This is a genomic window from Roseovarius sp. SK2 (assembly GCF_028807495.1).
Lineage (GTDB): Bacteria > Pseudomonadota > Alphaproteobacteria > Rhodobacterales > Rhodobacteraceae > Roseovarius > Roseovarius confluentis.
In genome coordinates this window covers 615,867-670,060 of record NZ_JARAMK010000001.1, presented here as the reverse complement: position 1 = coordinate 670,060, position 54,194 = coordinate 615,867, and the positions used below count along the sequence as shown (strand labels likewise).

At 64.3% G+C, this 54,194-nt stretch carries 61 protein-coding genes and 1 tRNA gene (2 of these 62 cut by a window edge); 33 read left to right on the top strand and 29 right to left on the bottom strand.

Annotated elements, in window-relative coordinates; genetic code table 11:
• Window positions 1-38: the 3' end of a hypothetical protein gene (locus tag PVV74_RS03395; RefSeq protein WP_146049958.1), read on the top strand. 256 nt of this gene lie to the left of the window's left edge; the window shows 38 of its 294 coding nt (coding positions 257-294); its start codon lies beyond the left edge, outside the window; the stop codon is at window positions 36-38.
• Between the two features lie 76 nt (window positions 39-114).
• Here the strand turns inward: PVV74_RS03395 and PVV74_RS03390 are convergent, their stop codons facing one another.
• A complete protein-coding gene (locus PVV74_RS03390) occupies window positions 115-948 on the bottom strand; it encodes a formate/nitrite transporter family protein (protein WP_274592222.1) in 834 nt (277 codons plus the stop codon).
• A gap of 113 nt (window positions 949-1,061) precedes the next feature.
• On the opposite strand from PVV74_RS03390, the gene PVV74_RS03385 reads away from it, so the two are divergent.
• From PVV74_RS03385 to PVV74_RS03350, 8 genes are all read left to right on the top strand, one after another.
• Window positions 1,062-1,325, top strand: a complete 264-nt coding sequence (locus PVV74_RS03385; protein ID WP_274592221.1) for a DUF7218 family protein — start codon at window positions 1,062-1,064, stop codon at window positions 1,323-1,325.
• A 1-nt stretch (window position 1,326) separates the two neighbouring features.
• On the top strand, window positions 1,327-1,539 hold the full coding sequence (locus tag PVV74_RS03380) for a DUF2945 domain-containing protein (RefSeq protein ID WP_274592220.1): 213 nt from the start codon (window positions 1,327-1,329) through the stop codon (window positions 1,537-1,539).
• 47 nt (window positions 1,540-1,586) lie between these two features.
• Window positions 1,587-1,781: a PLD nuclease N-terminal domain-containing protein gene (locus PVV74_RS03375; protein ID WP_274592219.1), complete on the top strand. Its 195-nt coding sequence runs from the start codon at window positions 1,587-1,589 to the stop codon at window positions 1,779-1,781.
• A 391-nt stretch (window positions 1,782-2,172) separates the two neighbouring features.
• Window positions 2,173-2,607, top strand: coding sequence for a hypothetical protein (locus tag PVV74_RS03370; RefSeq protein ID WP_245890387.1), 435 nt, complete (start codon window positions 2,173-2,175; stop codon window positions 2,605-2,607).
• A 5-nt stretch (window positions 2,608-2,612) separates the two neighbouring features.
• Window positions 2,613-3,257 (top strand): MotA/TolQ/ExbB proton channel family protein, encoded by a 645-nt coding sequence (locus PVV74_RS03365; protein WP_274592359.1) that lies wholly within the window; start codon window positions 2,613-2,615, stop codon window positions 3,255-3,257.
• Window positions 3,220-3,630: a biopolymer transporter ExbD gene (locus PVV74_RS03360; protein ID WP_274592218.1), complete on the top strand. Its 411-nt coding sequence runs from the start codon at window positions 3,220-3,222 to the stop codon at window positions 3,628-3,630. The genes PVV74_RS03365 and PVV74_RS03360 overlap by 38 nt, the downstream gene beginning before the upstream one ends.
• Before the next feature lies 1 nt (window position 3,631).
• Window positions 3,632-4,018 (top strand): ExbD/TolR family protein, encoded by a 387-nt coding sequence (locus PVV74_RS03355; protein WP_274592217.1) that lies wholly within the window; start codon window positions 3,632-3,634, stop codon window positions 4,016-4,018.
• The gene (locus PVV74_RS03350) at window positions 4,015-5,082 is read left to right on the top strand and encodes an energy transducer TonB family protein (RefSeq protein ID WP_274592216.1); all 1,068 of its coding nucleotides are present in this window, start codon (window positions 4,015-4,017) and stop codon (window positions 5,080-5,082) included. Before PVV74_RS03355 ends, PVV74_RS03350 begins: the two co-directional genes overlap by 4 nt.
• Window positions 5,083-5,088: 6 nt before the next feature.
• On the opposite strand, the gene PVV74_RS03345 is transcribed toward PVV74_RS03350, so the two are convergent.
• The 11 genes from PVV74_RS03345 to PVV74_RS03295 all read right to left on the bottom strand — a co-directional run bounded on the left by PVV74_RS03345 (window position 5,089) and on the right by PVV74_RS03295 (window position 15,595).
• Window positions 5,089-6,204 (bottom strand): alanine racemase, encoded by a 1,116-nt coding sequence (locus PVV74_RS03345; RefSeq protein WP_103761745.1) that lies wholly within the window; start codon window positions 6,202-6,204, stop codon window positions 5,089-5,091.
• Entirely contained in the window at window positions 6,201-7,358 is a 1,158-nt protein-coding gene (locus tag PVV74_RS03340; protein ID WP_274592215.1) for an amidohydrolase, read from the bottom strand. Before PVV74_RS03340 ends, PVV74_RS03345 begins: the two co-directional genes overlap by 4 nt.
• 7 nt (window positions 7,359-7,365) lie before the next feature.
• Window positions 7,366-8,541 (bottom strand): thiolase family protein, encoded by a 1,176-nt coding sequence (locus PVV74_RS03335; RefSeq protein WP_274592214.1) that lies wholly within the window; start codon window positions 8,539-8,541, stop codon window positions 7,366-7,368.
• A 3-nt stretch (window positions 8,542-8,544) separates the two neighbouring features.
• Window positions 8,545-9,837: an ArgE/DapE family deacylase gene (locus tag PVV74_RS03330; RefSeq protein WP_274592213.1), complete on the bottom strand. Its 1,293-nt coding sequence runs from the start codon at window positions 9,835-9,837 to the stop codon at window positions 8,545-8,547.
• A 9-nt stretch (window positions 9,838-9,846) separates the two neighbouring features.
• Window positions 9,847-10,500 (bottom strand): 3-oxoacid CoA-transferase subunit B, encoded by a 654-nt coding sequence (locus tag PVV74_RS03325; protein ID WP_274592212.1) that lies wholly within the window; start codon window positions 10,498-10,500, stop codon window positions 9,847-9,849.
• The gene (locus tag PVV74_RS03320) at window positions 10,487-11,179 is read right to left on the bottom strand and encodes a CoA transferase subunit A (protein WP_274592211.1); all 693 of its coding nucleotides are present in this window, start codon (window positions 11,177-11,179) and stop codon (window positions 10,487-10,489) included. The genes PVV74_RS03325 and PVV74_RS03320 overlap by 14 nt, the downstream gene beginning before the upstream one ends.
• Window positions 11,176-12,528: an aminotransferase family protein gene (locus PVV74_RS03315; RefSeq protein WP_274592210.1), complete on the bottom strand. Its 1,353-nt coding sequence runs from the start codon at window positions 12,526-12,528 to the stop codon at window positions 11,176-11,178. Before PVV74_RS03315 ends, PVV74_RS03320 begins: the two co-directional genes overlap by 4 nt.
• Complete coding sequence (locus PVV74_RS03310) at window positions 12,525-13,295, bottom strand: amino acid ABC transporter ATP-binding protein (protein WP_274592209.1); 771 nt, start codon at window positions 13,293-13,295, stop codon at window positions 12,525-12,527. The genes PVV74_RS03315 and PVV74_RS03310 overlap by 4 nt, the downstream gene beginning before the upstream one ends.
• A 17-nt stretch (window positions 13,296-13,312) precedes the next feature.
• A complete protein-coding gene (locus PVV74_RS03305; RefSeq protein WP_057792607.1) occupies window positions 13,313-13,969 on the bottom strand; it encodes an amino acid ABC transporter permease in 657 nt (218 codons plus the stop codon).
• 18 nt (window positions 13,970-13,987) lie between these two features.
• Window positions 13,988-14,635: an amino acid ABC transporter permease gene (locus PVV74_RS03300; protein ID WP_103761737.1), complete on the bottom strand. Its 648-nt coding sequence runs from the start codon at window positions 14,633-14,635 to the stop codon at window positions 13,988-13,990.
• 183 nt (window positions 14,636-14,818) lie between these two features.
• Window positions 14,819-15,595: a transporter substrate-binding domain-containing protein gene (locus PVV74_RS03295; protein ID WP_103761736.1), complete on the bottom strand. Its 777-nt coding sequence runs from the start codon at window positions 15,593-15,595 to the stop codon at window positions 14,819-14,821.
• 139 nt (window positions 15,596-15,734) lie between these two features.
• Between PVV74_RS03295 and PVV74_RS03290 the strand changes: the two genes are divergently transcribed.
• Entirely contained in the window at window positions 15,735-16,733 is a 999-nt protein-coding gene (locus tag PVV74_RS03290) for a LysR family transcriptional regulator (protein ID WP_274592208.1), read from the top strand.
• Between the two features lie 164 nt (window positions 16,734-16,897).
• Here the strand turns inward: PVV74_RS03290 and PVV74_RS03285 are convergent, their stop codons facing one another.
• Window positions 16,898-17,884 (bottom strand): response regulator, encoded by a 987-nt coding sequence (locus PVV74_RS03285; RefSeq protein ID WP_274592207.1) that lies wholly within the window; start codon window positions 17,882-17,884, stop codon window positions 16,898-16,900.
• Window positions 17,885-18,841: 957 nt separating this feature from the next.
• Between PVV74_RS03285 and PVV74_RS03280 the strand changes: the two genes are divergently transcribed.
• The 3 genes from PVV74_RS03280 (at window position 18,842) to PVV74_RS03270 (ending at window position 21,858) form a co-directional block, all read left to right on the top strand.
• A complete protein-coding gene (locus tag PVV74_RS03280; RefSeq protein ID WP_245890385.1) occupies window positions 18,842-19,465 on the top strand; it encodes a class I SAM-dependent methyltransferase in 624 nt (207 codons plus the stop codon).
• Between the two features lie 24 nt (window positions 19,466-19,489).
• Window positions 19,490-20,182, top strand: a complete 693-nt coding sequence (locus tag PVV74_RS03275; protein WP_103761731.1) for an N-acyl amino acid synthase FeeM domain-containing protein — start codon at window positions 19,490-19,492, stop codon at window positions 20,180-20,182.
• A gap of 212 nt (window positions 20,183-20,394) precedes the next feature.
• Window positions 20,395-21,858 (top strand): sensor histidine kinase, encoded by a 1,464-nt coding sequence (locus tag PVV74_RS03270; RefSeq protein ID WP_274592206.1) that lies wholly within the window; start codon window positions 20,395-20,397, stop codon window positions 21,856-21,858.
• A gap of 294 nt (window positions 21,859-22,152) precedes the next feature.
• Here PVV74_RS03270 and PVV74_RS03265 read toward each other — a convergent pair.
• Window positions 22,153-22,242 (bottom strand) — tRNA-Ser (locus PVV74_RS03265).
• A 202-nt stretch (window positions 22,243-22,444) separates the two neighbouring features.
• Between PVV74_RS03265 and PVV74_RS03260 the strand changes: the two genes are divergently transcribed.
• The 10 genes from PVV74_RS03260 (at window position 22,445) to PVV74_RS03215 (ending at window position 31,513) form a co-directional block, all read left to right on the top strand.
• Window positions 22,445-23,383: an SPOR domain-containing protein gene (locus tag PVV74_RS03260; RefSeq protein WP_274592205.1), complete on the top strand. Its 939-nt coding sequence runs from the start codon at window positions 22,445-22,447 to the stop codon at window positions 23,381-23,383.
• Between the two features lie 14 nt (window positions 23,384-23,397).
• A complete protein-coding gene (locus PVV74_RS03255) occupies window positions 23,398-24,564 on the top strand; it encodes a D-alanyl-D-alanine carboxypeptidase family protein (protein ID WP_103761728.1) in 1,167 nt (388 codons plus the stop codon).
• The gene (gene tmk / locus PVV74_RS03250) at window positions 24,561-25,187 is read left to right on the top strand and encodes a dTMP kinase (protein ID WP_274592204.1); all 627 of its coding nucleotides are present in this window, start codon (window positions 24,561-24,563) and stop codon (window positions 25,185-25,187) included. Before PVV74_RS03255 ends, tmk begins: the two co-directional genes overlap by 4 nt.
• On the top strand, window positions 25,187-26,344 hold the full coding sequence (locus PVV74_RS03245) for a DNA polymerase III subunit delta' (RefSeq protein ID WP_274592358.1): 1,158 nt from the start codon (window positions 25,187-25,189) through the stop codon (window positions 26,342-26,344). The genes tmk and PVV74_RS03245 overlap by 1 nt, the downstream gene beginning before the upstream one ends.
• Window positions 26,345-26,366: 22 nt before the next feature.
• Complete coding sequence (locus tag PVV74_RS03240) at window positions 26,367-27,173, top strand: TatD family hydrolase (RefSeq protein ID WP_274592203.1); 807 nt, start codon at window positions 26,367-26,369, stop codon at window positions 27,171-27,173.
• Window positions 27,173-27,970, top strand: coding sequence for an MBL fold metallo-hydrolase (locus PVV74_RS03235; protein ID WP_103761916.1), 798 nt, complete (start codon window positions 27,173-27,175; stop codon window positions 27,968-27,970). The genes PVV74_RS03240 and PVV74_RS03235 overlap by 1 nt, the downstream gene beginning before the upstream one ends.
• Before the next feature lie 4 nt (window positions 27,971-27,974).
• Entirely contained in the window at window positions 27,975-28,904 is a 930-nt protein-coding gene (locus tag PVV74_RS03230; RefSeq protein ID WP_103761724.1) for an AEC family transporter, read from the top strand.
• Window positions 28,905-29,041: 137 nt separating this feature from the next.
• A complete protein-coding gene (locus tag PVV74_RS03225) occupies window positions 29,042-29,596 on the top strand; it encodes an RNA polymerase sigma factor (RefSeq protein ID WP_274592202.1) in 555 nt (184 codons plus the stop codon).
• Entirely contained in the window at window positions 29,593-30,219 is a 627-nt protein-coding gene (locus PVV74_RS03220; protein ID WP_274592201.1) for a hypothetical protein, read from the top strand. Before PVV74_RS03225 ends, PVV74_RS03220 begins: the two co-directional genes overlap by 4 nt.
• 1 nt (window position 30,220) lies before the next feature.
• The gene (locus PVV74_RS03215) at window positions 30,221-31,513 is read left to right on the top strand and encodes a S8 family serine peptidase (RefSeq protein ID WP_103761721.1); all 1,293 of its coding nucleotides are present in this window, start codon (window positions 30,221-30,223) and stop codon (window positions 31,511-31,513) included.
• A gap of 79 nt (window positions 31,514-31,592) precedes the next feature.
• Here PVV74_RS03215 and PVV74_RS03210 read toward each other — a convergent pair whose 3' ends face one another.
• From PVV74_RS03210 to PVV74_RS03165, 10 genes are all read right to left on the bottom strand, one after another.
• On the bottom strand, window positions 31,593-32,825 hold the full coding sequence (locus PVV74_RS03210) for a mandelate racemase/muconate lactonizing enzyme family protein (RefSeq protein WP_274592200.1): 1,233 nt from the start codon (window positions 32,823-32,825) through the stop codon (window positions 31,593-31,595).
• Between the two features lie 221 nt (window positions 32,826-33,046).
• The gene (locus PVV74_RS03205; RefSeq protein ID WP_274592199.1) at window positions 33,047-34,132 is read right to left on the bottom strand and encodes a zinc-binding dehydrogenase; all 1,086 of its coding nucleotides are present in this window, start codon (window positions 34,130-34,132) and stop codon (window positions 33,047-33,049) included.
• A 53-nt stretch (window positions 34,133-34,185) separates the two neighbouring features.
• Entirely contained in the window at window positions 34,186-35,424 is a 1,239-nt protein-coding gene (locus tag PVV74_RS03200) for a TCR/Tet family MFS transporter (RefSeq protein WP_103761718.1), read from the bottom strand.
• Window positions 35,425-35,504: 80 nt separating this feature from the next.
• Entirely contained in the window at window positions 35,505-36,314 is an 810-nt protein-coding gene (gene pcaD / locus PVV74_RS03195; RefSeq protein ID WP_274592198.1) for a 3-oxoadipate enol-lactonase, read from the bottom strand.
• 66 nt (window positions 36,315-36,380) lie between these two features.
• Window positions 36,381-38,339 (bottom strand): hypothetical protein, encoded by a 1,959-nt coding sequence (locus PVV74_RS03190; RefSeq protein ID WP_274592197.1) that lies wholly within the window; start codon window positions 38,337-38,339, stop codon window positions 36,381-36,383.
• 375 nt (window positions 38,340-38,714) lie between these two features.
• Complete coding sequence (locus tag PVV74_RS03185; RefSeq protein WP_274592196.1) at window positions 38,715-39,920, bottom strand: endonuclease/exonuclease/phosphatase family protein; 1,206 nt, start codon at window positions 39,918-39,920, stop codon at window positions 38,715-38,717.
• A 129-nt stretch (window positions 39,921-40,049) separates the two neighbouring features.
• Window positions 40,050-40,514 (bottom strand): macro domain-containing protein, encoded by a 465-nt coding sequence (locus PVV74_RS03180; protein WP_274592195.1) that lies wholly within the window; start codon window positions 40,512-40,514, stop codon window positions 40,050-40,052.
• Window positions 40,511-41,497, bottom strand: a complete 987-nt coding sequence (locus PVV74_RS03175) for a threonine ammonia-lyase (protein ID WP_274592194.1) — start codon at window positions 41,495-41,497, stop codon at window positions 40,511-40,513. The genes PVV74_RS03180 and PVV74_RS03175 overlap by 4 nt, the downstream gene beginning before the upstream one ends.
• On the bottom strand, window positions 41,494-42,327 hold the full coding sequence (locus PVV74_RS03170; protein WP_274592193.1) for an alpha/beta fold hydrolase: 834 nt from the start codon (window positions 42,325-42,327) through the stop codon (window positions 41,494-41,496). Before PVV74_RS03170 ends, PVV74_RS03175 begins: the two co-directional genes overlap by 4 nt.
• Window positions 42,327-43,010 carry a haloacid dehalogenase type II gene (locus PVV74_RS03165; protein WP_274592192.1) on the bottom strand — a complete coding sequence of 228 codons (684 nt, stop codon included), beginning with the start codon at window positions 43,008-43,010 and terminating at the stop codon, window positions 42,327-42,329. Before PVV74_RS03165 ends, PVV74_RS03170 begins: the two co-directional genes overlap by 1 nt.
• Window positions 43,011-43,177: 167 nt before the next feature.
• On the opposite strand from PVV74_RS03165, the gene PVV74_RS03160 reads away from it, so the two are divergent.
• Window positions 43,178-43,609, top strand: coding sequence for an FKBP-type peptidyl-prolyl cis-trans isomerase (locus PVV74_RS03160; RefSeq protein WP_103761713.1), 432 nt, complete (start codon window positions 43,178-43,180; stop codon window positions 43,607-43,609).
• Window positions 43,610-43,799: 190 nt separating this feature from the next.
• Entirely contained in the window at window positions 43,800-44,459 is a 660-nt protein-coding gene (locus tag PVV74_RS03155; protein WP_274592191.1) for a hypothetical protein, read from the top strand.
• A 46-nt stretch (window positions 44,460-44,505) separates the two neighbouring features.
• Here PVV74_RS03155 and PVV74_RS03150 read toward each other — a convergent pair whose 3' ends face one another.
• Complete coding sequence (locus PVV74_RS03150) at window positions 44,506-45,492, bottom strand: NADPH:quinone reductase (protein WP_274592190.1); 987 nt, start codon at window positions 45,490-45,492, stop codon at window positions 44,506-44,508.
• 10 nt (window positions 45,493-45,502) lie between these two features.
• On the bottom strand, window positions 45,503-45,928 hold the full coding sequence (gene irrA / locus PVV74_RS03145; protein ID WP_057795915.1) for an iron response transcriptional regulator IrrA: 426 nt from the start codon (window positions 45,926-45,928) through the stop codon (window positions 45,503-45,505).
• Window positions 45,929-46,083: 155 nt separating this feature from the next.
• Here irrA and fabA point away from each other — a divergent pair, with 155 nt between their 5' ends.
• On the top strand, window positions 46,084-46,593 hold the full coding sequence (gene fabA, locus PVV74_RS03140; RefSeq protein WP_103761710.1) for a bifunctional 3-hydroxydecanoyl-ACP dehydratase/trans-2-decenoyl-ACP isomerase: 510 nt from the start codon (window positions 46,084-46,086) through the stop codon (window positions 46,591-46,593).
• A 25-nt stretch (window positions 46,594-46,618) separates the two neighbouring features.
• Here fabA and PVV74_RS03135 read toward each other — a convergent pair whose 3' ends face one another.
• Window positions 46,619-46,840, bottom strand: coding sequence for a hypothetical protein (locus PVV74_RS03135; protein ID WP_103761709.1), 222 nt, complete (start codon window positions 46,838-46,840; stop codon window positions 46,619-46,621).
• Between the two features lie 97 nt (window positions 46,841-46,937).
• Window positions 46,938-47,822 carry a sulfotransferase gene (locus PVV74_RS03130; protein WP_274592189.1) on the bottom strand — a complete coding sequence of 295 codons (885 nt, stop codon included), beginning with the start codon at window positions 47,820-47,822 and terminating at the stop codon, window positions 46,938-46,940.
• A gap of 293 nt (window positions 47,823-48,115) precedes the next feature.
• Here PVV74_RS03130 and PVV74_RS03125 point away from each other — a divergent pair, with 293 nt between their 5' ends.
• The 7 genes from PVV74_RS03125 to PVV74_RS03095 all read left to right on the top strand — a co-directional run bounded on the left by PVV74_RS03125 (window position 48,116) and on the right by PVV74_RS03095 (window position 53,941).
• Window positions 48,116-49,522: a PAS domain S-box protein gene (locus PVV74_RS03125; protein ID WP_274592188.1), complete on the top strand. Its 1,407-nt coding sequence runs from the start codon at window positions 48,116-48,118 to the stop codon at window positions 49,520-49,522.
• Between the two features lie 77 nt (window positions 49,523-49,599).
• Window positions 49,600-50,829 carry a beta-ketoacyl-ACP synthase I gene (fabB, locus tag PVV74_RS03120; protein ID WP_274592187.1) on the top strand — a complete coding sequence of 410 codons (1,230 nt, stop codon included), beginning with the start codon at window positions 49,600-49,602 and terminating at the stop codon, window positions 50,827-50,829.
• Window positions 50,830-50,837: 8 nt separating this feature from the next.
• Window positions 50,838-51,629, top strand: a complete 792-nt coding sequence (locus tag PVV74_RS03115; protein ID WP_103761705.1) for an enoyl-ACP reductase FabI — start codon at window positions 50,838-50,840, stop codon at window positions 51,627-51,629.
• A 101-nt stretch (window positions 51,630-51,730) separates the two neighbouring features.
• A complete protein-coding gene (locus tag PVV74_RS03110; RefSeq protein WP_146049955.1) occupies window positions 51,731-52,030 on the top strand; it encodes a hypothetical protein in 300 nt (99 codons plus the stop codon).
• 171 nt (window positions 52,031-52,201) lie between these two features.
• Complete coding sequence (locus tag PVV74_RS03105) at window positions 52,202-52,633, top strand: PACE efflux transporter (RefSeq protein WP_103761913.1); 432 nt, start codon at window positions 52,202-52,204, stop codon at window positions 52,631-52,633.
• Window positions 52,634-52,824: 191 nt separating this feature from the next.
• The gene (locus PVV74_RS03100; RefSeq protein ID WP_103761912.1) at window positions 52,825-53,328 is read left to right on the top strand and encodes a Twin-arginine translocation pathway signal; all 504 of its coding nucleotides are present in this window, start codon (window positions 52,825-52,827) and stop codon (window positions 53,326-53,328) included.
• Between the two features lie 7 nt (window positions 53,329-53,335).
• Complete coding sequence (locus PVV74_RS03095; RefSeq protein WP_103761703.1) at window positions 53,336-53,941, top strand: ferric reductase-like transmembrane domain-containing protein; 606 nt, start codon at window positions 53,336-53,338, stop codon at window positions 53,939-53,941.
• 7 nt (window positions 53,942-53,948) lie between these two features.
• On the opposite strand, the gene PVV74_RS03090 is transcribed toward PVV74_RS03095, so the two are convergent.
• Window positions 53,949-54,194, bottom strand: the final stretch of a protein-coding gene (locus PVV74_RS03090) for a hypothetical protein (protein ID WP_274592186.1). 624 nt of this gene lie beyond the right edge of the window; the window shows 246 of its 870 coding nt (coding positions 625-870); its start codon lies off the right edge, out of view; its stop codon occupies window positions 53,949-53,951.

The following is a 54,194-nucleotide window of genomic DNA, read 5'->3' as shown; positions in this document are numbered from 1 at the left end:
AAGGCGAAGCGCAAATCGGGCTCGCGTCGTATAACTAACGTCGACTCACAGATTTCAACGGCCACGGATGCGCGTGCCCTGCCAGGGTCACGCGCATTTTCGTTTTCGAGCGGGTCAGCGGGGCTCGTCGACCTCGGGCATGACCTGGGCATAGGTCAGGACGGTAAAGATCAGGGTGCCGCCCACCACGTTGCCGAGCAGCACGGGAAGAAAGAACCCGACGAACGCGGGGGTGGCATCGAGCTGTCCCTGCACCATCAGGTAGGCCATCTCGACCGAGCCGGCGATCACGTGGGTGAAATCGCCCAAGGCGATCAGCCATGTGAAAAGCACGATCAGCCCGATCTCGTTGCGCTTGGAGGACGGCAGCATCCAGACGATCGCCGCGATCAGGACACCGGCGGGGATGCCGCGCATGAAGCCCTCGAACGGCGGAAAGCTGGTGGCGTGTTCGCTGAGTTCGGTAAAGGCGGCGGCGACCGGCTCTGTCAGGACACCACCATGGGCGAAGAAGGCGGCGACGATGAAGGCGCCGATGATATTGGCCACCAAAACCGCGCTCCACAACCTGGCGGTGCGGCCTATGGTGTGGGCGCATGGGTCGATCATCACGGGGACAACGGTGGTGATGGTGTTTTCGGTGAAAAGTTGCAGCCGGGCCATGATCACAAGCACGAACCCAAGCGAATAGCCGAAATTTTCGATGATATAGGCCCAGTCGGCCTCGGGCAGATGCGCGCGCAGCAATGCCTCGCTCAGGACCGAGAACGAGATCAGCAGACCGGCGGCGATGCCCGAGAACCACAGGGCGGTCATCGGGCGTTCAAGTTCCTCTTCGCCATTGCGGCGGATCGACTCGAAAATCAGGCGCGGTGACAGCGCCGCTGCCTCTTCGACGGCTTCCTTTTCTTTTTCCTGCTTGATCAGATCGTTATCGGTCTTCGACATTACCCACTCCGGTCATCGGCACGTTGCCTGCACATATCGCGGTTACACCACGTTCGCGGGAACAAATAGGGCGGCGCGACGTTTTATCCCCAGCATTATTCGGAGAAACCGTCATGGCAGAGTCCAACGGATCGTCCATCAAGGACGAAGACACATACGAGGCGTTGCGCGACAAGGGCTACAGCAAATCGAAGGCGGCCCGGATCGCCAATGCGCAGGCCAACGACAACATGGCCCCGTCGAAGAAAGGCGGCAAAGCCCCGCCCTATGAGCAATGGTCGAAAGCCGAGCTTTACGACCAGGCGCAGAATGTCGGGATCGAAGGTCGATCGGACATGACGAAAGAAGAATTGATCGATGCGCTGAGGCGCGACTGACATGGCAATTTCCCAAGGCGACACGGTCGAGTGGGACTGGGGCAACGGCACCGGTCAGGGTGAGGTCCGGAAGGTCTATACCCAAAAGACCACCGTCAAGATCAAGGGATCCGAGATTACGCGGGATGCCGACGACGATTGCCCCGCGTACCTGATCGAACAGGACGACGGCCACGAGGTGCTGAAAAGCGCCAGCGAAGTGCGCAAAGCCTGAAACAAACGTGAGACTGAAGCGTTAGACACTTAGAAAAGGAGACAAAAATGTTGGAAGTTGGTGGCCTTGGTGGCCTTATCGTGCTGGTGCTGGATATCTGGGCATTGGTGAATATCATCGGCTCGAGCGCCTCGACCGGCAAGAAGGTTCTGTGGAGTTTGCTGGTGATTGTCCTGCCGATTATCGGCTTTATCATCTGGCTGATCGCAGGTCCTCGCAGCGCGTCGACCTCAAAGGTATAAAAGTACTTACAAGTTGATTTTTGCGGGGCGCGTCCGATGGGTGCGCCCCGTTTTCGTTCTGGCTTGCGCGAGGAGACGAGCGTGGCGGGTATACCTGATTAATTTGTTTGGGTATTGAGTGTCTCATCTGGATGTGACACATATGCGCCAACGCGTCTCCAAGCCGAGTCTCATCTTCTGCCAGGCCGACGCACGACACACGCACCGGTGGCAGAAGATCGGGGGATGCGCACGAAATTGCGATCTGCGGGCAAGCCGCGTTCCGAATCCCCTCGTTTTCCGCGATAGTCACGGTCGGAGGGCGCTTGACCGCGCCGCGAATTGGTTTGAAACGTGGCCCGGCCTGCATCCTGCGGGGCGCGGCGTGGATCACGTGAGAAGGAGACGCGAGATGAAGAGGATCATGACCGGCGTCGTTGCGATGGTGACGAGCTTGTGGGCGGCACAAGGCGTGTTGGCGCAGGAAGAAGAGCTGGGCGAGGCCGTGCTGATCGAGCTGAACGCGACCAAGGCGAACGAGGGCAGTTGCACGCTGACCTTCCTGGTGATCAATGGGCATCAGAGCCAGATCGACAAGGCGGTTTATGAAACCGTGCTGTTCGATAGCCAGGGGCAGGTGGACCGCCTGACGCTGTTCGATTTCGGAACCTTGCCGCCAGGGCGCCCGCGGGTGCGCCAGTTCACCGTGCCGGGCATGGCCTGTGACGGGCTGGGCCAGGTGCTGATCAACGGCGCGCATACCTGCGAGGCGGCGGACCTGCCGGAAAGCGCCTGTGCGACCGACCTTAAACTGGACACGCGGACCGATATCGAGGTGACGGGATGAACGGGATGTTGGAAAGCCTGCGCCAGGTCGCCGATCTGGGCGGTCCGGTCGTTCTTATCCTGCTGGCGGTGTCGGTGATCACGCTGGCGACGGTCCTTTACAAGCTGTGGCAGTTCTCGGCGGCCGGTGTCGGACGGCACAAGGCGCTGAAGGATGCGGTCGCGGCCTGGGACGAGGGCGATCTTGCGGCGGCGCTGGCGGCGCTGAAGCAATCGAAGAGCTACCTTGCGCCGGTGATCGAAATGGCGTTCTCGGCCCGTCCGGAAGATGTCAAGCGGCTGGAGGCCGAGGCGGAATCGCGCTTTGCCCGTCTGGAAGGCGGGTTTCGCCTGCTTGATAGCGTGGCGCAATTGGCGCCGCTCCTGGGTTTGTTCGGCACGGTGCTGGGCATGATCGAGGCGTTCCAGTCCTTGCAGGAGGCCGGGTCGCAGGTCGATCCGTCGCTTCTGGCGGGGGGCATCTGGGTGGCGCTGCTGACCACCGCCGTGGGGCTGGCCGTTGCCATGCCGACCGCGATGGTGCTGAGCTGGTTCGAGGGCCGTATGGACGGCGAACGCGTCACGGCGGAGCGGGCGATTTCGACGGTCCTGTATCCGCAGGGCCGGGCCGGACATGCCCCCGAGTTCGAGGCGGAGCCGAGCCGTGCGTAAGACCTCGCGGCGCAGGCGCTTGTCGATGACGTCGCTGATCGACGTGATCTTCCTGCTGTTGTTGTTCTTCATGCTGTCATCGACCTTTTCGCGCTTTGCGGAGGTCGAGCTGGCCGCCGCCGGGGCGGGCGGCAGTGGCAGCAGCGAGGCCAAGATCAGCTTTCTGCGCCTGAGCGACGAGGGCTTGAGCCTGAATGGAAAGGATATGGAGATCGAAGGGCTGAGTGCCGCCTTTGCCGAGATGCCGCCGAGCGACGAGGCCCGGCCCGTGGTCGTCAGCCTGCGTGACGGCGTGACGTCACAACGGCTGACCGATCTTCTGGTCGTGCTGCGCGGCATCGAGCGCGTCAGCATCAGCGTGCTGGGGTCCTGAGATGCGCAAGGCCAAGACATCCTCGCGCCGGGAGCCGACGATTGCATTGATCAACATCGTGTTCCTGATGCTGGTGTTCTTCATGGTGGCGGGCACCCTGTCGCAACCTTTGGACAAGGAACTGAGCCTTGTGCGGACGGCGGACCTGGAAGGGCGGTCGCCGCCCGACACGCTGGTCGTGCATCCCGACGGGCGGATGAGTTTCCGTGGCGAGGATATCGCCTCGGTCGAGGATTTCCTGGCGCGGCGCAGTGATGAAGAGCGAGAGGTGGTGCGGGTGGTCCCCGATCAGGAGCTGTCGGCGCAGACACTGGTAAACCTGGCGCGGGATCTGCGCGGCGCAGGAGCCGAGCGGGTGCTGATCGTCACCCAGAGGGGGTTGGAATGATCGCGTCATCCCGTCTTGTGAAAACCTTTGCCGCCACGGCGGCGCTTGTCGTGCATGGTACCGTCGTGGCCGCGGTTTTCCAGGGCGAGGCGATCGAGATCGAGGGCGATGCGGGCGGCGTGGAGGCCAGCATCGGCAACAGCTTTGCCGACATGGCGGCGGGGGTGATGACGCCGGATGCCACCGAGGAAGCCGTCGAGGAGACACCACCGGAGGAGGTGACGTCGCAGGAACTTCCGGACGCGGTGACGGAAGACGCGACACCTCAGGAAACGGCGCAGGACATTCCAGAAGAAACTGCGCACGACCGGCCCGAGACCTTGCCAGAGGTCGAGCCGCAGGAAGCCGCCGAGCCGGTGGAACAGGCCGAGACTGCGCCTGTCGTACCGGCCGAAACGCCCGCCGAAAGTGTGCCTGACCCGGTCGAGCAGGCGGAGATCACGCCGAACGTGCCATTGGTCCCGGTGACCCCGTCCGAGACCGTGCCGGAGGAAAGCGTGCAGCCGACAGAACCGCAGCAGGCGGAGATGCTGGAGCCGGTGGACGAGGCGCCGACGGCGGTGACACGCTCGTTGCGGCCCAAGCCGCGCAGCGCGGAGTTCGAGGAAGCGCACAAACCCGAACCGCCCAAGGCGCAGCCGAAGAAGAGAGAACCCGCACCCAAGCGCACGACCCAGTCGAAGCCCAAGCCGCAGCCCAAGGGCAACGCGCAGCAGAACGCGCGCGCGGGCAGTGCCACGGGGTCCCAGACGCAGACCAGATCGGCGGCGCAAGGTTCGGGCCAATCGCAGGCGGCCGGCAATGCCGCGGTCAGCAACTATCCCGGAAAGGTCATGCGGAAGATCTCGCGTGTGCCGCGCCCGCGCGTGGGCAGTCGAGGGACGGCGGTTGTGTCGTTCCGCATCGGCGGCAACGGCGGTCTGGCGGGGGTTTCGATTGCACGCAGTTCCGGTTCGTCAGCGCTGGACCAGGCGGCGGTGCGGATGATCCAGCGGGCTGCGCCGTTCCCGCCGCCGCCTGCAGGCGCACGGACCAGTTTCTCGATCAACATCAAGGGCAGTTGACGGCGTTTACCGGACGATCCGGTGATTGCTCAGGCCCCAGTCGGTGTAGAGATCGGCGATGATGGTGCCGAACTGCGCTTCTGCGTTTTCCAGCGAGCTGCGCGTATCGCGCGATCCGCCGAAGATCACCGCCGGCTCGCCGATGGAAATGTCACCGAGGCCCGTGACGTCGGCCACGGTGGTGTTCATGGAGATGCGGCCCAGAATCGGCGCCTCGTGCCCGCCGATCAGGGCCGTGCCGCTGTTCTGACCAGCGCGGCGGACACCGTTGGCGTAGCCGATGGAGAGGCAGGCCAGGCGGCGGGGGGTATCCAGAACGAAGGTGCGGTCGTAGCCCACGGTCGCGCCTGCCGGGTAATCGCCAAGGCTGACGACGCGGGTCTTCAGGTCCATCGTGGTCTGAAAGCCCCATTCGGGCTTTAGGATGCCATAGAGAACGGCTCCGCAGCGGTACATGTCGGTCTTGACGGGTTCATCGGAGACGAGAGTGAGCGAGCTGCCGGCATGGATGAGAGTGCTGTCGCGCGAGAGGCTGCCTTGGTGCAGGACCCAGTCGGCGTGCTTTTGAAAGAGCGCGGCGCTGGCACGCAGATCGTCCGGCGCGTTGCTGGGAAAATGGCTTGTTATGGCGGTGACGCTGTCGCCCAGGTGGTCGAGGATGGCGCGGCAGGCAGCGCGGCCGTTCTCGGTTTCGATTTCCAGACCGTCGCGGGACATGCCCAAGGCGTTGAGAGACAGGTGGGCGCGGACGGGGGCACCGGAGTTCCTAAGTGCAGCCAGGTTTTCGGCGGCCTCGACCGTGCCGACCTGTTCCTCGACCTTGTCGGGCAGGGCCGCGCGGGCCTCAACCGGCGTGGCAGCGCGTAGGCGGATGAGCTGGCCGGTGTAGCCTGCGTCGCGAACCGCGCGGGCCTCGGCGTTCGAGGTGATGGCGATGCAGTCGATGCCATGGGCGCGGACCAGCGGGACGACGTTGGCGATGCCGTGGCCATAGGCGTCGGCCTTCAGCACGGCGCAGAAGCGTCGGCTCTTGGGGACGAGGCCAAGCGCAATGCGGATGTTGGCGTCGATCCGGTCGCGATGCACCTCGCACCAGGCGTCGGGGATCGCGGGGTCGGTCATGTGTCGGGCAAGCCCAGGATGTGATCGACGATGCCGGTGAACTGGTCGATCACGACGGGCAGGAGTGCGTCGGGGAAGTCATAATCGGGATTGTGTAGCTGGGGCATGTCCGTGCCCGCGCCGACATAGAGCATTGCGGCCTTCGCGCCGTCATCGCCGATACGCCCGAAATCCTCGGACCAGCGCATGGGCGTGGCCATCTCGACGACCTCATGCCCGAGGTCGTGGGCCACGCGGCGGGCGATGTCGGTGGTGTCCGCGTCGTTGACCACCCCGCGAAAGACGTCGTGCCAGTGGATGTCGGTGACAAGCTCGCCCTGCGCCTGGGCAACCTTGTGCAAGGCGGTGTTTATCAGCGCGTCCATCCCCTCGTTGGTCATGGTGCGCAGGGTGACGCGCAGCTCGCCATCGGCGGGGGCGATGCCGAAGGCGGGCTCGCCAAGGTTGGCATGGGTGAGGGTGGCGAGGGTGAAATCGGCGTCGGCGATCGTGCCGCGGCTGAGGGCGGGCAGGGCGGTCATAAGGGTTGCCATGGCCGGGCCGGGGGACAGGCCGTCCTCGGGGGCCGCGGCGTGAGAGCTTTTGCCGGTCAGCAGGATCTGCATCCCGCGCGAGGCGCAGTTGGCGGGGCCGGAGCGAAGGCCGATCTCTCCCAGCGGGCGGCCGGGGACATTGTGGTAGGCGAAGGCATAATCCGGGCGGATCTCGGGCCATTGCGGGTCTTCGATCACAGCTTGAGCGCCCGCGCCGGTTTCCTCGGCCGGTTGGAAGAGCAGGACGATGCGGCCCTTGGCAGGCCGGGTGGCAAGGCGCATGGCGACGCCCAGCAGGGTGGCCATGTGGCCGTCATGGCCGCAGAGGTGGCCCTTGCCGTCGATCTGCGAGGCATGGGGGATGGTGTTGATTTCTCGGATGGGCAGACCGTCGAGTTCGCAGCGCAGAAGGACGGTGGGGCCAGGGGCGCGGCCAGTGAATTCGGCGGCGACGCCGTGGCCGCCGAGGCCTTGCCAGATGCGGTCAGCGCCGAGGGTGGTGAGTTCGCGCGTGATGCGCCTGGCAGTCTCGACCTCGTCGCCCGACACTTCGGGGCGGCAGTGCAGGTCATGGCGCAGGGCCGTGAGATAGGCGATCTGGTTGGAGGGAAGCGTGATCATGGGAGCCTCAGAAGATTTCCAGAAGTCCGGCGGCGCCCTGGCCGCCGCCGACGCACATCGAGACAACGCCCCACTTGGCGCCGCGGCGGCGGCCTTCGAGCAGGATATGCCCGGCCATGCGGGCGCCGGACATGCCGTAGGGATGGCCGATGGAGATGGCACCGCCGTTGACGTTGAGTTTGTCGTCCGCGATGCCCAGCGTGTCGCGGCAATATAGAAGCTGGGCGGCGAAGGCCTCGTTGATTTCCCAGAGGTCGATGTCGCTTTGGGTGAGGCCCGCGCGGTCGAGCAGCCGGGGGATTGCGTGGACGGGGCCGATGCCCATCTCCTGCGGCGCGACACCGGCGACGGTGAAGCCGCGTAGCGCGCCAAGTGGGCTGAGGTTGCGGCGCGACGCTTCGGCTTCGGACATGACGACGAGGGCGGCGGCGCCGTCGGAGAGCTGGCTGGCATTGCCGGCGGTGACGGTTTTGTCCGGGCCGCGCACGGGCTGAAGGTTGGCCAGCCCTTCGGCGGTGGTGCCGGGGCGGTTGCATTCGTCTTGTTCGATCCGGACGGACTCTTCGTGTGTTTCTTTCGTGGTCTTGTCGGTGACCAGCTTGGTCGCCTCGACGGGGATGATCTCGTCTGCGAAAAGGCCGGTGTCTTGTGCCTGCGCGGTGCGCTGCTGGCTTTGCAGGGCGTAGGCGTCCTGCGCCTCGCGGGTGACGCCGTAGCGGGCGGCGACGACCTCTGCCGTATCCAGCATGGCCATGTAGTAACTGTCGGGCACGGCGGGGTCGCGGTAGCGGTGGGCGTTCCAGTGGTCGTTCTGGACGAGTGAGATGCTGTCGAGGCCACCGGCGAGGGCGACGTCCACGCCCTCGGCTTGGACGATGTGGGTGGCGATGGCCAGCGCGTTGAGGCCCGAGGCGCATTGGCGGTCGATCGTGGCGCCTGCGACGCTGTCGGGCAGATGTGCCGCCTGCGCGATGTGACGGGCGACGTTTACGCCGGAGGTGCCCTGAGTGAGGGCGGAGCCGAAGATGGCGTCCTCGACCTCGTCGCCTTCAAGCCCGGCGCGTTCGAGTGCGGCGCGGACGGCGGGCGCGGCGAGGCTGGGGGCCGTGAGGTTGTTGAAGGCGCCGCGATAGGCCTTGCCGATGGGGGTGCGGGCGGTGGAGACGATGACGGCGGTGCGCATGGCTCAGGACTCCTCCGTGCCGCACCAGTCGGCGATGAAAAGCGCGGTGGCTTTCGTGACGCGGCGGAGGCTGTCCAGGTCTACCCGTTCATTGAAGCCGTGGATCGCCTCGGCCCGGGGGCCGTAGACTAGCGCGGGCGTATCGGCATAAAGGCCAAAGAAGCGCGCGTCGGTGGTGGCGGTGATCGGCTCGCGGGTGAGCGCCTCGCCGGTGACGGTTCGGTGGGCGGTTTCGAGTGATGCGACGGCATTGGTGGCGGTCTGCGAGCTGTCGCGAGAGAGCGCGTAACCTTCGGCGTGAAAGCCGTGATAGACGATCTCGGGCAGGGAGTTGCGCAGGAAGGCGTTTTGCTGGGCGGCGTCACGGATGACCTGCTCGATCTCCTGTTTCGCGGCGTCGAGGGATTGACCGGGGAAAAGCCCCATGCGCACATCGAAGACGGCCCAGGCGGGGACGGAGCTGGTCCAGTCGCCGCCTTGAAACTTGCCGATGTTGAGGTTGAGCGCGTGGTCCATCTGGGCATATTCGGGCGGGCGGTTCTCAGCCGCGTTCCAACGATGCTCCATGTCGTGCAGGGCCTGGATCAGCGGGAAGGCCGCCTCGATGGCGTTGGCGCCGGTGCCGGCATAGGCGACATGGGTGGGCAGGCCCTTGAGGTGGACCTGGAACCACAGGACGCCAAGCTGAGCGCTGACAAGTTGTTCGGCGAAAGGTTCGGGGATGAGGGCGGCGTCGGCGGTGTATCCCCGGGCGAGGCAGGCCAGTGCACCGTTGCCGGTGCATTCCTCCTCGACGACGGATTGGAAGTGGACGTCCGCCGCCGGGGCGAGGCCGCAGGCGGTGAGCGCATCGAGCGCGAAGAGGTTGGAGGCGAGGCCCGCCTTCATGTCACCGCCGCCGCGACCGTAGAGCCAGCCGTCGGCCACATGCGGCTCGAACGGGGGGCTGTCCCACATGTCGAGGGGGCCGGCGGGGACCACGTCGATATGGCCGTTGAGGGTGAGGGAGCGGCCCTTGGAGGTTTTGGAGCGATGCGTGGCGACGACGTTCACGGCGTTCTCGTAGGGGGTGAGGACGGGAGAGAAGCCGGGGAGGTTCTGGATGTCGGTGATGTCGATCTGCCAGCGGTCAACCGGATAGCCTCGCGTGGTCAGTTCGGTCGCCATGAAGTCTTGCGCGGATTGTTCATTGCCGCGTGTGGAGGGGTGGGACGTGAGCTCGCTCAGGAACGCGACTTGCCGGTCGAAACCGGCATCGACGGCGGCACAGAGGCGGGTTTTGAGGTCTTCGGTCATTAAGGCGGCTCAGAAAGTCGGAATGGGGGCGTCGGGAATTGAAAGAGGCGCATCGGTGGCGCGTTGCACGTCCTCGGGGCTGGTGCCTTCGGCAAGTTCGGTCAGGGCGAACCCGTCGGGAGTGACGTCGATCACGGCAAGATCGGTGAAGATGCGGGTGACGCAGGCGCTGGCCGAGAGAGGCAGGGCGCAGGTCTGCTTTAGCTTGGGGTTTCCGGCGCGGTCGGTGTGGGTGGTGAGCACCGCGACGCGGCGGGCCTTTTGCGCGAGTTCTATGCCGCCGCCCGCGCCGGGGCTGAACTTGCCGGGGATCTTCCAGTTGGCCAGATCGCCGGCTTCGCTGACCTCGAATGCGCCGAGCATGGTGAGGTCGAGCCGGCCCGAGCGGACCACGGCAAAGCTGGTGGCGCTGTCGAAGAAGGCCGAGCCGGGCACGGGCGTGACGTAGGCCCCGCCCGCGTCGATCAGGTTGCGGTCGGCGCGGTCGGGCGAGAGCGCCGGCCCGATCCCGGTCATGCCGTTTTCCGTGTGCAGGCAGACTGGGAAATCGGCGGGCAGGTGGTTCACGACCTTCGTCGGCAGGCCGATTCCGAGGTTGACGACCATGCCCGGTGCAATCTCGCGCGCGGCGCGGGCAACCATGCGATCCCTAGCGTCGGACAACGGCGTAATCCTCTGTGATCTCGGGCAGTTCCGTGACGTGATCGACGAAGACGCCGGGGGTGTGGACGGTGTTGGGATCAAGTTCTCCCAGCGGCACGACGCGCTCGGCCTCCGCGATCACAAGTGGCGCGGCCATGGCCATGAGCGGGTTGAAATTCTGCGCCGTGGCGACATAGGCGAGGTTGCCGAAGGGGTCGGCGGTGTCGGCGTGGATCAGGGCCACGTCGGCGCGCAAGGCCGGCTCGACTAGGTAGGGGGTGCCGTTCATCTCGACCACCTGCTTGCCGCGGGCCAGTTCGGTGTCGATTCCGATATCGCTGAGGATCGCACCGATGCCCGCGCCGCCTGCGCGGATACGCTCAGCCAGGATGCCTTGCGCGTTGAACTCGACCTCGAGCGCGCCTGAATTCATCAGGCCGATGGCGTGGCTGTTGAGACCCAGATGCGTGGTGATGAGGCGTTTGACCTGTCCGCTTTGCAGCAGGTGATCGATGCCCATGCCGGGCTCGTTGGCGTCGTTCTTGATGAGCGTCAGGTCGCGCGCGCCGTGGGCCACCAGCGCCCGGATCAGGGTCATGGGCGTGCCGGGGACGCCGAAGCCGCCGACCATTATACTGTCGCTGTCCTTGATCTGGGCTATAGCGGCCTCGATGGAGGTGCGCTTGTCAGGGAGCCTCATGCCGCGCTCTCCACCGGCAGGCCGATCTCACGCGCGAAGGCGTCGAGGGCGTCGCGGAGGATTGCCATCATTTCGGCGATTTGCGCCTCGGTGACGATGAGGGGCGGGGCGACGAGGAAATGGTCGCCCTTGGTGCCGCCACGGGTGCGGCGGGAATATATGATAAGGCCGCGGGCATAGGCCAGTTCGACGAGGCGGTCATGGGCGTTGAGCGCAGGGTCGAGCGGTTCCATCGTGGTGCGGTCGGAGACGAATTCGAAGGCTGTGAGCAGGCCCTTGCCGCGCACGTCACCGATGAAGGGATAGCGGTCCATCAGGGCGCGCAGTTCTGACATCAGGACGTCACCCATGCGGGCGGCATTGCCGATAAGGTCGTGCTTCTCCATCTCTTCCAGCACCGCAAGGCCTGCGGCGCAGGCCAGCGGGTTGCCGGCATAGGTGAAGCCGTGGGCGAAGCCGCCCGCATCCAGCACCGGATCGACAAGGCGGCGACCCGCGACCATCGCGCCGAGGGGTGCGTAGCCCGCGCCGAAGCCCTTGGACATGGCGACGATATCGGGGGTGATGCCCCAGTGTTCGGCAGCGAGGAATTTGCCCGTGCGGCCCGCGCCGGTCATGACCTCGTCATAGATCAGGAGCACGCCGAATTCGTCGCAGGTCTCGCGGATGCGTCCATAATAGCTGTCGGGCGCGACGAGCGCGCCGGTGGAGGCACCGCCGACGGGTTCCATGATGAAGGCTAGCACGGTGTCGGGACCCTCGGCGAGGATTTTGTCACGCAGAAGCTCGGCGTATTTCAGGCCGCGCGCCTCTTCCGTCAGGTTGTCGCGGTCTAGATAGGTGGTGGGGGCGGCGACCTTGGGCATCTCGCTCATCATCGGAGCGAAGGGGTCGCGCAGGGGCGCGTAGCCGGTGAGGTCGAGCGCGCCGAAAGTGCAGCCATGGTAGGAGGGAAAGCGCGAGATGACCTTGTAGCGGTCGTTATGGCCTTGGGTCAGAGCGTATTGACGGGCCAGTTTCACGGCGCTTTCCACCGCCTCGGACCCGCCGGAGACGAAAAACACGCGGTCCAGCCCCTCGGGCGTCATGGCGACGGTTTTCGCGGCCAGATCCTCGGACGGGTGGGTGCGGAAATGCAGGCGGTAGCCGAAGGTGGCCTTGTCCATCTGCGCCTTCATTTTGGCCAGCACGCGCGGGTTGGAGTGGCCGATATTGGACACCATTGCGCCCGACGAGCCGTCGATGTACCGCTTGCCGGCCTCGTCGATCAGGTAGATGCCCTCGCCGTGGTCGAGGAACGGTCGCGGGTTGCGCGACTGGTAGAAGAGATAGGACGTGTTGTCGGTCACTTGGCGCCTGCGAGGTGTTTGCGAAGAAATTCGCGGGTGCGTTCCTTGGTAGGGTTCTTGAAGACGACGCTGGGCGGGCCTTCCTCGACCACCACGCCCTTGTCCATGAAAAGAACGCGGTCACAGACGGAGGCGGCGAAATCCATCTCGTGTGTCACGATGATCATGGTCATGTGTTCCTCGGCCAGCTTTTTCATGACCTGGTTCACCTCGTCCACCAGTTCGGGGTCGAGGGCGGAGGTGGCCTCGTCGAAAAGCATCAGCTTGGGCTTCATGGCGAGGGCACGGGCGATCGCGACGCGCTGTTTCTGGCCGCCTGACAGCTGCGAGGGGTAATAGTCGATCCGTTCCAGCATCCCGACCTTGTCGAGCTGTTCCTCAGCCAGTTTGTCGGCGTCGGCCTTGCTGAGACCCTTGAGCAGCTTGGGCGCCATGGTGACGTTGTCGCGGGCGGTCATGTGCGGGAAAAGGTTGAAGTGCTGGAAGACCATGCCGATGTTCTGGCGCATCTGGTTGATGTGCTTTTCGTATTGGCGGTAGGGGAGGTCCTTGTTTACCTGGACGCCGTCGAGCCATATCTCGCCCCCCGTCAGCGCGTCGAGGTCGTTGATGGCTCGCAGCAGCGTGGACTTGCCCGAGCCCGACGGGCCGATGATCGCCACGATCTGGCCGCGGGCGACGTTGAGGCTGATGTCCTTGAGAACCTCAAGCTTGCCGAAGGATTTCTGGGCGTGCTTGATTTCGACGAAATGTTCGGTGTCGGTCATGGTCTGTCTCCTGACGATCAGCGCGAGATTGCGATGCGGCGCTCGATGCGGCGCTGCACCCATTCCATGCAGAGGTTGATGACGTAGTAGAAGGCGGCGGCGACGAGGTAGAACTCGAACGGTCTGTAGGTGGCACCGATCACGCGTTGCGCCGAGAGGGTCAGTTCGCTGACCCCGATCACCGACACCAGCGCGCTGTCCTTCAGAAGCGCGATCATGTTGTTGCCGATGGGGGGGATCACGTCGCGCACGGCCTGCGGGATGACCACCTTGCGCAGCGCCTGGCCACGGCTGAGGCCGACGGTGCGGGCGGCCTCCATCTGGCCCTTGTCGACGGACAGGATGGCGGTCTGGATCAGTTCGGAATTGTAGACTGCGAAGTGTAGGCCAAGCCCGATGATGCCGGCGACGAAGGCGGGCAGGTCAATGCCGATCTGCACGAGGCCAAAATAGATCAGGAAGAGCTGCAGCAGAAGCGGCGTGCCCATGAAGACCCATTCGATCAGGCGGAAGGGCTGGCGGATGATCCACGGCGCGTATAGCGCGATAACCGCGAAAATGATCCCGCCGAAGAAGCTGACGAGCGCGGCGGCGACGGCGATGAAGATCGTCCACAGACACCCCAGCAGGATCACGTCGAGATGTTCCGGAACAACCGTAAAGTCGAGGCCCATTCTGGTTTTCCTTTCCGATCAGTTGATCTGGACGCGGCGGTCCAGCCAGGCGACGGCCCGGCCGGTGGCGTAGATGATGATCATGTAGAGAATGCCCGCGAGGAGGAACATCTCGAACGGTTTGTAGGTGGAGCCGATGTAGCGCTGCGCGGTGTAGGTGAGTTCGACCACCGAGATGGCGGCCACGAGCGCGGTGGACTTGATCAGCATGTTGAGGTTCACGCCCAGCGGGCGGACCATCAGGCGGGCGGCTTGGGGCAGGATGGCGTTGTAGAATGTCTGCCACCGGCTGAGGCCGAGGGTGCGGGCGGCCTCGCGCTGGCCCTTGGGGATCGAGATGATCGCGCCGCGGATGGTTTCGGTCATGTAGGCGCCGACATTGACGCCAAGGCCGATGACTCCGGCCTCGAACGCGTCGAGCTGGATGCCGACCTGGGGCCCGCCGAAATAGAGGATGAAAAGCTGGATGAGTGCGGGCGTGCCGCGAAAGACGCTGACATAGGCCGCGCCGATGAAGCGGAAGACCGCGAGGCGCGAGAGCCGCATCGCCGCGCCAAGCGCGCCGCAAGTGAGGCCGAGCAAGGCCGTCAGGACAGACAGCTGGATCGTCACCCACGCGGCTTGCAGGAAGAAGGGGTAGACCCTTTGCATCAACTCTATGTCCATGGCGTGTCCTTCTGGCAGGTCGCGGGGCCGGGGCATGCACGGGGCTCTTGTCCGGCGAGATCGAGTACGTGCTTGGACGGGACGGCGGCAAGGCGCAGTGCGCGCGGGCCGTCAGCCGGTCCGATCGGGGATCAGGTTCCCGGAAGGCCCCGCCACCCTGCGATGGCGGCGGGGCGAAAGGGTTTAGCGGATATCTGCGCCGACCCACTTTTCAGCGAGTTCGAGATAGGTGCCGTCTTCCATCATGGAATCGAGCGCCTCCTGCATGGCGGCGGCGAGTTCGGGGCTGCCTTCGCGGATGGCGATGCCCGCGCCGAAGGGGTCGGTCGTGGGATCGGCGAACATCTCGTATTCCTGGCCTTTCTCGCCCATGGCGAGGATGGCGGCGATGGAGTCGTTCACGATGGCGTCGACGCGGCCATTCTCGAGCTCAAGCAGCAGTTCGGGCAGGCCCTTGTAGGTGCTGACGTTGTAGCCGCGCTCGCGCGCCCAGTCCTCGTGCGTTTCACCCAAGGTCAGGCCGACCTTCTTGCCTTCGAGGTCCTCGAGGCTGGAGATGCCCGAGCCGGGCTGGGTGAAGATGGCGCGCTTGTCGGAATAGTAGGGGCCGACGAAATCCACGACCTCGTCCCGTTCGTCGGTGATGGTCATGGAGCCGACGATGGCGTCGTACTTGTTGGAAAGCAGCCCGCCGATGATTCCATCCCACGCGGTGGTGACGATCTCGGCCTCGAGTCCCATGCGCTTGGCGATCTCGGTGCCGATGGCGGGGTCGAAGCCCACCACCTCGTTCTGGTCGTTGACGAAGTTGAACGGCGGGTAGGCGCCGGACATCGCGATGCGGATGACACCCTTTTCCTTAAGGGTTTCAAGTTCTTCCGCGGCAGCGGGCGCGAGGCCGGCCACGGCAAGGCCCATGGCCACGACAGCGGATTTCAGAACGGTTCGGCGGAATGTCATATGTCTCTCCATGTTGGTTTTAAGTGGCGGGTCTTTCGCCCGTGCAGCATCGGCGGATTGCACCGCTCCTGCAAAAGCCTTGCATGAGGGCGGCTATCGCGCAAATAAATAATAAGCATCCTGATTATAGGTGAAATCTATGAGCTTGCCGCAGCGCCCCCGCTTTCCCTGGAACCTGGACTGGAACCTGTTGCGCACCTTCATGGTGGTGGTCGAGCAACGGGGCATCTCGAAGGCCGCGACCCATCTGGGCCTGAAACAGCCCACGGTGTCGGCGGCGCTGAAGCGGCTGGAGCAGGCGATCGGCAAGACGCTGGTGATCCGCAAGCCCAACGAGTTCACCATCACGCGGGCCGGGCAGGTGCTTTATACCGAATGCGCCACGATCTTCGGTACGGTGTCGCAGATCCCCGCGATCCTGGACGAGGACAATGCCGAGTTGCGCGGGCATCTTTCTATCGCGATCACCAGTTCGGTCATCTCGGAGCATTTCGACAGCATCCTGAACCGATTTGCCCAGGCGCATCCCAGCGTGACCTATTCCTTCACCGTCTACGAGAGCGACGAAGTGGAGACGATGATCAAGCTGAACCGGGCCAGTTTCGGGATATGCCTGTTGTCGAGCGTGCCCAAGAGCCTGATGACGATGGTGCTCTACCGCGAGTATTTCGGGCTGTATTGCGGGGCGCGGCATCCGCTGTTCGGGGCCGAGGAGATCAGGCCCGAGGACCTGGAGGGGGAGCCTTTCGTGGCGTTCCAGACGGAAGCCGAAGGTGGCCCTCTGGAGGCGATCTCGAAGCTGCGGGCGCGGCTGAATCTGTCGCGCGACTGGCGCGGCGTGTCGTCGAGTCTGAACGAGATCCGGCGCATGATCATGGCCAATGTGGGTATTGGTGCGCTGCCGCTGCACGTAGCGGCACAGGACGTGGCGGCGGGGCACATCCGGCAGTTGCCGCCCTATGACAACCTGCCGATGGTGAGCATCTACCTGCTGAGCAATCCCGCCCGCCGCCGTTCGGAGGCCGAGGCGAAATTCCTGGAAGTGATCGAGAGCGAGCTGTCAACCATCGGGATCGCCGAAAGAACCTATGGCACAATGGACGCAGATGAGGGGGCTGGTAGCGCGATCCGGCGTTAGCGATTGTCTGTTTTGATCGGAGAAGGGCGTTTTCAGTACGGATTTCGGGGCGCTTGCCGTTCGGAATGCTTTTTGCCGTCGCTCTGACAGGTTGCCCGTGTGGCAGCTTCAGGAAAACCCGAAGCGATTCATGGCGACATTCGGAGCAGTATAGCTTGGAGTCTCTAGAACCCCATGCTGTCCTTGTCGTACCAGAAATCTTCCAGGTTGCGAGCGTGGCGCCCGCTTTCGCGCTCCGCGCTTTCGTGCGCCGTGGCCAGCGCGTCCACCGCGCTCTGGCCTGATTTCCAGACCAGGCGAACCTGCTCGCCGGCCGAGACGAACGCATTGATCGGCGTGCCATCGTTCGAATAAAGCTCCATGCTGCGCAGGATCAGGTTCACCTGATCCGCCAGCTTATCTGGACTCAATTGCGATCCGTATTCCAGGACGCAGAGGTAGGTGCCGTTCCCTGCATAGGAAATCAACGCTCCGAACTCTTCGAGTGCGACAGATATCGCCTCGGCCACGTCGGTCACGATGCACTCGTATTCGTAACGGGATGATTTCCGGTGCAGTTCTTCGATGTCCCGGATTGTGAACCCGATGATGGACGACCCGAACAGCTTTTTTCTCGACATCAACGACACGTAGTTCTCAAGCGCGAGATACGTGATGCACCCGTCCACGTCCTGTACGAAAATCGGTTCATGCAGCGCAAGCGTCGTGGACCCGTCCCCGAGCGGCTCTGGCTCTGCCTTGGACCTGGCGCTGATGGCGGTCTGCCGGCTGCTTTTGGACAGATCGTTGATCAGCTGGATACGGCCGCGCAGGTTGTCGACATCGAACGGCTTGGTGATATAGTCGCTGGCCCCCGCCGCGAAGGCCCGGTCAATGTAGGATTTGTCGGTCATTGCCGTGAGCATCAGGATGGGCGTCAGCTGATACTCGGGGCGCGCGCGGAGCGTCCCGCAAAGCGAGATACCGTCGGTGTCCGGCATCTGGATATCGATGAGGAAACAATCGATCGCCGGGGTCTCTGGCTTGTCCAGTATTTCCAGTGCCTCTGCGACAGACGTGGCCGTGGTCACGGTGTGGTCGCCGAGCGTCTGGATGAGCAACTGAAGCAGCTCGAGGATTGTCGGTTCATCGTCTACGGCAAGTAGATGCATTTCCATTGCTCCTTGCAGGTCACGCATTTCCCGGACCTGTTGCTGACTGTTGCGGCCTTGGTCGCCTGCTTACAGTTATGACCTTGAGAAATCGGCCAAATTAAGACAACTTTAAGGAGTTTTAAGCGGCCACGGGATTGTCGTGGCATCCCGCGACGCGTCCGCAAATGCCGGGCGCTGCGAGGCGCACGCGGCAGGCCGCAAGTGCGGTATCTCGACCAACAACGGCCCGCACGCATTTACCGCCATCGGGTCCGACACCAGGCCACGGCCTGCCGTATATCCCGACGGGGCGGCATTTACATTGTCGTGTGACGCGACACCAAGGAAATGTGCAACCAGGTCCAGAACGACCGGGCCGTCAGTATAGGGCAGTACGAACATCAAGACTCCACGTTCATCGCGCTCCAGCGCTTCGTGGGGCTTGTCGCCGACGATTTCGGTTGTTCTTTGTCAAAATCGGGAAATTTTTGCTCCCGTTTCGACGCCCTTGCCTTAACCTGGCCATAGTTCGGCTCAGGGACCGCCCCGAGATGCGGATGTCCAACGGATTGCCGGCCAATAATGCACTGATGGGTTGATCGCCCTGTATTCCTCGACCTGCACACCACGTGTGTCGAAGTTGAGCCCTAAACCGAACAGGTGATGTGGCCGATTTGCATCAAAACAAACCTCGAGTGGAAACAATAGGTGTTGAATCAACCTTTTGTCGCCGCGGTGTGTTGCAATGTCGATCTGAAATATTAAGAATTTGCTAATGATAATATTGGCCTGCGATTGATTTCGCACCCAGTTTAGAGGCTGCACAATTGCCGTCTCATGTGCTTTGGGAAGGACGTGGTCGTCTTGAGTGCTGGTGGAACAAATAGTCCTGATCACGCGTCGAACGCTGATTGGAGCGCCTATGCGACAGCCTACGACCTGTTGTCGAGGCACAATCCAGAGTACAAGGCGTTAATGCAGGAGTTCGAAGACTTCCTGGCAGGGACCGACACGCCGAAGATCATCTACGACGTCGGCGGCGGCACAGGAAACTACACCGAGATCGCGGCGCGCCTGTGCGCTGACAGCAGTATCTGCCTCGTCGAGCCCGACCCCGGAATGATGCAGGCCGCAAAGGCGAAACTGTCCGGGCACAAGAACGTCACGTACCAGAATGTCGGACTGGAAGGCGTCGAAGTACCGGATGGCGCCGATCTCGTCATAAGTGTGCATTCCCTATACGCTATGCCGGACCCGGAGCACCGGCTTGCCGACATCCGCCGGATGCTGCGTCCGGGCGGAATTCTCTACCTCGTCGATCTCGGCCGTCCGATGGATGTCCGGGACTGGCGCAATTTTCTGTTTTCCAGGATCCGGCAAGAACACGGCCTGTTCGGTGCGCTCAGAATCTTTTGGCAGGGACGGCAGATCGCCAAGCAGAACAAGGCCATCTTCAAGGCACAGCGAGACGGTACGTATTGGACGCACACCGCGGCCGAGATTGCGTCGGCCGTCACCGCGGCAGGCTTTGAGATCATCAACCAGCGCTCTGTCTATCGCGGCTACAGCGACCTTCTGGTGTGCCGTGCGACGCCCTGAAACCGCAGCTTTGAAGGATCAACCATGAATGAGCAGGTCATCGCGGCTCTCGAGCAGTCCCGCTACGAGGTTCTGACGAACGACGACGACGCCATGGAAGACGTCTTTCGCCTGCGGTACTCTTGCTATCGCGCCGAAGGAGCCGTGACCGCAAGAGCGGACCACAGGATGACCGACCCGTTCGACGAATCCGAGAATTGTGTGCATGTCGCAGTCAGGGTGGATGGCAAAATATGGTCGGCTGTCCGATTGCATCTCGTGTCGAAACTTTGCCAGACATCACCGACGCTCGAGGTCTTTCCGGAACTTCTGGATGATCTCAAGAAGAGGCGAACCATTCTCGACCCGACGCGTTTCGTGATCTCTCCAACTGCCAGACAGAAGCGGGTTCCGCTGAACTTCCTGACGTTGCGCATTCCGTTCCTCGCGTCGATCTTCTACAACATCGACTTGGCCCTGGCCCCGGTTCGCGCCGAGCACACGGCGTTCTACTGTCGCTACCTCGGATACAAACCGGTACTGGAACCCCGCAGTTATCCCGGGCTGGCGAAACCTATACAGCTTCTGACAGCCAATTTCCGGGAACAGCGCGAAGCGGTCCTGGCGCGCACGCCGGTTTTCGGTCCGCTGAAGGATATTCCTCAGGCGAGCATCGAGTTCCCCTCACTTTCGGGCGTATATGCCTCTTTCAAATCGGGCAACTCCGAAGCGGCGTAACCTTCGGTCGCAGTGTCGGACCGCAATCTGAGCGACGCATCAGGGACGGGTTTGTGCGCTCGTTTGGCGAGGAACCGCTTAACGAGAGTTCGTGCATGGGCATTTCTGCCTTGGCTTGTCCGGCGAAATGCCGTTTTCTGCCCAATTAACGGCAGAATTTAAACAAATAGGTTCATTATGTTCTGGCAACTCCTGTAGAAGCAGAGGCAAACATGAGAACGCTACTGAGGACTTGGTCGGCACGAAGAGACTGGTTCGCTTCGCAAGGCCGCGAACAACGGATCAAGGACTATATGGCCCTGTCCAACCAGTTGATCTGGCAACGGCAGGCGAGCTTCTTCGCGGCAGCGCTTTTGGCGGCCTTGTATTTCGACCCGATCTCGATCTTCGCGTGCTACGGCGTCGTCGTGTTGACGGAAATGCTAGACCAGATCCTCGGTGTGCACGCCAAGGCGTGGGACGGCGAAGATCCGGTGTTCGGTCGGAAACTTCTGAGACGCATCGCCATCAACACCGCCATCAGCGCCATGGCGATCAGCGTCTTCATCGCCAACATAGCCTTTCAGCAAACAGAGGGCGGCCAGTTCACCTCGCTGTTTTTCCTGTTCTCGGCATCGCTCTTCGCGGCGATGTACAACAGCCAGATGATCGGCATCCTCATACTGCGCCTTTCGATCTACAGCGTCACGTTTCTCTTCATCGCGCTCCTGGACCTCGTGCGTTACGCCCCGCCGCTCACATCGCCGATCTGGCTACAGTTCTTCACGATCATGTTCGTGCTTTATTTCATCGTGGACATCTCCGCGAAGTTCTACCGCGGCTACCAGGACCGTTTGCGGCAAATGCAAATGATCGAGGAAGACCACGAGCGGACCAAGGCGGCCTTGGAGGTCAAATCGCAGTTTCTTTCCACTGTTAGCCATGAATTACGCACGCCGCTCACCTCGATCATCGGGTCGCTCGAGTTGGTCAAGAACGGCGTGCTCGGAGAGCTGCCTCAGAATTTCGCGCCTGTTTTCGACATTGCCACCAAGAACAGCCGCCGGTTGGCTAACCTGATAGACGATTTGCTCGACCTGCAGAAGATCGAAGCGGGCGAGATCGACTTCCAAATGGAGCCGATCTGCGGCAACGACCTGGCCAGAGAGGCCGTCGACTCCATGTCAGGCTATGCCAGTATGCTCGGGATCAAGCTCGAGTTACATGCCTGCAAGGACGAATGCCGGATCATGGGGGACCAGAAACGGCTGATACAGGTGATGAACAATCTTCTGTCGAATGCCGTTAAGTTCTCCAAGGACAATGGCGCCGTGAAGGTGTTTGTCGAAAACGTTGAAAGCCGCGTTCGTATCTCGGTCGAGGACAAGGGCACGGGTATTCCCGACTTCGCGGAGGAACGCGTTTTCGGCAAGTTCAGCCAGCTCGATTCATCCGACGTGCGCAGGGTCGGGGGCACCGGCCTGGGACTTAACATTTCCAAACAAATCGTCGAAAGCCACAACGCGAATATCGGATATGTCAGCGCGCTTGGTACCGGCTCTACTTTTTATGTCGATTTCGAACGGCTTGAGGTCACGGACCGTGACGCGGCAAGTACCGAAAACATGTCGGAAAACGATTGTTGCGACGGGGGTGAAACAACTGCAGCGGCTAGAGAAACTCGGAAAGCGAGTTAAGAAAAGTTTTCCCTATCCAAGAGGCGCAGGCTCCTAATTATCGTAGTGCCTTGACCAACTGCCTCTACTGGAAACCAAAATTGTTGAACCAATCAACAACAATAAACCCGGACCCCTCGAAAGGGGCAGACCAAGTGTAGTCGCCGGCAATGAAAAACCACGAAGAAAACTTTTATGACTTGGTTGGAGATTGGGCGCCTGGAATAATTACAGGCTCAAAATGCACCCGTCACTCTATCTCGATTTAGCGTTTCAGGTTTTTTCTCTTAAAAGCTTGGCGCCAAAGTGTCTCGGTGGCGGAGGCTCAGGGATTCGAACCCTGGGGACGCTTTCACGCCCGCCGGTTTTCAAGACCGGTGCATTCGACCACTCTGCCAAACCTCCGCGTTCGGTGTTGTTACTGTGGCTTTCGCGATTCTGAAAGCCGTGAAGTTCAGGGGAAATTCACCGAATCGGCTTTGTAGACTTTTCAGAACGGTCCAGAGCGGTTATTCTGTTGTCAATCGCAGGTTTCTGCGTGCTCGAGCAAACGCCGGATAACCGGCACCCGCACCCAAAATGGTGCATGACAGGCAAGGGACGAAACATGACATTTCAATGGATGGGCAAAGGTGCGCGCGTGCGCCTGATCACGGCCTCCAGCGTGATTGCGCTGGTGCTGAGCGGATGCACCGAGGGCGGAGAATTCGGCCTTTTCAAATCGCAGGCCAACGAAGGTGACGAGGTGACCTCGGCGGACAATTCGGTCAAGCTGATCGAGCGGGACGTGGAAGCGCCCGACGTGTTCCAGGTGACCGACAAGGGCCTGTGGGATGGGCGCCCGTCGCTGGGCGGCGTATGGGTTGCGCACCCGGATGTGCAGGAGCCCGAGCGCGTGATCATCCGCAACACCAAGAACGGCAAGTTCGTCATTGGCGCGCTGTTCCGCCGCGAACGCAGCAATCCGGGTCCGATCCTTCAGGTCTCGTCCGATGCCGCCGACGCTCTGGGCATGCTGGCCGGTGCGCCGTCGCAGTTGAACGTGACGGCCCTGCGCCGCGAGTCCGCGCCGGACCCCGAGGCGCTGGCCGCCGCCGAGACCGAGGGCGAAGAGGGCGCGCTGGCCCCCGCCGCGGTCGAACAGACCACGCTGGACCCGCTGGCCGGAGCCGCTGCTGCGATTGAGACCGCCGAGGCCGCCGAGCCCGTCAGGCCGGCAACCCAGACAGCCGGCGCCACGGCCGCTGTTGCCACCGAGCCGACGCCGGAACCGACCCAAGCGGCGGCGGCGCCGGTGCGCTCGAGTTCGTCCCTGTCGAAGCCGTACTTGCAGATCGGCATCTTCTCGGTCGAGCAGAATGCGCGGAATACCGCCACCGCCATGCGGCAGGAAGGCATGGTTCCGACCGTTAAAAAACAGAGCTCGCAGGGCAAGACCTTCTGGCGCGTGGTCGTCGGACCTGCCCAGTCCAAGTCCGAGCGAAGTGTCCTGTTGAAAAAGGTCAAAGAGGTTGGTTTTGATGACGCGTACGCTGTAACCAACTGAACCGGACCCTGCCCATGACCTTACTTGCACGTTTCCTGGCCGCCTGTGTCGCGGTGATTGCGCTATCCTTGCCGGCGCAGGCGTTCGACACAAGCGCCAAGGCCGCGTATGTCAAGGACCTGGGCACCGGTACTGTTCTGCTCAGCCGGAATGCCGACGAGCCGCTGCCGCCGGCGTCGATGTCGAAGCTGATGACGCTTTACGTGGCGTTCGAGGCTATCCGCGACGGGCGGCTTTCCCTGCAGGAAAAGCTTCCGGTGTCGCAGCACGCCATGAGCTATGGCGGCTCGACCATGTTCCTGGACACCACCGACCGGGTGAGCGTCGAGGACCTGCTGCGCGGGATCATCGTTCTGTCCGGCAACGACGCCTGCGCGGTGATTGCCGAGGCGTTGAGCCCGGACGGCACCGAGGCCGGGTTCGCCCGCTTCATGACCCAGCGGGCGCAGGACATGGGCATGACCAACTCGACCTTCGCCAATTCCAATGGCTGGCCAGCCGCGGGCCATCGGATGAGCATGCGCGACCTTGGGATCCTGGCCGAGCGCCTGATCAAGGACTTTCCGAACTTCTATCCGATGTTTGCCGAGACCGAGTACGAGTTCGACGGGCGCGCGCCGCAGAACACGCAGAACCGCAACCCTTTGCTGAAGCTGGGGATCGGGGCGGACGGCCTCAAGACCGGGCATACCGAGGCGGCGGGCTATGGCCTGACCGGATCGGCCGAGCAGGGTGGGCGCCGGGTGGTGTTCGTACTGTCAGGACTGGACACTGCTGCCCAAAGAGCACAAGAGGCGGAAGCCCTTGTGAACTGGTCCTTTCGCCAATTTGCCGAAAAAGAGATCGTCAAAGCCGGCAACGAAGTCTCGCGCGCAGAAGTCTGGATGGGAAGCGCGTCAACCGTAGGACTTACGCCCGCAGAGGACCTTACGACACTGGTGCCGGTCTTGGGTTCGGACAACATGACCGCCGAAGTGGTCTATGAAGGCCCGCTGAGCGCGCCCATCTCGCAGGGCGACGAACTGGCCCAGTTGGTCTTTACGCCCGACGGGCTGCCGGAGATGCGCGTGCCGCTGGTCGCCTCTGAAAGCGTTGCCGTGGGTGGCTTTGCCGTCCGGCTGAAGACGGTCGCGGGTGTGCTTTTGAAACGTCTGCAACAGGGGCCCGAGGGCGCGCTTTGAGCGGTCAGGGCCGTTTCGTCACTTTTGAAGGCATAGACGGGTCGGGCAAGTCCACGCAGGCCCGTCTGCTGGCCGAGCATTTGCAAGGCACGGGGCGCGAGGTCATTCTGACACGCGAGCCGGGCGGCAGCGAAGGCGCCGAGGAAATCCGCAAGCTGGTGCTGGAAGGCGATGCCGACCGCTGGTCGGCGGAGACCGAATTGCTGCTGTTCACCGCGGCGCGGCGGGATCATCTGGAACGGCTGATCGAGCCTGCGCTGGCGGCCGGGAAAGTGGTGATCTGCGACCGTTTTGCCGACAGCACGCGCATGTACCAAGGGCTGAGCCGCGGGGATTTGCGCCACAAGGTCGATGCGTTGCACGACCTGATGATCGGGCGCGAGCCGGACCTGACGATCCTGATAGACATGGATCCGGGCACCGGGCTGGAACGTGCCCTGTCGCGCGGCGGCAGCGAGGAGCGGTTCGAGAGCTTCGGCGCCAGCCTGCAAGCGCAGATGCGGCAGGGATTCCTGGACCTCGCCGAGGAATTCATTGACCGGTTCGTGGTGATTGACGGCAATCGCGGGATCGAAGCGATTGCGGCGGATGTGCGGGCTGCGGTAGAACCGCGCCTGACATGATGGACCGTGACATTCCGCTTCCCGACCGCGTCGAAGGCGCGCCGCACCCGCGCGAGACTGCCCGTCTTTTCGGGCAGGAGGCTGCGCAGGGAGCGTTTTTGCAGGCGTTCAACGCGGGGCGGCTGCACCATGGCTGGCTGATTCACGGGCCCCGCGGGGTGGGCAAGGCGACGCTGGCGTGGCGGATCGCGCGGTTCCTGCTGGCGACGCCCGACCCTGACGCCGATGGCGGCGGGTTGTTCGGCGATGCACTGCCCGCGCCCGACAGCCTCGAGATTGCCGAGGATCACCCGGTCACGCGGCGTGTACTGGCAGGGTCCGAGCCGGGGCTGCACCTCGTGCGGCGTGGCGGCCAGGGGACCACCGACAGCGACCGGCAGAAGAATTTCGAAGACGGCAAGTTCTCGCGCGAGATCCGGGTGGACGAGGTGCGCGAGCTGGCGGACTTCGTCAACCTGAGCGCCGTGGATGGCGGGCGGCGTGTGGTGATCATCGACGCCGCCGATGAGATGAACACTTCGGCAGCGAACGCGCTTTTGAAGATGCTGGAAGAACCGCCGGTGCGCACCACATTGCTGCTTGTGGCGCATCAGCCCGCGCGGCTGTTGCCGACGATCCGCTCGCGTTGCCGCGAATTGCGGCTGGAGCGGCTGAGCCCCGACAATGTGATCGCCGCGCTGGACCAGGCGGGGGTCGACCCCGGTGGCCAGGCGCCGGGGCTGGCGGAATTGTCGGGCGGTTCAGCGGGAGAGGCGGTGCGGCTCTACAATCTTGACGGCCTGAAGATTTATGCCGAGATCGTCGGACTTGCCGCCAGCTTGCCGATGCTGGACCGTCCCCGTGTGATAAAGCTGGCCGAAGCGGCGGCACAGCGCGGAGCGGAGCAAAAGCTGGATCTGCTATTGACGCTGGTGGACATGTTCCTAGCCCGCGTCGCACGGGCAGGGGCCACCGGGATCCTGCCACCCGAGGCCGTCGCGGGCGAGGCAGAGGTCATCGGCAAGCTGGCGGGCAGTCCGGTGCAGGCGCGGGCCTGGGCTGACTGCGCGCAAGAGGTGGGTGCGCGGGCGCGTCACGGGCGGGCGGTCAACCTTGACCCTACCGCGCTGGTGCTTGATACGGTGTTCAAGTTGCAGCAGACCGCTACATCCCTCTGAACACCGTCAATTCCAAGGCCCCATGACCGACCAAGTCCAGATTACCGACAGCCATTGCCATCTTGATTTCGAGACCTTCGACGAAGAACGCGGCGACGTGGTCGCTCGCGCGGTCGAGGCCGGCGTGACGCGGATGGTCAGCATCTGCACCAAGTTGAGACTGGAGCCTCAGGTACGGGCGATTGCCGAGGCGCATGACGAGGTGTTCTATGCCGCCGGGACGCACCCGATGAGCGTGGCGGACGAGCCTATGGCGGGTGTGGACGAACTGGTGAATTTGGCCAAGCATCCCAAGTTCGTCGGCATTGGCGAGACCGGGTTGGACTACCACTACACCGCCGAGAGCGCCGATGCGCAACAGGAAAGCCTGCGCCTGCATATCGAGGCGGCGCGCCAGACCGGCCTGCCACTGATCATCCATGCGCGGGATGCCGACGAGGACATGGCGCGGATCCTGGCAGAAGAGCACAAGGCCGGCGCATACAGCTGCGTGATGCATTGCTTTTCGTCAGGTGCGGCGCTGGGCAAGACGGCGCTTGATTTGGGGTTCTACCTGTCGATGTCGGGGATTTCGGCCTTTCCCAAAAGCCAGGAATTGCGGGATATCTTTGCCACGGCCCCCGTTGATCGCATCCTTGTGGAGACCGACGCGCCGTACCTCGCGCCGCCACCCTATCGGGGCAAGCGCAACGAGCCGGCCTACACGGTGCACACGGCCAAGGTGGGGGCCGATGTGTTTGGCATGGACTGGCCAGACTTTGCGGCGCAGACGCAGGCCAATTTCGACCGGCTGTTCTGGAAAGCCGCCCAGTGGAAAGCCGCTGCCTGATGGGGGAAACACGTTTCACCATCCTTGGCTGCGGATCGTCGGGCGGCGTGCCGCGGTTGGGCGGTCATTGGGGCGATTGCGACCCTGAGAACCCAAGGAATTATCGCCGCCGCTGTTCGATGCTGATCGAACGGGAAGGCGAGGCCGGCACGACACGCGTGCTGATCGACACTTCGCCCGACCTGCGCGCGCAGCTTCTGGACGCAGGTGTCGGCACGCTCGATGCGGTCGTCTACACTCACAGCCACGCCGACCACGTGCACGGGCTGGACGATCTGCGCATGATCGTCTTCAACATGCGCCAGCGCCTGCCGGTCTGGGCCGATGGCGACACGCAGAATGCGCTTTATGCGCGGTTCGGCTACGCCTTTACCCAGCCCGAGGACAGTCCCTATCCGCCGATTCTCGACATGCACACGATCAAGGGTGACGTGGTGATCGAGGGGCAGGGCGGGGCCATCACCCTGCGGCCGTTCGAGGTTAATCATGGCTCGATCGAGGCGCTTGGGTTCCGGGTGGGCGATTTGGCGTATCTGCCGGATGTGGCAGAGATTCCCGAGGATAGCTGGAAGGTTCTGGAACACCTGGATTGCTGGATCCTCGACGCGCTGCGCCGCACGCCGCACCCGACGCATTCCCATCTGGAGCAGTCGCTGGAATGGATCGAGCGTGCCGCCCCACGCCGCGGCGTGCTGACCAACATGCATATCGACATGGATTACCAGACCCTTGTCGACGAAACCCCCGACCATATCACCCCGGCCTATGACGGCATGGTGATCACCTACAAGGACTAGCCCGGTGCAGGCTCTGCTGGACATTATCCTGCCGGTCTTCATTATTATCGGCTTCGGCTACGTGTCGGTCTGGCGCGGATGGTTCAGCCAGAGCGGCGTTGACGGGCTGATGACCTTTGTCCAGAGCTTCGCGGTTCCCTGCCTGCTGTTCGTGGCCATCTCGCGGCTGGACCTTGGTCAATACTTCGAATGGCGTGTGCTGCTGAGCTTCTATGCGGGGGCCGTGTCGGGCTTTGGACTGGGCATGCTGGGCGGGCGGTTCCTGTTCGGGCGCCCTTGGGAGGACTGCGTGGCCATCGGCTTTTGCGGCCTCTTTTCCAACTCGCTTCTGCTGGGGCTGCCTCTGACCGAACGCGCCTACGGGCCGGACGCGCTGGAGGCCAACTATGCCATTATCGCGCTGCATTCGCCCATTTGTTATGGCATCGGGATCACGGCGATGGAGATTGTCCGCGCCAAGGGGCTGGCGGGCTCGGGCCTCGTGATGCGCGTGTTGAAGGCGATGTTTTCCAATACGCTGATCCTGGGCATTCTTCTGGGCTTTGCCGTGAATCTCAGTGGACTGCCGTTGCCGGGCACGGTGGACGACGCGCTGGACCTTCTGGTCCGCGCGGCGCTTCCGGCTGCGCTGTTCGGAGTCGGCGGGGTGCTGGCGAGCTATCGCCCCGAAGGCGACTTGCGGCTGGTTCTCTACCTGTGCCTGATCTCGCTCGTGGTGCACCCGTTGGTTACACGGGTCGTGGGGCTGGCCTTTGACCTGTCTGTGGACGCGACGCGGTCTGCGGTTCTGACAGCGGCGATGGCGCCGGGGATCAACGTCTATATTTTCGCGAGCATGTATGGCCGCGTGATGCGCGTTGCGGCGACGACCGTGCTGGTGGCGACCGCGCTGTCGATCCTCACGGTCTGGCTGTGGCTGGGTCAACTGCCCTGATCGCGCCCGTTGGCCGGGCATCGAGAACGCCGGTCGAGCACAATTCGCATGTTAGGCTTTGACCGTGTGGGCGATCCCATTGCATCCTGTGGCGGGTGGCGCCTGCGACGGCGCGCAGGGGCAAGCGACGGTGCAGCATGCAGAACAAGGACCTGGCAGATCTTCTGAGGCGAATGGCCGACGGCGACCGGACCGCCTTTGCCGCCTTCTACAAGGAACTGGAAAAGCCGGTTTTCCGGTTCATCGTCTCGAAAATGAACGATCCGCACGAGGCGGCCGACATACAGCATGACGTCTTCATGGACATCTGGCGCTCGGCAGGGCGCTTCGAGGGAAGGTCGACGGTGAAAACATGGGTATTCGGCATAGCCTACAGGAAAACGATGGATCATTTTCGCAAACACAAACGGGTCGACCTGACCAACGAGATCGACGAGCGCGTCGATGACAGCCCCGATGCGGCGACCTGCCTTGCCTCGGCGCAGGAGGCGGAGCATCTGCGCTATTGCATGGACCAATTGAAGCCGCAGCACCGCGCGGCGGTGGAACTGGCGTTCTACCAGGACATGACCTATGGCGAGATCGCCACCGTGGCCGAGGTGCCCGAGGGCACGATCAAGACGCGGGTTTTCCACGCCAAGAAGCTGCTGCTGCATTGCCTGTCGGCGCGCATGAAGGAGGTCCGGTCATGAGCGATACCCCTGAACTTTCGCGCGACGAGATCGAGGCGCTGCTGGTCTTTCTGGCGAATGACACGTTGGACGGCGAGGAGCGCGCTGCCGTCGCGGCCGCCGTGGCCGCCGATCCGCAGCTGGCCGGAGAGCTGGAGGCGCTGAAGGCCATGCGCCGTGAGATGCAGGCCGAGGAGGTGTCCTCGCCCGGTGAAATGGGCCTGGCCCGGCTGATGCGTGAGATCGACGCCGAGGCCGCCAGCCCGGTCGTGCCGCAGGCCGGTCTGCCGGAGGCGGCGAACCTGCCGACAGCGCCCGGCAGCTTCGGGAAGATCGCGGCGGTTGTCTTGTTCGGCCTGGTTGTGGCGCAAACCGCGTATATCGGGTATGATGGTGGAACTGATTTTGAACTGGCCGGTGGTGAAAGCCCGGCTGCAAGCGCGGAGTTCACGATCCGTGTGGCCTTTGCCGAGGATGCCGCGGAGGCGGAGATCCGGGCGCTTCTGCTGGAGCAGGGGCTGGTGATCGTGGACGGTCCGTCGGCGATCGGGCTTTACACGCTGGCCGCCCCTGACGACGCGGCGCGCGCCGAGGCTGTGACGGCATTGATGGCGCGCGACGATATTGTTGAAAGCGCTGAATGACATGACTTTTTTCCGCTTCTTTCTTGCCTTTGCAACGCTGTGCCTGACGCTGGCAACGATACCGCAGGAGGCGCGAGCGGCGGTGGCCGTGGCCGCGCCCGGCTGCGCCGGGACCTGCGGTCTTCCCGGTCTCGTCGAGGTCCAGCAGGGCGCCGGCGGACGGGGCGGGGACGCAGGCAACAACCCGCGTAAAAAACCGAGCGGTGGGCTGCGCCGGGCGGCAGGCGACGAGGTTGCGACCGCCGACGGCTCGCCGGAATACGTGTTGCTGGTCAACCGGGCGCAGGCCGCGGGCGCGGTGCAGGCCTTGGTCACCTCTGGCGCCACGTTGTTGCGCGAACGCCCCTTGCCGCAATTCGGTCAGCAGATGTATTTCTTTTCCTTCCCGCGCACCTTGACCCTGGCACAGGGGCGGGCGCTGTTGGCCGGCCGCACGCCGTCGGCGGTGCTGGACCTGCACAAGATCTATTTCCGCTCTGCCGGTCCGCGCGTTTACCACGCGCTGATGGTGGGCGACGCGCCGGGTCAGAGCTGCCGCGTGGGGCGTAGCATCCGCGTGGGCGTGATCGACGGTGCGGTCAATGCGGGCCATCCGGCCTTTGGCGGGGTGCGGATCGTGCGCCAGAGCTTTCTGCGCGAGGGCGCGCGCCGCACCGGGGCCAGCCATGGCACCGCCGTTTCGGGCCTGATCGCGGGCTCCAGCGGGGCCGGGCCGCTGGCCGGCCTGGCGCCGGGTGTGCAGGTCTATGCCGCCGAGGCGTTCGGGCTGGAAAAAAGCAGTGACGGCGGCCGGTTGGAGGCCGTGGCGGCCGGGCTCGACTGGGTGGTGGGCAGTGGGGTGCGGCTGGTCAACATGTCCTTTGCCGGGGCCAGCAACCAGGTGTTCGCCAAGTTGCTGGGGCTGGCGCAGAACAAGGGCGTGGTGATCGTGGCCGCCGCGGGCAATGACAGATCCGGTGCGCCGGTCTATCCTGCGGCCTCGCCCAGCACCATCGCGGTGACGGCGGTGGATGCGGGCGGGCGGCTCTATGGCCGGGCCAATTACGGCAAGCATATCGAGTTCGCGGCCCCCGGCGTGGACCTTTACGTGGCCTGGGGCAACGGCGGCAGCTATCGCTCGGGCACGTCCTTTGCGGCGCCCGTGGTGACCGCGATCCTGGCGCGGCGGGCGTCGCGCGGGGGGCTGTCGCTGAACGGCGCACGGGCGTACCTGCGCAGCACGGCGAAGGATTTGGGTCCCGGTGGGCGGGACTCGCACTATGGCTACGGCCTGGTGCAGTCCGGCGGCTGCTGAGTTTTGGTCCCACAAAGGATGTCCAGCACGATCAGACCATGAAGCGGTTAAGCATGTCTTAAAGCGCCGCGACGGGTTCTCACTCGGCCTTGACCGGAGCCCCCCCGGCGAAGGAATTGCCATTCACGTAATCGCAGGGCGCGTCCTGCATTTGCAGGTGCAGACCGTCGCCGGTGAAGGGATGCGCGCGGGCGAGATCCTCGTCTACCTCGATCCCCAGCCCGGGGGTTTCGGGCGGGATGATGAAGCCGTCCTCGATCTGAATGGTGTTCTTGATCAAGCGGTTATGGAACTCCGTTTCGATGGTTTCGGCCATGAGGATATTGGGGATCGAGGCCGCGAGATGGATGTTCGCCGCCCATTCCACCGGCCCGGCATACAGATGCGGGGCCATTTGCGCGTTGTAGACTTCGGCCATGGCGGCGATCTTCTTGACCTCCCAGATCCCGCCCGCGCGACCGAGCGCCGGTTGCAGGATCGACGCCGCGCTGGAGCGCAGGACAGGCGCGAATTCGGCCTTGGTGGTCAGGCGCTCGCCGGTTGCGACGGGGATCGACGTGGCCGCGGCCACTTTCGCCATTTCCCCAACGTTATCAGGGGGAACCGGCTCCTCGTACCAGAGCGGATCGTAGGGCTCGATCGCCCTGGCAAGGCGGATGGCGCCCGCCGTGGTGAACTGGCCGTGCGTGCCGAAGAGAAGGTCGGCGCGGTCGCCCACGGCCTCGCGGATGGCCTTGCAGAATGCGGCCGAGAGCGAGATGTCGGTGCCGGCGGGCATGTGACCGCCGCGCATGGTGTAGGGGCCGGCGGGGTCGAACTTTACCGCGGTATATCCGCGGCTTAGCAGGTCGAGCGCCGACTCGGCGGCCATGTCGGGCGAGGTCCAGAACGGGGTGATGTCGTGATGGGGCAGGGGGTAGAGATAGGTATAGGCGCGGATGCGGTCGTTCATCCGCCCGCCAAGCAGGGCCCAGACCGGCCGTTCGCGGGCCTTGCCGAGGATGTCCCAGCAGGCGATTTCCAGCCCGGAAAAGGCACCCATGACGGTCAGGTCGGGGCGCTGGGTGAAGCCCGAGGAATAGGCGCGGCGGAACATGAATTCAATGTTTTCAGGGCTTTGGCCTTGCATGTGCCGCGTGAATACGTCGGTGATGACGGCGGTCATGGCGTCGGGGCCGACGCTGCTGGCATAGCATTCGCCCCAGCCGATGATACCGTTATCCGTGGTCAGTTTCACCAGGATCCAGTACTGCCCGCCCCAACCCGGCGCGGGGGGCGAAGTGACGAGGATGTCGAGGTCCTTGAGTTTCATGAAGGTCTCCCTGCTGTCGGTGTCACGGTGGCCCGAGAGGCGCGACGGGGCAAGCCGGAAATCGGTACGATTCGGGCAAAGGGTTAACGGCGTCGAAAAGCCGAAATCCGTGTCGGTATCGCGTCGGTATCCGGGTGGTGTCGCGACGGTGCGCGTCGGGCGGACTCATTTTTTAACAGACCGTATGACGGTCGCCGGAAAATGCCGCGCCCGGTGGCGGCCTATCGCAGCATGATGACGTTGCGCCGGGCATTGCCGGTCTTGGTGTCCGCGATGGCATCGTTGATCTGGTCGAGGGTCCAGCGGTTGGAGATGAGTTCGTCCAGTTTCAGCCGGCCCTGGCCGTAGAGGTCGATCATCCAGGGGATGTCGCGGCGGATCACCACGTCACCCATTTTCGAGCCGACCATGCTCTGCCCGGCGGCGGCGAAGTTGGCGGGCTCGTAAGTCGATTGGGCCCCCGTGGCAGGCATGCCGACCATGATGACCTTTCCGCCGCCCGCGATGTAGCGGGGCGCCTCGTCATAGGCGCGGGCGGCGCCCAGGGTGACCAGTACGGCGTCGGCGCCACGGCCCATCGCCGCCTTGGCGGCGCGCCATGGTTTGTCCTGGGAGGCCAGCACGCCGTCGGTGGCGCCGAAGGCTTTCGCGTCGGCCAGTTTGTCCTCGGTCATGTCGACGGCGACGATGCGGCGGGCGCCGGCGATGCGCGCGCCCTGGATGGCATTGAGGCCGACGCCGCCCGCGCCGATCACCACCACGTCCTGTCCGGCCCGAAGCTGGGCCGCGTTGACCACCGCGCCGACGCCGGTGACGACGCCGCAGGCCAGAAGCGAGGCCGCGTCCATCGCCATGCCTTCGGGGATCTTCACGACCTGGGAGTGGTGCACGACCACGTCGGTGGCAAAGGCGCCGCAGGCCATGGCCTGGTGCAACTTGCCGCCATCCGCTGTCGACAGCGCGCCGTGATCGCCATCGAAGGGCGTTTCGCAGCCCGTGGGCCGGCCCGCGCCGCAGCTGGGGCATTGCCCGCAGGCGCGGATCAGCGTGACCACCACCGGGTCGCCCACGGCAAGGCCGGTCACGCCGTCGCCGATGGCCGAGATGCGGCCCGCGGCCTCGTGGCCATAGACTGCCGGCAGGGAGCCGCCCCATGCGCCGTCGGCATAGGAAATGTCGGAATGGCAGATCGCCACGGTTTCCAGCGCGACCTCGACTTCGTTCTGTTCGGGGGCGCGCAGGCGCACGTCCTCGACCACGAGGGGGGTGCCGAATTCGTGGCACACGGCGGCTTTGATGGTTTTCATGGTCCCTCCCGGAGTTCGTTAACCGCCAGCCTGATCGGTTTTTCCAAGCGGTTTCAAGGCCGATTGCGACCTGTCGCGGCGTAATCGGCGGATACGTGGCGCCTGCGGGTGAGAAAGAGGACGAGGCCAAGGGCCACCAGCAGAAGCGCGGCGAGGAAGGGGGCGCCGGGTAGACGGAAAGATGCATCGGGGCTCGTGAAGGCGGCGAAGATGTTGGTCATCATCAGCGGCGAGATGATCATGGCCAGCGCGCCGACGGAGGTGAAGATGCCCTGAAGCTCGCCCTGGGCATCGTGTGGCGTGCGGCGGGACATGATGGCCTGCAGCGCGGGCACGCACATTGCGGCCAGCGCCGAGATGGGCGTGAGGGCGAGTGCCAGCCAGCCATTGGAGATGACGCCCAGAACGGCGAAGCTGACGATCGCGAAGCCGAGGGCCAGCACCACGGTCCCGGCCTCGCCCAGCCGCGAGATGGTGAGGCCGATCAGCCCCGCCTGCACGGCGAAGATCGAGATGCCGAAGATGCCGAGCGAAAGGCCGATCATCGACGGGTCCCAGCCGAAGGCGGCGGTGGTGAAATAGGACCAGACGGCGGGGTAGACGTTGAACGCCAGTTGATAGAGCAGCAGCACGACCAGCAGGCGCCCGAGGCCGGGCAGGGCGCGGATCTGTTTCAGCGCGCCGAAGGGGTTGGCGCGGGCCCAGACGAAGGGGCGGGCGCGGTCGGGCGTGATGGTCTCGGGCAGCACCGCCAAGCCGAAGAGGAAGTTGGCGAAGGCCAGCGTTGCGGCGGCATAGAAGGGCGCGCGGGGGCCGAGATCGCCCAGGAAACCGCCGATCACGGGGCCGAGCACGAAGCCCATGCCGAAGGCCGCCGACACCAGGCCAAAGCCCGCGCCGCGTTTTTCCGGCGGCGAGGTGTCGGCCATGAAGGCCGCCGCCGTGGATTGCGTGGCGGCCATCATGCCGCCGACGAGGCGCCCGAGAACAAGCAGCCACATGGCGTGGGCCACGGCCATCACCATGTAGTCGAGTGCAAGGATCAGCAGCGAGCCCAGCAGGATGGGCCGTCGCCCGAAGCGGTCGCTGAGGTTGCCCACCATGGGTCCGAAGAGGAACTGCATCACCGCGAACAGCGAGGTCAGCACCCCGCCCCAGACCGCCGCCGAGGCAAGCGTGCCGCCGTCGATATCCATGATCAGCTCGGGCATCACGGGGATGATGATCCCGATGCCCATGGCGTCTATCACGACGGTGATCAGAATGAACGCGGTGGGCAGGCGCGACGACATGAAGGCTCCGGTCTGGGTCTTTGCGTTCGACTGTAGCCGGGGCCGGTCATGGCGGGAAGGGCGCGGTGTGTGTGGCCGGCTCAGATATGGCCTGTGTCAGTCAGGAACTGCGTCAGACGTGCGGCATAGGCCTCGGGCGCCTCGACGCAGGGCAGGTGGCCGGTGCGGCGCATCAGGTGGAATTCGGAGCCGGGGATCAGGTCCACCGTTTCGCGCACCAGGTCGGGCGGGGTGGCGCCGTCCTCGGAGCCGGCGATGCCCAGCGTGGGCAGGCGCAGGCCGCTGGTGGGGGTGTAGAAATCGGTGCCGGAGATGGCCGCCGAACAGCCGATATAGCCCTCATCCGGCTGGCTGGTCAGCATGTCGCGCCAGGTTTGCAAGTCGGGCGTCGCGAGGAAGTCGCGGGAGAACCAGCGTTCCATGGTGGCATCGGCCAACGCCTCGATCCCGCCGGACCGGACGGCATCGATACGGTCCTGCCAGAGCTGGTGGTTGCCGATCTTGGCCGCGGTGTTGGACAAGACCATGCAGCGGACGAGGTCGAGGCGTTTGACCGCCAGCCCCTGCGCGATCAGCCCGCCGATGGAGAGGCCGACGAAGGCGCAGTCGCGGATGTTCAAATGGTCCAGCAGCGCCTCGGCGTCGCGGACGAGCGTGCCCATGGCGTAGGGCGCGGGCGGCACGCTGGTCTGGCCGTGGCCGCGCTTGTCATAGCGGATGAGGCGTAGACCGGCGGGCAGGTGGGGCAGGATCGCGTCCCACAGATGCAGGTCGGTGCCCAGCGAATTGGCGAAGACGACAGGGGCGCCGCCCGCGTCGCCCTCGTCAAGGTAGTGGATGGATATATCGTTGAGATGAACATGCGGCATTGGCGCAGAGAGCCACAACATGCCGGCCTTGTCCATCGCGAACGGCCCGGGGAGGGAGAGCACCCGGGCCGCTGCTTGGGGCGGACGCTATTTGCGCCCAATCCGGCGGATCTTACCGTCGAACGTGGGGACAGACATGACAAAGTCGTCCGCCGGATAGCAAAGAGCCTGCTCTTCGAGGATGCCGATGGCGATCTGCTCGCCCATGCGCAGGCTGTCGTAATAGTCCGAGAAGTAGTGGACCCCGGCCATGTTGCGCCCGATCGAGATGTTGGCGGCGAGCTTGTTCAACTCGCCCTCGAGCGTGAGCGGGCAGCACGGGGTCTTCTTGTCGACCGGGTGCAGCACGACATGTTCCGCGATTTTCTTCTTCGTGTTCTTCTTGACCAGCTTGTAGGTGCCGCATGGCTTGAAGACGAGCTTGGACATCGGCAGGTGAACGCCACAGTCCTTCTTGCAATGCTCGGCCTTCTTCTGTTCCTCCTTGGTCAACATCTCGCAGTGATAGGCGCCGGCCTCGACCACCTTGCCGGCGCAGAGGGCGTCATGGATCGCGGCCTTGTCGTAGAAGCCTGCATCACAGTCGGTTTCGTCTTTCGGGTTCGTGATGCGGACGAAGACCGTGGAGGTGTCGTAGAACGCCTTGATCATGGTCACGCAGGCGCCGGCGACGGTGGCATGGCCCGCACCGTAGGTCGGGTGCATGGGGGATCCCTCTCCGAATGCCATTGGGAGCAGCGCCGCATCGGCGCCGTTGCCGCTGGTCGGGTGGTTGTCGAGCGCGGTCAGGGTTTCGTTCAGCGCGTCACGCATGTCGGTGAAGCAGCCGCAGATCTGCGGGAAACGCTTTTCGATCTCATCGGCACGGGCGAGCCGGCCCGCCAGCGCCTCGGGGCGGAGCCGCAGGTGGACGTTGAACTTCTGGTAGCGCACGGCCTTGAGACCTCGCGTGGCGACCTCGGTCACGAGGCTGAGGATGTGAGGGCCGCCCCAGAGCGCGAAGCCGCCGGCGTTGTAAGGCACCTTGGTGCCGGTCGCGGCGTCGGTCATCAGCCGGTCGCCCGGCGGGCCTGACAACAGGTCGAAGGCCGGATCGAAGGGCGCCTTTTGGGCCAGAAGCAGCAGCGTGGCGTTCAGGTAGGCCTGGTAGAGCGCGTCGAAGTGGACATAGGTCGCCAGGTCGCGCGGCGTGCAGATGAAGCGGCGCTGATCCAGCGAAAAGTCCTGGATGCCGGTGCCGCCATAGCCGCGCTGCACGTCCAGCCACTTGTCCCAGGTGGTCATGTAGTCGTCGCCCTCTTTCGCCACGGGCACCGTCTGGTCGACAAGCTGGGCGCCGTACTCGATGAGGCCCTGTTCGGGCTTTTTCGCACCGGGCGAGGAGCCGATCAGCAGGAATTGCGACAGGTAGGGGCCGTTCAGCACGCCGGGGGAGGAGCCGCGAAAGACGGTGCCGGTCGACAAATTGCCGGCGTCGTCGGTCTTGCGCGGGCGACCGGGAAAGCCATCGGCCGCATAGGCGAGGTTGTTCAGCCGGTTGGCAGAGCCGCCCACGGCGGCATTGCCCGAGCCTTCCTCGAACGCGGTGAACGGCACGTCGCGGAGGATGGCAAGCTCGTAGACCTCGGCCATCTCGAAGGCCAGTTCGTCCGAGCAGAGTTCGGGCGCGGGGGGCATCGTGACGGCCTGCGAATCCGGTCCTTGCAGGTCGTGGACAAGGCCGGCGGTCGGTGCCTCCCAGAAGCGACGCTGCGGATTGGTGTTGCCGTCCGTGTCGGGGCCGCGCGGGACGGGCACCCGAGTGGTGAAAGGTTCGCAGAAGCCGTTGTCGATGGCCTTGCGGAACGCCTCGAAGTCGCCGGTGTCGGCGACGAGCCCGGTCGTGTTGTCGTGATCGAGCCCCTTGGTGAAGCTCATCGGATAGCAGGCGGCGCCGTAGCGGGCCTCGTCCGGGTTGGCGCGATGTTCGGGATGGTTTCGGTGCCTGGCCAGTTCGGCGGCTTCGACACGGACGCGATAGGTGGATTCTGCACGATCCTTGGGCATGGAAAATTTCCTTTGAATAATGTGCTTTGACCAGAAAACTGCGAACTTGAAATCAAAAAATCATTGCCAAAAAGGCGGTCGTTTAATCCCTTATAAATGACTCGTGGCCATGGGTCATGTCAACAGATCTTTATATTTCTAGTTGTTATTCGGTCAGACGTCGCAGCTTCGGCGGGTAAGCAGTTGGACCCGAAGACTTTCTCGCGAAGCCCAAATGAGGGGCCGTCGCCAGTCATTCCGGATGGCCGCATAATGCACGGCCACGCGCGTGAAAGGGGGGCGCCGAATCAGTGCGATACGTTCGCCAGTTCGTGCGGGACGAGGTCTAAGGCGAGAGCGGACCAATGGCCCGAAGCGAGCTTCACGCCGATAGTGTCAGCCTTTCATGCGCATATGCGCCATGATCTGGCCGTGGTCGGAGGCCAGCTTGTTATAGGGCGCCTCGGGGTGCGAGCCGTCGGTGAGATGGTCGTTGAAGACGCTGAAATAGGTCATGTCGCCGGTCCGGTCGGTATTGTCGGGATGGAAGTGGCGGGACATGAAGATCTGGTCGATACTCTCGTAGACGCCTCCGAAGGCCGAGGTGTAGACCATGTCGCGCAGGGACTTGCGCACGAACATCTTTTCCGCCGAGTGGAGCCGCACGTGCTCCACGTCCTCGGTGATCTGGCGGTTTTCCTCGTCGGAATAGCGGTCGGAGCGGTTTTGCGCGTCGTGGCGCAGCATCCACGAATAGTTCTTGAAGGGCGCCTCGCCGGTAATGATCTCGGACGAGACGGCATGTTCGCCGTCATTGAAATCGCCCAGCACCATGACCGGGTGGCCGGCCTCGATCTCGCGCACGACCTCGCGGCGCAGCACCCACGCCTCGGCCATGCGGCGGACGGTGGCGCGCAGCGCGCCCATGGCCCGGCCGATGGGATCGTAATGGGTGAGGTCCTCTTCGGGGGCGTAGTCGGCGCCTTCGGGCTTGATATATTCGCCCAGCTTGGATTTCAGGTGGCAGTTGAAGACGGTGACGACCTGGCTGCCCACCGGGATGCGGGCCTTGATGACGGGGCGTGACAGGCGGCGCAGCACGTAATGCCCGGCGTCTTGGGCGCCCTCCATGCCGCGCAGGGGCTGGAAGGGGATCGAGAGCGGTTCTTCGAGGTCCTGGATGATCTCGGGCGTGCCGTCGAAGCCCAGCCGCGACAGGATCGCGACGCCGGGCCGGCGTTTGCCCGGTGTGCCGGTGTCGGCGGCGTTGGGGGCAAAGGCCAGCGTGGCGTTGTCATAGGGCGTGACGGCCAGTTTGCGGAAGATCGCCTTGCGGTGATAGCGTTTTGAGCGGTCGGGAATGGCCGTGTCGTTGAGGGCGCGGGCGCGGATGGACGCCTCGTCGATGACGGCGTGCAGGGCGTCTTTCTCGAAGATTTCCTGGAAGCAGATCACGTCGGCGTCGAGCGTCAGGACCTGGTCGGCCATCCAGTCGAGTTTCCAGGCGTATTCCTCGGGGGTGTAGCTTTGGAATTCGTAATATTCCTGGTCGGGTCCGATCAGGTTCTTGACGTTGAAGCTGGCGATGGTGAAGTCGGTCATGACGGGCCTTCTGATGGTGCTTCGGGTTGGGCCGAGGGCGTTTTCCGCGCGGAAAACGGAATAGAAAATGCGCATTTTCTATTCCGGAATTTTCGCAAATTCCGGGTGCGCGACGGGCGCGGCATGTGCCTAGCGTCCCGCGTCGGGCAGGACCACGAGGGCGTGGTCCATCTCGTCGAGCGCGGCGTCGATACGCGGCGCGATCTCGTCCCAGTCGCCGCCCGCGAGTCCAGCGCCGATCAGCGGGTAACCGATGCGGGCCTCGGGGAACTCTGTCGAAACGGCCTCGAAGGCCGATTGCAGTGCATCGTAGTCGACCTTTTGCCCGTGGCCGCTGTGATCGAACTGGGTGTAGGCGTTGACGATGGTCAGGCTGTGGCCGTCGCAATCGACCGTGGCGTGAGAGATGGTGCCCAGCTTGGCGCGGTCGCCTTTGGAGGTGGCCATATCAGCCTGCGCGGCGGCGGGGAATTCCATGGCGATGATGCGGGCGATGCCCGCGCCCATGGTGTGGAAGCAGTTGCAGCCATGAACCAGCACATCGAACTGTCCGGATCTGGCGAGGGCGATCAGGTCTCCTTCGATACGTCTCATGAGGTGCCTCCGAGAGTTTGCAAGGCCCGCGCGAACATGGGCGCGTCGACATTGCCGCCCGAGATGGTGGCGATGACCGTGTCGGCATTGAGCTGGTCGCCGTGGAAAAGGGCGGCGGCCAGCGCGGCGGCGCCGCCGGGTTCGGCAACCAGTTTCAGGCGCTGGAAGGCGTGGGCCATGGTGCGCAGGCAGTCGTCCTCGGAGACCGTGATGCCGGGGCCAACGAGGCGCTTGAGGATCGGGAAGGTGATTTGGCCCGGCGCGGGGGTAAGGATGGCGTCGCAGATATTGCCGCTGACGGCCGCGTTTGTCTCGATCTGCCCCGAGGCGAGCGAGCGGGTGACGTCGTCGAAGCCTTCGGGTTCCACCGGGCGGACGGTGAAGCCGGGCGCGTCGGCCTCGAGCGCCAGCGCGATGCCGGAGGTGAAGCCGCCGCCGCCACAGCAGACCAGCATTTCGGCCTCATGAATGCCAAGGTCCCCCGCCTGTTCCGCGATTTCCAAGCCGCAGGTGCCTTGCCCCGCGATGACCTGTGGTTCGTCATAGGGGCGGATGAGGGTGAGGCCCCTCTCGGCCTGGAGTTTCTCGCCCAGCTCCTCGCGGCTTTCGCCGTTTGCGCGGTCGTAGAGGACGACCTCGGCGCCGAGGGCACGGGTGTTGGCGATCTTCAGCTGTGGCGCGTCGGCGGGCATGATGAGGACGGCGGGGGCGCTCATCTGGCGGGCGGCGAGGGCCACGCCCTGGGCGTGATTGCCGGAGGAGAAGGCGATGACGCCGCGGGCGCGGGTCTCGGGATCGAGCGCCGAGACGGCGGAGCGGCCGCCGCGATACTTGAAGCTGCCGGTGTGTTGCAGGCACTCGGGTTTGACGAGGATGCGGCGGCCCGCGATCTCGTCGAGGAAGGGCGACGACAGCAGCGGCGTGCGGCGGGCGTGGCCCTTGAGGCGCTTGGCGGCGGCGCGGATGAGGGTGATGTCGCTCATGCCGCGGCCTGCAATAGCTGGCGGATGGCGGCGAGGGATTGCGGCTCGTCAAGGAAGGGGACGTGGCCGCGGTTCGGCACAACGGCAGTGATCATGTCGGGGTGTCGGGTCTGCATCTGTGCTTGCGTCTCGGCGGTGAAAAGGTCGGAATTCTCGCCCCGGATCGAGGCGGTGGGGATGAGTTTCAGCCCGTCGAAGAGCGCCCAGAGATCCACGGCCTCGCCCGCGCCGGCCTGGCCCACGAGCGCATCACGCAGGCGGGGGTCGTAGCGCAGGGCGATGCCGCCCGAGGGGGCGTCCTGCCACATGAATTCGGCCTGCTCGCGCCAGCGGGTCAGGGGAATGTCGGGGAAATCCCTGGCATGACCTGCGGCCAGCGCGTCGGCGGCGGCGTCGAGGTTTTCAAAGGGGGGCGTCTTGCCGACGTAATCCATGATGCGTTCGATGCCGATGGGGGCCACTTCCGGCCCGATATCGTTCAGCACCACGCCGGCGAGGCGGTCGGGGTGGCTGTGCGAGAGCGCCATGGCGATGAGGCCGCCGCGCGAGGTGCCGATGAGGATGGTTTTCTCGATCCCGAGGTGGTCAATGAGTTCGATGGCATCCTGGCCTTCGCGCAGGATGTTGTAGGTCATGTAATCCTCGGCGTATTCCGACAGGCCGCGCCCGCGATAGTCGAGGCGGATGACGCGGTGATCTGAAAGGTGCGGCACGAGGTAGGTGAAATCGGTGACGTTGCGGGTGAGACCGGCAAGGCAGAGGATGGGCGTGCCGGTTCCCTCGTCGGTGTAGTGCAGCGAGAGGCCGTCGGAGGTGGTGAAGTGCGGCATTACTTGGCAAGCTCCGGGATGCCGGTCAGGTCCGTCAGGACATGGCCCGGGGTGGCGGGCAGGCGGTCCATCGGGGCACCCGCGCGGTTGACCCAAGCGGTGGTGAAGCCGAAGCCCGCCGCCGCAGCGGCGTCCCAGCCGTTGGAGGAGACGAAGAGGACTTCGGACTTGGCGCAGCCGAAGCGGTCGCCGACGAGGTCGTAGACGCTGGCGTGGGGTTTGAAGACGCCGACGCTTTCGACCGAGAGCACGTCATCGAGCACGTCGCCGATGCCCGCCGATTTCACCGCGCCGTCCAGCATGTCGGGCGAGCCGTTCGACAGGATGGCGGTGTTCATGCCGTTGTCCTTGAGGGCGTGCAGCATGGCGGGGACCTCGGGGTAGGCCTCAAGCTCCCAGTAGAGTTGCAGGAGGCGTTCGCGCAGGTCGGTGTCGTCCGCCAGGCCCTCGGCTTCGAGCGCCCAGTCGAGCCCGTCCCGGGTGGCGGTCCAGAAATCGGTGTGATCGCCGGTGATGGCGCGCAGCCAGGTGTATTGCAGCTGTTTCAGACGCCAGTGTTCGGCGATGGCGGGCCAATGGGCGCGGAAGGCCTCGCGCCCCGGCTCATTGGCGGCGGTGCGGGCGGCGGCGGCCACGTCGAAAAGCGTGCCGTAGGCGTCGAAGATGCAGGTGGTGATGGGCATTGCAGGCCTTGGGTGCAGGGTGGTTCGGGGCAGAGTGGCACGTCTGGAACGGGGTTGGAACCCTGTTTGCAATCGCCGCCACGGCAGGTTAGCTTTGGGCCAGACAAGCAAGCACCCGCGCGAGGCGCGGCCTTGGAAACCCATCCCCCAAACAGATTGGAAACCACATGACGCAGGTGAAATCCGGCGATACGGTAAAAGTTCATTACAAGGGCACGCTGGCCGACGGCACGACCTTCGACAGCAGCGAGGGACGTGACCCGCTGGAATTCGAGGTGGGCTCGGGCCAGATCATTCCGGGGCTTGAAAAGGCCATTCCGGGCATGGAAGTGGGCGACAAGAAGACCGTGGAAGTGCCCGCCGACGAGGCCTATGGCCCGCTGGACCCCGCCGCCAAGCAGGCGGTGCCGCGCGCCGACATTCCCGACGACATTCCGCTGGATATCGGCACGCAACTGCAGGTCCAGACGCCGCAGGGCCAGACCCTTCAGGTGATGGTGGCCGAAGTGACTGACGAGCAGGTGACGCTGGACGCCAACCACCCGCTGGCGGGCAAGGACCTGACATTCGACGTGGAACTGGTCGAGATCGCCAGCTGACCCACGCCGCGAGGGCGGCGGCCTTGCCGCGCCCTGGCGTGCGCGTCTCGGGATAAAGCGAGGCGTCCGATATTTTGAACGCGCGTGACGCATTGGCGTTACGCGCGTTTTTTTCGTGTCGCCCGCGGTCGGGAACACGCGCGCGGGAATTGCGTTGGCTCTTGTGCAAACGCCGGCAAGAGCAAGAGACGTGACGACAATGTTGGACTTTCTGAAAGAGAACGTGGAGATCGTTCAGATCGCGGCCAGCCTGACGACGACGGTCGTGTGGCTGGTCTATCTGCATATCTTCCTGAGCGGGTATATCCAGCAGCGCCGGTCCAGCATCCTGATCAACCGTGGCGGCGGACAGGACATGCAGGCCCGGTGCCTGGTGTCGAACATGGGCGCGCAGCCCGCTTACCTGCTGGACGTTCTGGCGTCTCTGGACACGGGCGAGGACGTCAATGTGTCCAGCGTTGTCGACCGCGAGGAATTGCGGAAAGAGGAAATGGAGCAGCCGGCGAACGTGACCGGGCAGGGGCCGATCCCGTCAGGCGGTTATGTCGATATCGGAACCTTCAAGGATGTTGCCCGCCGGGCGGGGCACAGCGGGGACGAGACGGACCTGCAGGACCGCTGTCTGAAGCTGATGGCGGTCTGTGCGACCAACCAGGCCAACCATGTCGTGGCCGCGGTGCGCGAATTCGACATGGACGCCGAGGGTGAGCGGGTGCGGCTGAAACCGCACAAGCTCGAGGCGCGGCAGATCCGCTCGCGGCGGCGGAGGAAGAAGATCACGTCGATGCTCGAACGGCTGGAGACCGGTGGCAGCACCAGGAATCTCGGCGCGGAGTTCGCGAAGCTGTAGAGCTGTCTTGAGCTGTGTGGTCCGCTGCGATGGCAGGCAGGGCGGCTTAGACGGTTTCCAGCAAGACCGCGCCGCGGCGTCCGGGGCTGAGCACCATGTTGTGCGCCGTGACGCAATCGGCGAGCGGCAGGCAGGCGTGAATCGCGGGCTTCAGCGCGCCTTCGGTGAGGGCGGCGTGCAGGCGGGCGATGGCCGCGGCGCGTTCCGCCGGGGGCAGGATGTAGATCAGGGAAATGTCGATCTTGAGCGCCTTGAACAGCATCGCGCCGAAGGGCAGTTCCGGCGTCATGTCCTTGGCCGAGCCGTAGGTGGCGATTGTGCCCAGAGGCTTCATCACCTCGGCCAGCAGAGCGGCGTTGGTGCCGAACTCGACCTCGACCGCGCGGTCGATGCCACCGGGGGCGATGTCCTTGATTTTCGCGGTCAGATCGTCGTCGCGGTAGTCGAGCACGTGATCGGCGCCGGTGTCGGCCACGTAATCGGCGGCGTCGGCGGAGGCGGTGGTGATGACGGTGGCACCGCCCCATTTGGCCAGCTGCACCGCCATGTGGCCGACGGCCCCCGCGCCGCCGGAGATGAGCAAAGTCTGCCCCGCCACTTCGCCGCCGCCAAAGACGGTCTGGCACGCGGTCAGGCCCGGGATGCCGAGCGTGGCGCCGACCTCGTGGCTGACGCCCTCGGGCAGGGGCACGGCCTGATCTGCGGGCAGGGCGATCATTTCGGCCGCGGTGCCGTGGGCGCGTTGCCACTGGGCATTCCAGATCCAGACATGCTGATCCATGCGCGCGGGGTCGACGCCTTCGCCAACGGCGAAGATCGTGCCGGCGCCGTCGGAATGGGGGATGATGCGCGGGAAATCGGGCTTGGTCACGCCGGGGCGGGTGCCCGCGCGGGACTTGGCGTCGGACGGGTTCACGCCGGAATGGGTCAACCGGACCAGAACCTCGCCCGGACCGGGCGTGGGGGTGTCGACCTCACCAATGATCAGGACGTCTTCGGGGGCTCCGAATGTTTCGTAATAAGCGGCGCGCATCCCGGGCAGTTCAGCCGGACTTGCGGCGCAGGCGGATCACCACGTCGACGCTTGCGATTTCGGCACCTTCGGGGGCGCCGGGCAGGCGGGCGATCTCAAGCTCATCGGCGGGCGCGTCGGAGAGGCGCTGTTCGTCCTCCCAGAAGAAATGCGGGTGATCGTGGGTGTTGGTGTCGAAATAGCTTTTGGACCCGTCGACCGTGACCTCTTGCAGCAGGCCCACGTCGCAGAAGGCGCGGAGCGTGTTGTAGACGGTGGCAAGCGACACGCTGTCACCGTTTTCGCAGACCGCGGCAAAGAGGCTTTCGGCGGTGACGTGGCGATGCTGTCCGTCGCCCACGAGCAGCGTGGCCAGCGCAACGCGCTGACGGGTCGGGCGCAGGCCCGCGCCTGCGAGCCATTCGGTGCCTCGGGTTGTTGCCTCGGTGTCGGTCATGAAAGCTCCTGTCTCCCGATCAATATAGGGGGCGTGGCGGGGGAATTTCAAACAAAATTCTGCACCATAGCGCATTGCGGCAGGGCTTGCGCGGGGGTTTTGCGGGGTGTTACAGGATCAGGTAACGGAACCAATAGAGAAAAGGGTGCGACCCTATGGCCGACTTCCCGAGCAGCTTCGACCGCGAAGACCTGCTGAAATGCGCACGTGGCGAGCTTTTCGGCCCCGGCAATGCGCAGCTGCCCGAGCCGCCGATGCTTATGATGGACCGGATCACCGATATTTCGGGCGATGGCGGGCCGCATGGCAAAGGGCATGTGGTGGCCGAGTTCGACATCAAGCCGGACCTGTGGTTCTTCGAGTGTCATTTTCCGGGCAACCCGATCATGCCGGGGTGCCTTGGCCTTGACGGGCTGTGGCAGCTGACGGGTTTCAACCTGGGCTGGCGCGGCTGGCAGGGGCGCGGCTATGCGCTGGGCGTGGGCGAGGTGAAGCTGACCGGCATGGTCCGCCCGGACCGCAAGATGCTGACCTATTACGTGGATTTCACCAAGGCCGTGCAGACGCGGCGCCTGACCATGGGCGTGGCCGATGGCCGGGTCGAGGCCGATGGCGAGGTGATCTACCAGGTCAAGGACATGAAGGTCGCGCTTAGCGAGACCTGAAGCGCGACCCATTGATCGCATCGCCCTAGAGCAGGAAGTCGAAACTGTCCGAGATGTCGGGCGGCACGAGGCTGTCCCATTCGGGTTCGGAGAAATCCTTCATCGGAACGGTTTCCTGATCCTTGGGTTCGAATGACTGCATGACGCTGCGGGCGATGATGTCGTCGGCCATGCGCTCGGCCAGTGACCGGGTGGCGGGGTCGAGCAGGGTGTCGTCGGTGAAGCTGGGTGCGAGATCTTCGGGCATTCTGGTATCCTCCGTTGGTGCGCCACGGATGATCGGCGCGTGTTGTACGGGGATGGGTCGGCGCGCGGCGCGCGATGGTTCAAAGTTTTTCCGGCCGTCAGTCTTGCCAGCCGGTGGGCACCTCTGCGCCGAAGCGGTCGCGGCAGAAGGCGTAGTGCGGCGCAAGCTGGGCCGCGAGCGCGTCACGGGCGGCGCGGGGCAGCGGGGCCTTGAGCGTGGTCTCGTTGCGGACCGTGCCGGCGTCCGCCGGGGCATGGGGCAGGCCGATGAATTCGCAGAGGCGGCGCTGGGCGGCCTCGGTGAAGAAGGTTTCGTAGAAGAGATAGAGCACGTCGCCTGCCGGGAAGGTGGCGTCGAGGGCGGTGACGATTCCGGTGTAGTCGGCCCGCGCGACAAGGGCGGGCATGTGGCGGACCCTGTCCCAGTCCTGCGTGGCGCGGGTGTCGGGCGCGATCTGTTCCAGGTGGCGCAGCTGCGACCAGAAGCGGGTGACCGGATCGCGCATTATGAAGAGCAGGCGCAGGCGGCAGGTCTGATGGGCGAAGACATCGCGGATATCGGCAAGGCCCGCCGGGCCGATGGCGGAATAGCCCGGCGTTATGTCGGCGACGCAACGGGTATCCGGGCCGCGCAGACCGGCGAAGTGGCGGAAATAGGCGCTGTCGTCGTGAACCATCTGCACCCGGTCGAGGCTGGCGCGGAACGCGGGGCTGCGTTTCAGGGTATCGGGTGTCGCGCCCGGCTGGTCGAGATGGAATTTCAGCCGTGCCAGCGCCAGCGCGTCGGGATCGCCCAGGGCGTGTTCGGGGTGGCGGGCGTCGAAGAAATGCACCTCTTTGAGCGGCGAGGGGGCGCAGCCGGGCAGGTCGCACAGGTAGGCGTGCAGCCAGCTGGTGGCGCATTTCGCCGCCCCGATGCAGACCAGGAAGGTGGTGTCGTCGAGGCCCGGCTGGCGGGGCGGAGGCGCATTACGCAACGTCATTTCCAAATGTCCACCGCGCCGATGGGCGCGATCTGGCCGAAATGCTGCCACAACGGGCAGAATCGCTCAAGTTTTCGCGGCATAGGGGTGCGGCGCCGGGTTAAGTGACTGATTTGGCGGCATTTCGGCGATTTTTCGCTTACGTCACGTAAAGTTAACTGCAATTAAACGAGTTTATTGCAGCGGGGCGAACAGGCTGGGATAAGGTCGCTTCGATTATACCAAGGTTGTGCCTGTGGGACATCGTCCCCACGTAGGGTCGCAACCGCAATAGAGTAACGAGGCAAGAGCGCGTGCAGACCAACAGTGATGCTTTCGGGCCGGTCGGCCGGATGGGCGTGACGGAATTCATAGACGCGCTGCCGGACGAGTTCGTGATCGTGGATGCCGACGGCGTGGTCATCGCGGCCAATTCCGCCTGGAAGCAGTTCAGTGCAGAGAATGACGGGGCGCCCTCGGGCTATGTCGGCAGCAACTATTTCGACATCTGTCGGGCGGCGGACGGCGAGTCGAGCATGGAAGCCCGGCTGATTGCGGACTCTTTGGAGATGACGCTGCGCTCGGGCGATCCGTTCGTGTGCGAATACCCCTGTGACAGCCCCACCGTGAAACGCTGGTTCGAGCTGACCGCAACGCGGCTTGTTTTCGAAGGGCAGCCCTTTCTGACGATCCAGCACCGCAACGTGACGCAGCGCCACCAGGAACGGGACGCGCTGAAACGCACGGCGGTGGACAGCAACGCGCTGGCCGCGCTGGTGGCGGGGACGTCGGACGCGATCCTGACCTATGACCTGGAGGGCAAGATCACGTCGTGGAACCCGGCGGCGGAGCGGCTTTACGGGTATTCGAGCGACGAGATCATCGGGAGATCGCTGGCGACCATGTACCCCGAGGACGAGAAAATGCCCGTCGCATGGTATCGTGACGAGATCATCGCGGGGCGACTGAGCCAGTTCGAGGCGGCGCGCATAGCCCGCGACGGCACGGCACGCGAGGTCTGGATCAGTTGTGCGCCCATCCGGGGCGTGGATGGCGACGTGGTGGCGATTTCCAACATCCACCGTGACATTAGCGAGTTGCGCAAAGCCGAGAAAGCCCGCGAGCTGATGTCGCGCGAGGTCATCCACCGGGCCAAGAACATGCTGACCATCGTGTCGGCGGTGCAGCGCCAGACAGCCCGGGGCGCGACGTCGGTCGAGGAATTCAACTCGAAGTTCGGAGACCGGATCACGGCGCTGTCGAAATCGACCGATCTGCTGGTCGGCGGGCAGTGGGACGATGCGGACCTGCGCGACCTGGTGATGGGTCATCTGCGTCCGTTCACCGTTGAAAACGATGCGCGTGTCCGCCTGTCGGGCCCGGAGGTGCGGTTGCTGCCGCAGGCGGTCCAGACGTTGGGGATCGCCCTGCACGAGCTGGCCACCAACGCGATGAAATACGGCGCGCTGGCGCATGACGCCGGTGAGGTGCAGTTGAACTGGAAGCTGGGGCAGGGGGCCGGTGGCCGCGTTCTGGACCTGAGCTGGCAGGAACGCAGCCTGGCGCATCCGCCCGAGGAAGACGCGCCGGGATTCGGCAGCACGGTGCTGACCTCGCTGGCGCCGTCGATGCTGGGCACGCAAGCGCTGTACCACCTGGACGCAGAGGGTGTTCACTGGACGATCTCGATCGATCCGGAGCATTTTTCCCTGGTGGGATAGCCTCCCGGACGCGGCATTGATCTTGCACCCGCCGCCTTGCATGCCCTACAACGCGAACAATCAGGTAGGGAGGCAACATGCGTCGTGTCGTCGTCACCGGGCTGGGGATCGTCTCCAGCATCGGCAACAATGCCGAGGAAGTCCTTTCCTCCTTGAAGGAGGGACGTTCGGGCATCACCGCCAACGAGCAGATGGCGGAACACGGGTTCCGCAGCCAGATCGCCGGGGACGTCAAGCTGGACGTCACCGAGCATGTGGACAAGCGCACCCTGCGCTTCATGGGGCCGGGTGCGGCCTATGCGCATATCGCGATGACCCAGGCCATCGCCGATGCCGGGCTGGACGAGGGCGAAATCGTCAACCCGCGCACCGGGCTGGTGGCAGGGTCCGGCGGGCCGTCCACCTCGGCCATGCTGGCGGCGCACCAGACGGTACTGGAAAAGGGCAGCCCCAAGCGGATCGGGCCATTCGCGGTGCCGAAATGCATGTCCTCGACGATCAGCGCCAACCTGTCGACGGCGTTCCGGATCAAGGGCATCAACTACTCCATCACCTCGGCCTGTTCCACGAGCTTGCACTGCATCGGCAATGCGGCGGAACAGATCATGATGGGCAAGCAGGACGTGATGTTCGCAGGCGGCGGCGAGGAACTGGACTGGACGTTGAGCTGCCTGTTCGACGCGATGGGCGCGATGTCGTCGAAGTATAACGACACCCCCGAAAAGGCGAGCCGGGCGTTCGACGCGGGCCGCGACGGATTCGTGATTTCCGGCGGCGGCGGGATCGTCGTGCTGGAGGACCTGGAGCATGCAAAGGCGCGGGGCGCCAAGATCTATGCCGAGGTGACGGGCTATGCCGCCACCAGCGACGGGCATGACATGGTTGCCCCCAGCGGCGAAGGCGGCGAACGGGCGATGCGCCTGGCGCTGCAGACGCTGCCCGAGGATCGCAAGGTTGGCTATATCAACGCGCATGGCACCTCGACCCCGGTCGGTGACGCGGGTGAGGTGGAGGCCGTGCGCCGGATATTCGGCGAGGGCAAGGTGCCTCCCATCAGCTCCACCAAGTCGATGACCGGGCACAGCCAGGGGGCCACGGGCGCGCAGGAGGCGATCTATTGCCTGCTGGCGCTGCACCACGATTTCATCATCCCGTCGATCAATGTCGAGACGCTGGACCCCGCGATCCTTGAGGGCGAGATCGCGACGGCCCGCGTGGACGATGCCGGGCTTGATACGGTGATGACCAACTCTTTCGGTTTCGGCGGCACGAATGGCTCGATGCTGCTGAGCCGGTTCGACGGATAGGACGCCGGATGACAAATTCTATGCAAGGACTGCGCGGCCTGATCATGGGGGTGGCGAATGACCGGTCCATCGCGTGGGGGATCGCCAAGGCGATGCACGAGGCGGGCGCGGAGCTGGCCTTTTCCTACCAGGGCGAGGCGTTTGCCAAGCGGGTCGAGCCGCTGGCCAACTCGGTGGGGTCCAACATCCTGATGGATGTGGATGTCACCAAGGACGAGTCGCTGGACGCGGCCTTTGCCAAGCTGGCCGAAACCTGGCCGACGATCGACTTCGTGGTGCATGCCATCGCCTATTCCGACAAGTCCGAGCTGTCTGGGCGGTTCCTGAACACCAGCCGGACGAATTTCAAGCATTCGATGGATATCTCGGTCTATTCCTTCATCGAGATCGCCCGGCGCGCCTATCCGATGATGAAGGAGAACGGCGGCACGATGCTGACCCTGACCTACCAGGGGTCGAACAGGGTGGTGCCGAACTATAACGTGATGGGCGTGGCCAAGGCGGCGCTGGAGGCGACGACGCGCTACCTGGCCAACGATCTTGGCCCCGACAAGATCCGCGTCAACGCGATCAGCCCCGGGCCGATGAAGACGCTGGCGGGCGCGGCCATCGGCGGGGCGCGGCGGACCTTTCGGCACACCGAGGAAAATTCGCCGATGCGGGCCAATGCCACGCTGGAGGCGATCGGGGGCACGGCAGTGTACCTGGCCAGCCCGGCGGGCGCCTGCACCACCGGCGAGGTGATCAAGGTCGATGGCGGCTATCACGTGCTGGGGATGCCGCAGCCGGAGAACCTTTAGCCTCGAGGCTCCTATCAACTAAACCTTGAGATGTCCCGGTTTGGTCCGAGTATCGCCACAATATTGCCACGGGATTCGGGGACTTTGTACGCATGACCTTCATGCGCTCTCCCCAAGAGGTACGCCTCGAAAAACGCCAGGCCAAGGGCAAGACCGCCCGCAAGTGGGCGCGTGGCGTTCAGGTTTGTCTGATGGGGCTGTGCATGACGGCGATCTGGCAGGAGCGGGCGCTATACCCGGTGATGCATGACCGGATGCAGGGTGTCTATGCTTACGGTGTCGACTGGCTGGAAAGCACCGAGACCGGCAGCGGCTATCTGACGGCGATGAGCGACCTGGGTAGCGGCAACGCGAGCGAGCATAGCGCGATCACGCGGGCGTTGATGAACCTGCGGCAGTAACCGGGACCGCGATACGACGCGCGGGTGGTGCCTTTTCTGCCACATCTTCCACGATCCGAGCGGTGTCGCTTGAAAGCGGCGCGATGAAGCCGCATCTGACTGTGCAGAGGACGACCTCCCCAAACGGGTAGTTTGCATCCGGGACGGCCCGGTTAGATGTGGGAGGGTTCCATGAGATCACCGTTTGACCGTCTGCGCCATGCGCTGAGCTTTGAAATCATCGCCCTGATCCTGATCGTTCCGCTGGGAGCTGTGGCCTTTGGCATGCCGATGCATGATATCGGGGTGGTCGGCCTTGTCAGCGCGACCATCGCCACGCTTTGGAACATGGTGTTCAATTTCGGCTTCGACCTGGTCTTGCGGCGCCGGACAGGCTCGACTCGCAAGACCGCGATGGTGCGCGTTGTCCATGCGGGCCTGTTCGAGCTTGGGCTCCTGGTGGTGCTGATGCCGTTCATCGCGTGGTATTTGCAGGTCTCGCTGTGGCACGCGCTGGTGATGGATCTGTCGTTCGCCCTGTTTTACATGGTCTATGCGCTGGGCTTTAACTGGCTGTACGACATGGTGTTTCCGCTGCCGGAATGGACCGGGCAGGCGGTATGACGCTGAGCGGCGATGCCGCGTCATCGATGGCGGCTGGGCCGAACGCCGCCGATCGGGACGAATTCGCGCGGTCACGGTGGCGTGAGGGCGGTTTGCCTGCGGCGGATCGGCGTTATCTTGAATAGGGTATGATGGCGCAGGTTGTGCCCGGTATGGCAGCCTGCGCCCCCGACCTGACAGGAGAGACCGATATGAGACCCCGACTGATCAATCGACGCAAGCTGATGGCGACCGGCAGCGCGGCCGCCGCCGTGGCTCTGGGATCGGGCCTGATCGTGCCGGCGCGAGCGGCGGGCGTGCAGCCGACGCCGACGATGCCGGGCGGCGCCAACAATTATCGCCCCGGTGCGCAGATCGTGGAGCGCATTGGCAATGGCGGCTTTTCCATGACCGGCACGGTGCGTCGTGCGGGGGATGGTGCGCCGCTTGAAGGCCGCCGCATCCAGATGTGGGCGCACACCACCGAGGGGCACGAGCGCGACCCGGAAAGCCATGGTGCGACCCTGACCGACCGGAACGGGCGGTTCGTCATGGACATGCCGCAGATCGTGCCTGCCTTTGGTCAGCCGCACGGCCATCTGGCCTATGATGCCGAGTATGACGATGGCGGCTTCGAGACGGTGTTCCTGCGCCCGGTGATGACAAGCCCGGGGCAGACTTCACTTGACGTGGAGTTCGTACTGGTCCCGGCGTAAAGTCCTGATGTTTCGCAAGCTTTCGATATGGGCGGCGGTCTGCGCCGCCCTTCTTGTGCCCGTCGTGGCGGCGGGGTTCAGCCCGCTGCTGCAATGGCGCCAACCGATCTACATCCTGGCCGGCTTTGCCGGGATCGTGGGCTTTGCCCTGATGCTGTTGCAACCCTTGCTGGCGGGCGGATACCTGCCCGGTGTGCCTGCGCTGAAGGGGCGGCGGGTGCATCGCTGGGTCGGCGCGGGGATCGTGGCGCTGGTGGTGCTGCATGTGGGCGGGCTGTGGCTGACCAGCCCGCCGGACGTGGTGGATGCGTTGCTGCTGCGCTCGCCCACGCCGTTCTCGGTCTGGGGCGTGCTGGTGATGTGGCTGATCTTTGCCACCGCCGCGCTGGCGGTGATGCGCAAGCGGCTGGGGGTGCGGCCGATGACATGGCGGCGGGCGCATACGGCGCTGGCGGTGCTGATCGTTGCGGGCACGGGCCTGCACGCGGTTCTTATTCAAGGCACGATGGAAACGGTGAGCAAGTACGCGCTATTTGCGCTGGCGCTGGGCGCCACGGTGAAAGTGATCCTGGATTTGCGGATCTGGGCGGCGCGGCGTCGGTCCACGCGCTAGGGGCACTTCAGAACCACTGGCCGGGTTCCATCAGGCCAAGATCCAGCAATTGCCGCGAATGCCATTCGAAGGGCGCGGAATTGTGCCACTTGAAGGTGTGGATGTCGAAGGTCGAGCCCGGGTTTCGTTTCAGCGCCTTGGCGGTGCGGAACGAGGCCACCGCCGCCGTCAGGTTGTGGTGCCACGGGCAGGCATAGGTGTTGTATTCTTCGTCGTTGAAGGTGTGATCGGGACGCAGTTCCAGCCCCGGCTT

Bases quoted from the DNA above. Each gene is read 5' to 3' on its own strand.
- PVV74_RS03390 (WP_274592222.1), bottom strand. From the start codon at position 948: ATGTCGAAGACCGATAACGATCTGATCAAGCAGGAAAAAGAAAAGGAA.
- PVV74_RS03385 (WP_274592221.1), top strand. From the start codon at position 1,062: ATGGCAGAGTCCAACGGATCGTCCATCAAGGACGAAGACACATACGAG.
- PVV74_RS03380 (WP_274592220.1), top strand. From the start codon at position 1,327: ATGGCAATTTCCCAAGGCGACACGGTCGAGTGGGACTGGGGCAACGGC.
- PVV74_RS03375 (WP_274592219.1), top strand. From the start codon at position 1,587: ATGTTGGAAGTTGGTGGCCTTGGTGGCCTTATCGTGCTGGTGCTGGAT.
- PVV74_RS03370 (WP_245890387.1), top strand. From the start codon at position 2,173: ATGAAGAGGATCATGACCGGCGTCGTTGCGATGGTGACGAGCTTGTGG.
- PVV74_RS03365 (WP_274592359.1), top strand. From the start codon at position 2,613: ATGTTGGAAAGCCTGCGCCAGGTCGCCGATCTGGGCGGTCCGGTCGTT.
- PVV74_RS03360 (WP_274592218.1), top strand. From the start codon at position 3,220: ATGCCCCCGAGTTCGAGGCGGAGCCGAGCCGTGCGTAAGACCTCGCGG.
- PVV74_RS03355 (WP_274592217.1), top strand. From the start codon at position 3,632: ATGCGCAAGGCCAAGACATCCTCGCGCCGGGAGCCGACGATTGCATTG.
- PVV74_RS03350 (WP_274592216.1), top strand. From the start codon at position 4,015: ATGATCGCGTCATCCCGTCTTGTGAAAACCTTTGCCGCCACGGCGGCG.
- PVV74_RS03345 (WP_103761745.1), bottom strand. From the start codon at position 6,204: ATGACCGACCCCGCGATCCCCGACGCCTGGTGCGAGGTGCATCGCGAC.
- PVV74_RS03340 (WP_274592215.1), bottom strand. From the start codon at position 7,358: ATGATCACGCTTCCCTCCAACCAGATCGCCTATCTCACGGCCCTGCGC.
- PVV74_RS03335 (WP_274592214.1), bottom strand. From the start codon at position 8,541: ATGCGCACCGCCGTCATCGTCTCCACCGCCCGCACCCCCATCGGCAAG.
- PVV74_RS03330 (WP_274592213.1), bottom strand. From the start codon at position 9,837: ATGACCGAAGACCTCAAAACCCGCCTCTGTGCCGCCGTCGATGCCGGT.
- PVV74_RS03320 (WP_274592211.1), bottom strand. From the start codon at position 11,179: ATGAGGCTCCCTGACAAGCGCACCTCCATCGAGGCCGCTATAGCCCAG.
- PVV74_RS03310 (WP_274592209.1), bottom strand. From the start codon at position 13,295: ATGACCGACACCGAACATTTCGTCGAAATCAAGCACGCCCAGAAATCC.
- PVV74_RS03305 (WP_057792607.1), bottom strand. From the start codon at position 13,969: ATGGGCCTCGACTTTACGGTTGTTCCGGAACATCTCGACGTGATCCTG.
- PVV74_RS03300 (WP_103761737.1), bottom strand. From the start codon at position 14,635: ATGGACATAGAGTTGATGCAAAGGGTCTACCCCTTCTTCCTGCAAGCC.
- PVV74_RS03295 (WP_103761736.1), bottom strand. From the start codon at position 15,595: ATGACATTCCGCCGAACCGTTCTGAAATCCGCTGTCGTGGCCATGGGC.
- PVV74_RS03290 (WP_274592208.1), top strand. From the start codon at position 15,735: ATGAGCTTGCCGCAGCGCCCCCGCTTTCCCTGGAACCTGGACTGGAAC.
- PVV74_RS03285 (WP_274592207.1), bottom strand. From the start codon at position 17,884: ATGCATCTACTTGCCGTAGACGATGAACCGACAATCCTCGAGCTGCTT.
- PVV74_RS03280 (WP_245890385.1), top strand. From the start codon at position 18,842: ATGCAGGAGTTCGAAGACTTCCTGGCAGGGACCGACACGCCGAAGATC.
- PVV74_RS03275 (WP_103761731.1), top strand. From the start codon at position 19,490: ATGAATGAGCAGGTCATCGCGGCTCTCGAGCAGTCCCGCTACGAGGTT.
- PVV74_RS03270 (WP_274592206.1), top strand. From the start codon at position 20,395: ATGAGAACGCTACTGAGGACTTGGTCGGCACGAAGAGACTGGTTCGCT.
- PVV74_RS03260 (WP_274592205.1), top strand. From the start codon at position 22,445: ATGACATTTCAATGGATGGGCAAAGGTGCGCGCGTGCGCCTGATCACG.
- PVV74_RS03255 (WP_103761728.1), top strand. From the start codon at position 23,398: ATGACCTTACTTGCACGTTTCCTGGCCGCCTGTGTCGCGGTGATTGCG.
- PVV74_RS03245 (WP_274592358.1), top strand. From the start codon at position 25,187: ATGGACCGTGACATTCCGCTTCCCGACCGCGTCGAAGGCGCGCCGCAC.
- PVV74_RS03240 (WP_274592203.1), top strand. From the start codon at position 26,367: ATGACCGACCAAGTCCAGATTACCGACAGCCATTGCCATCTTGATTTC.
- PVV74_RS03235 (WP_103761916.1), top strand. From the start codon at position 27,173: ATGGGGGAAACACGTTTCACCATCCTTGGCTGCGGATCGTCGGGCGGC.
- PVV74_RS03225 (WP_274592202.1), top strand. From the start codon at position 29,042: ATGCAGAACAAGGACCTGGCAGATCTTCTGAGGCGAATGGCCGACGGC.
- PVV74_RS03220 (WP_274592201.1), top strand. From the start codon at position 29,593: ATGAGCGATACCCCTGAACTTTCGCGCGACGAGATCGAGGCGCTGCTG.
- PVV74_RS03215 (WP_103761721.1), top strand. From the start codon at position 30,221: ATGACTTTTTTCCGCTTCTTTCTTGCCTTTGCAACGCTGTGCCTGACG.
- PVV74_RS03210 (WP_274592200.1), bottom strand. From the start codon at position 32,825: ATGAAACTCAAGGACCTCGACATCCTCGTCACTTCGCCCCCCGCGCCG.
- PVV74_RS03205 (WP_274592199.1), bottom strand. From the start codon at position 34,132: ATGAAAACCATCAAAGCCGCCGTGTGCCACGAATTCGGCACCCCCCTC.
- PVV74_RS03200 (WP_103761718.1), bottom strand. From the start codon at position 35,424: ATGTCGTCGCGCCTGCCCACCGCGTTCATTCTGATCACCGTCGTGATA.
- pcaD (WP_274592198.1), bottom strand. From the start codon at position 36,314: ATGTTGTGGCTCTCTGCGCCAATGCCGCATGTTCATCTCAACGATATA.
- PVV74_RS03190 (WP_274592197.1), bottom strand. From the start codon at position 38,339: ATGCCCAAGGATCGTGCAGAATCCACCTATCGCGTCCGTGTCGAAGCC.
- PVV74_RS03185 (WP_274592196.1), bottom strand. From the start codon at position 39,920: ATGACCGACTTCACCATCGCCAGCTTCAACGTCAAGAACCTGATCGGA.
- PVV74_RS03180 (WP_274592195.1), bottom strand. From the start codon at position 40,514: ATGAGACGTATCGAAGGAGACCTGATCGCCCTCGCCAGATCCGGACAG.
- PVV74_RS03175 (WP_274592194.1), bottom strand. From the start codon at position 41,497: ATGAGCGACATCACCCTCATCCGCGCCGCCGCCAAGCGCCTCAAGGGC.
- PVV74_RS03170 (WP_274592193.1), bottom strand. From the start codon at position 42,327: ATGCCGCACTTCACCACCTCCGACGGCCTCTCGCTGCACTACACCGAC.
- PVV74_RS03165 (WP_274592192.1), bottom strand. From the start codon at position 43,010: ATGCCCATCACCACCTGCATCTTCGACGCCTACGGCACGCTTTTCGAC.
- PVV74_RS03160 (WP_103761713.1), top strand. From the start codon at position 43,178: ATGACGCAGGTGAAATCCGGCGATACGGTAAAAGTTCATTACAAGGGC.
- PVV74_RS03150 (WP_274592190.1), bottom strand. From the start codon at position 45,492: ATGCGCGCCGCTTATTACGAAACATTCGGAGCCCCCGAAGACGTCCTG.
- irrA (WP_057795915.1), bottom strand. From the start codon at position 45,928: ATGACCGACACCGAGGCAACAACCCGAGGCACCGAATGGCTCGCAGGC.
- fabA (WP_103761710.1), top strand. From the start codon at position 46,084: ATGGCCGACTTCCCGAGCAGCTTCGACCGCGAAGACCTGCTGAAATGC.
- PVV74_RS03135 (WP_103761709.1), bottom strand. From the start codon at position 46,840: ATGCCCGAAGATCTCGCACCCAGCTTCACCGACGACACCCTGCTCGAC.
- PVV74_RS03130 (WP_274592189.1), bottom strand. From the start codon at position 47,822: ATGACGTTGCGTAATGCGCCTCCGCCCCGCCAGCCGGGCCTCGACGAC.
- fabB (WP_274592187.1), top strand. From the start codon at position 49,600: ATGCGTCGTGTCGTCGTCACCGGGCTGGGGATCGTCTCCAGCATCGGC.
- PVV74_RS03115 (WP_103761705.1), top strand. From the start codon at position 50,838: ATGACAAATTCTATGCAAGGACTGCGCGGCCTGATCATGGGGGTGGCG.
- PVV74_RS03110 (WP_146049955.1), top strand. From the start codon at position 51,731: ATGCGCTCTCCCCAAGAGGTACGCCTCGAAAAACGCCAGGCCAAGGGC.
- PVV74_RS03105 (WP_103761913.1), top strand. From the start codon at position 52,202: ATGAGATCACCGTTTGACCGTCTGCGCCATGCGCTGAGCTTTGAAATC.
- PVV74_RS03100 (WP_103761912.1), top strand. From the start codon at position 52,825: ATGAGACCCCGACTGATCAATCGACGCAAGCTGATGGCGACCGGCAGC.
- PVV74_RS03095 (WP_103761703.1), top strand. From the start codon at position 53,336: ATGTTTCGCAAGCTTTCGATATGGGCGGCGGTCTGCGCCGCCCTTCTT.